This is a genomic window from Streptomyces sp. UG1, assembly GCF_049974585.1.
GTDB lineage: Bacteria > Actinomycetota > Actinomycetes > Streptomycetales > Streptomycetaceae > Streptomyces.
Genome location: NZ_JBNGGG010000009.1, coordinates 1 through 57,061, shown reverse-complemented (window position 1 = coordinate 57,061; position 57,061 = coordinate 1). Strand labels below are relative to the sequence as shown.

The 57,061-nt window shown below is 70.2% G+C and carries 50 protein-coding genes and 1 pseudogene (1 of these 51 cut by a window edge); 28 read left to right on the top strand and 23 right to left on the bottom strand.

What is annotated here, in order from left to right; genetic code table 11:
* Positions 1-275: the 3' portion of a pyroglutamyl peptidase gene (locus ACP4J3_RS12190; protein WP_426533353.1), read on the top strand. Its footprint begins 982 nt before the window's first position; 275 of the gene's 1,257 nt are visible here — the last part of the coding sequence; its start codon lies off the left edge, out of view; it ends in the stop codon at positions 273-275.
* Here the strand turns inward: ACP4J3_RS12190 and ACP4J3_RS12185 are convergent.
* Both ACP4J3_RS12185 and ACP4J3_RS12180 read right to left on the bottom strand, forming a co-directional pair.
* A complete protein-coding gene (locus ACP4J3_RS12185) occupies positions 265-1,059 on the bottom strand; it encodes an EI24 domain-containing protein (RefSeq protein ID WP_426533351.1) in 795 nt (264 codons plus the stop codon). The two genes, ACP4J3_RS12190 and ACP4J3_RS12185, sit on opposite strands and share 11 nt — an antisense overlap.
* A gap of 65 nt (positions 1,060-1,124) precedes the next feature.
* The gene (locus ACP4J3_RS12180; protein WP_426533349.1) at positions 1,125-1,988 is read right to left on the bottom strand and encodes a hypothetical protein; all 864 of its coding nucleotides are present in this window, start codon (positions 1,986-1,988) and stop codon (positions 1,125-1,127) included.
* 164 nt (positions 1,989-2,152) lie between these two features.
* Between ACP4J3_RS12180 and ACP4J3_RS12175 the strand changes: the two genes are divergently transcribed.
* The gene (locus ACP4J3_RS12175) at positions 2,153-4,717 is read left to right on the top strand and encodes a M14 family zinc carboxypeptidase (protein WP_426533347.1); all 2,565 of its coding nucleotides are present in this window, start codon (positions 2,153-2,155) and stop codon (positions 4,715-4,717) included.
* A 9-nt stretch (positions 4,718-4,726) separates the two neighbouring features.
* Positions 4,727-5,890, top strand: a complete 1,164-nt coding sequence (locus ACP4J3_RS12170) for a serine hydrolase domain-containing protein (protein WP_426533345.1) — start codon at positions 4,727-4,729, stop codon at positions 5,888-5,890.
* 132 nt (positions 5,891-6,022) lie between these two features.
* Here the strand turns inward: ACP4J3_RS12170 and ACP4J3_RS12165 are convergent, their stop codons facing one another.
* Both ACP4J3_RS12165 and ACP4J3_RS12160 read right to left on the bottom strand, forming a co-directional pair.
* Entirely contained in the window at positions 6,023-6,442 is a 420-nt protein-coding gene (locus ACP4J3_RS12165; protein WP_426533343.1) for an organic hydroperoxide resistance protein, read from the bottom strand.
* A 96-nt stretch (positions 6,443-6,538) separates the two neighbouring features.
* Complete coding sequence (locus ACP4J3_RS12160) at positions 6,539-7,537, bottom strand: NADP-dependent oxidoreductase (RefSeq protein ID WP_426533341.1); 999 nt, start codon at positions 7,535-7,537, stop codon at positions 6,539-6,541.
* A gap of 90 nt (positions 7,538-7,627) precedes the next feature.
* On the opposite strand from ACP4J3_RS12160, the gene ACP4J3_RS12155 reads away from it, so the two are divergent.
* Complete coding sequence (locus tag ACP4J3_RS12155; RefSeq protein WP_426533339.1) at positions 7,628-8,065, top strand: MarR family winged helix-turn-helix transcriptional regulator; 438 nt, start codon at positions 7,628-7,630, stop codon at positions 8,063-8,065.
* A 66-nt stretch (positions 8,066-8,131) separates the two neighbouring features.
* Here the strand turns inward: ACP4J3_RS12155 and yjfF are convergent, their stop codons facing one another.
* The 6 genes from yjfF to ACP4J3_RS12125 form a co-directional block, all read right to left on the bottom strand.
* Positions 8,132-9,154, bottom strand: a complete 1,023-nt coding sequence (gene yjfF / locus ACP4J3_RS12150) for a galactofuranose ABC transporter, permease protein YjfF (protein ID WP_426533337.1) — start codon at positions 9,152-9,154, stop codon at positions 8,132-8,134.
* Positions 9,151-10,236: an ABC transporter permease gene (locus ACP4J3_RS12145; protein ID WP_426533335.1), complete on the bottom strand. Its 1,086-nt coding sequence runs from the start codon at positions 10,234-10,236 to the stop codon at positions 9,151-9,153. Before ACP4J3_RS12145 ends, yjfF begins: the two co-directional genes overlap by 4 nt.
* Positions 10,233-11,771 carry a sugar ABC transporter ATP-binding protein gene (locus tag ACP4J3_RS12140; protein ID WP_426533333.1) on the bottom strand — a complete coding sequence of 513 codons (1,539 nt, stop codon included), beginning with the start codon at positions 11,769-11,771 and terminating at the stop codon, positions 10,233-10,235. The genes ACP4J3_RS12145 and ACP4J3_RS12140 overlap by 4 nt, the downstream gene beginning before the upstream one ends.
* A 97-nt stretch (positions 11,772-11,868) precedes the next feature.
* Positions 11,869-12,876, bottom strand: coding sequence for an ABC transporter substrate-binding protein (locus ACP4J3_RS12135; protein ID WP_426533331.1), 1,008 nt, complete (start codon positions 12,874-12,876; stop codon positions 11,869-11,871).
* A 140-nt stretch (positions 12,877-13,016) separates the two neighbouring features.
* Positions 13,017-14,063, bottom strand: a complete 1,047-nt coding sequence (locus tag ACP4J3_RS12130) for a LacI family DNA-binding transcriptional regulator (protein ID WP_426533329.1) — start codon at positions 14,061-14,063, stop codon at positions 13,017-13,019.
* Between the two features lie 253 nt (positions 14,064-14,316).
* On the bottom strand, positions 14,317-15,045 hold the full coding sequence (locus tag ACP4J3_RS12125; protein ID WP_426533327.1) for an SCO2400 family protein: 729 nt from the start codon (positions 15,043-15,045) through the stop codon (positions 14,317-14,319).
* Between the two features lie 253 nt (positions 15,046-15,298).
* Between ACP4J3_RS12125 and ACP4J3_RS12120 the strand changes: the two genes are divergently transcribed.
* The 8 genes and pseudogenes from ACP4J3_RS12120 (at position 15,299) to ACP4J3_RS12085 (ending at position 25,498) form a co-directional block, all read left to right on the top strand.
* Positions 15,299-16,459, top strand: a complete 1,161-nt coding sequence (locus ACP4J3_RS12120) for a mandelate racemase/muconate lactonizing enzyme family protein (RefSeq protein ID WP_426533325.1) — start codon at positions 15,299-15,301, stop codon at positions 16,457-16,459.
* Positions 16,456-17,460, top strand: coding sequence for a zinc-dependent alcohol dehydrogenase (locus ACP4J3_RS12115; protein ID WP_426533323.1), 1,005 nt, complete (start codon positions 16,456-16,458; stop codon positions 17,458-17,460). Before ACP4J3_RS12120 ends, ACP4J3_RS12115 begins: the two co-directional genes overlap by 4 nt.
* Before the next feature lie 111 nt (positions 17,461-17,571).
* Positions 17,572-18,534 (top strand): hypothetical protein, encoded by a 963-nt coding sequence (locus ACP4J3_RS12110; RefSeq protein ID WP_426533321.1) that lies wholly within the window; start codon positions 17,572-17,574, stop codon positions 18,532-18,534.
* Between the two features lie 145 nt (positions 18,535-18,679).
* On the top strand, positions 18,680-19,792 hold the full coding sequence (chvE, locus tag ACP4J3_RS12105) for a multiple monosaccharide ABC transporter substrate-binding protein (protein WP_426533319.1): 1,113 nt from the start codon (positions 18,680-18,682) through the stop codon (positions 19,790-19,792).
* Positions 19,793-19,825: 33 nt separating this feature from the next.
* Entirely contained in the window at positions 19,826-21,376 is a 1,551-nt protein-coding gene (gene mmsA / locus ACP4J3_RS12100) for a multiple monosaccharide ABC transporter ATP-binding protein (protein WP_426533317.1), read from the top strand.
* The gene (mmsB, locus tag ACP4J3_RS12095; protein WP_426533315.1) at positions 21,373-22,617 is read left to right on the top strand and encodes a multiple monosaccharide ABC transporter permease; all 1,245 of its coding nucleotides are present in this window, start codon (positions 21,373-21,375) and stop codon (positions 22,615-22,617) included. Before mmsA ends, mmsB begins: the two co-directional genes overlap by 4 nt.
* A gap of 53 nt (positions 22,618-22,670) precedes the next feature.
* Positions 22,671-23,732, top strand: a pseudogene (locus ACP4J3_RS12090) (aldose epimerase family protein); the annotation flags it as partial.
* 137 nt (positions 23,733-23,869) lie between these two features.
* On the top strand, positions 23,870-25,498 hold the full coding sequence (locus ACP4J3_RS12085; protein ID WP_426533313.1) for a pyridoxal phosphate-dependent aminotransferase: 1,629 nt from the start codon (positions 23,870-23,872) through the stop codon (positions 25,496-25,498).
* A gap of 123 nt (positions 25,499-25,621) precedes the next feature.
* On the opposite strand, the gene ACP4J3_RS12080 is transcribed toward ACP4J3_RS12085, so the two are convergent.
* Together ACP4J3_RS12080 and ACP4J3_RS12075 are read right to left on the bottom strand one after the other, a co-directional pair.
* Positions 25,622-26,590, bottom strand: coding sequence for an arabinan endo-1,5-alpha-L-arabinosidase (locus ACP4J3_RS12080; protein ID WP_426533311.1), 969 nt, complete (start codon positions 26,588-26,590; stop codon positions 25,622-25,624).
* A 77-nt stretch (positions 26,591-26,667) separates the two neighbouring features.
* A complete protein-coding gene (locus ACP4J3_RS12075) occupies positions 26,668-27,096 on the bottom strand; it encodes an ATP-binding protein (RefSeq protein WP_426533309.1) in 429 nt (142 codons plus the stop codon).
* A 130-nt stretch (positions 27,097-27,226) separates the two neighbouring features.
* On the opposite strand from ACP4J3_RS12075, the gene ACP4J3_RS12070 reads away from it, so the two are divergent.
* Together ACP4J3_RS12070 and ACP4J3_RS12065 are read left to right on the top strand one after the other, a co-directional pair.
* A complete protein-coding gene (locus tag ACP4J3_RS12070) occupies positions 27,227-28,066 on the top strand; it encodes a helix-turn-helix domain-containing protein (RefSeq protein ID WP_426533307.1) in 840 nt (279 codons plus the stop codon).
* Positions 28,063-28,287, top strand: a complete 225-nt coding sequence (locus ACP4J3_RS12065) for a DUF397 domain-containing protein (RefSeq protein WP_426533305.1) — start codon at positions 28,063-28,065, stop codon at positions 28,285-28,287. The genes ACP4J3_RS12070 and ACP4J3_RS12065 overlap by 4 nt, the downstream gene beginning before the upstream one ends.
* Here the strand turns inward: ACP4J3_RS12065 and ACP4J3_RS12060 are convergent.
* Both ACP4J3_RS12060 and ACP4J3_RS12055 read right to left on the bottom strand, forming a co-directional pair.
* Positions 28,236-29,123 (bottom strand): ArsR/SmtB family transcription factor, encoded by an 888-nt coding sequence (locus ACP4J3_RS12060; protein WP_426533303.1) that lies wholly within the window; start codon positions 29,121-29,123, stop codon positions 28,236-28,238. The genes ACP4J3_RS12065 and ACP4J3_RS12060 overlap by 52 nt on opposite strands.
* A gap of 104 nt (positions 29,124-29,227) precedes the next feature.
* Positions 29,228-29,446: a hypothetical protein gene (locus tag ACP4J3_RS12055; protein WP_426533301.1), complete on the bottom strand. Its 219-nt coding sequence runs from the start codon at positions 29,444-29,446 to the stop codon at positions 29,228-29,230.
* A gap of 154 nt (positions 29,447-29,600) precedes the next feature.
* Here ACP4J3_RS12055 and ACP4J3_RS12050 point away from each other — a divergent pair, with 154 nt between their 5' ends.
* Positions 29,601-30,059 carry an effector-associated constant component EACC1 gene (locus tag ACP4J3_RS12050; protein WP_426533299.1) on the top strand — a complete coding sequence of 153 codons (459 nt, stop codon included), beginning with the start codon at positions 29,601-29,603 and terminating at the stop codon, positions 30,057-30,059.
* On the top strand, positions 30,056-31,954 hold the full coding sequence (locus ACP4J3_RS12045) for a caspase, EACC1-associated type (RefSeq protein ID WP_426533297.1): 1,899 nt from the start codon (positions 30,056-30,058) through the stop codon (positions 31,952-31,954). The genes ACP4J3_RS12050 and ACP4J3_RS12045 overlap by 4 nt, the downstream gene beginning before the upstream one ends.
* A 33-nt stretch (positions 31,955-31,987) precedes the next feature.
* Here ACP4J3_RS12045 and ACP4J3_RS12040 read toward each other — a convergent pair whose 3' ends face one another.
* The 5 genes from ACP4J3_RS12040 to ACP4J3_RS12020 all read right to left on the bottom strand — a co-directional run bounded on the left by ACP4J3_RS12040 (position 31,988) and on the right by ACP4J3_RS12020 (position 37,507).
* Positions 31,988-32,647, bottom strand: coding sequence for a DUF4360 domain-containing protein (locus tag ACP4J3_RS12040; protein WP_426533629.1), 660 nt, complete (start codon positions 32,645-32,647; stop codon positions 31,988-31,990).
* Positions 32,648-32,815: 168 nt separating this feature from the next.
* Positions 32,816-34,324, bottom strand: coding sequence for an alpha-N-arabinofuranosidase (locus tag ACP4J3_RS12035; protein WP_426533295.1), 1,509 nt, complete (start codon positions 34,322-34,324; stop codon positions 32,816-32,818).
* Positions 34,325-34,383: 59 nt separating this feature from the next.
* Positions 34,384-35,217, bottom strand: a complete 834-nt coding sequence (locus ACP4J3_RS12030; protein ID WP_426533293.1) for a carbohydrate ABC transporter permease — start codon at positions 35,215-35,217, stop codon at positions 34,384-34,386.
* Positions 35,214-36,155 carry a carbohydrate ABC transporter permease gene (locus ACP4J3_RS12025; protein ID WP_426533291.1) on the bottom strand — a complete coding sequence of 314 codons (942 nt, stop codon included), beginning with the start codon at positions 36,153-36,155 and terminating at the stop codon, positions 35,214-35,216. Before ACP4J3_RS12025 ends, ACP4J3_RS12030 begins: the two co-directional genes overlap by 4 nt.
* Entirely contained in the window at positions 36,152-37,507 is a 1,356-nt protein-coding gene (locus ACP4J3_RS12020; protein ID WP_426533289.1) for an extracellular solute-binding protein, read from the bottom strand. The genes ACP4J3_RS12025 and ACP4J3_RS12020 overlap by 4 nt, the downstream gene beginning before the upstream one ends.
* 194 nt (positions 37,508-37,701) lie before the next feature.
* Between ACP4J3_RS12020 and ACP4J3_RS12015 the strand changes: the two genes are divergently transcribed.
* From ACP4J3_RS12015 to ACP4J3_RS11985, 7 genes are all read left to right on the top strand, one after another.
* Positions 37,702-38,319, top strand: coding sequence for a toxin-antitoxin system, toxin component family protein (locus ACP4J3_RS12015; RefSeq protein WP_426533287.1), 618 nt, complete (start codon positions 37,702-37,704; stop codon positions 38,317-38,319).
* Positions 38,316-39,545: a DUF6545 domain-containing protein gene (locus ACP4J3_RS12010; protein ID WP_426533285.1), complete on the top strand. Its 1,230-nt coding sequence runs from the start codon at positions 38,316-38,318 to the stop codon at positions 39,543-39,545. The genes ACP4J3_RS12015 and ACP4J3_RS12010 overlap by 4 nt, the downstream gene beginning before the upstream one ends.
* 382 nt (positions 39,546-39,927) lie before the next feature.
* On the top strand, positions 39,928-40,518 hold the full coding sequence (locus tag ACP4J3_RS12005) for an XRE family transcriptional regulator (RefSeq protein ID WP_426533283.1): 591 nt from the start codon (positions 39,928-39,930) through the stop codon (positions 40,516-40,518).
* Positions 40,519-40,682: 164 nt separating this feature from the next.
* Positions 40,683-41,189 (top strand): toxin, encoded by a 507-nt coding sequence (locus tag ACP4J3_RS12000; RefSeq protein ID WP_426533281.1) that lies wholly within the window; start codon positions 40,683-40,685, stop codon positions 41,187-41,189.
* Positions 41,186-42,586 carry an MAB_1171c family putative transporter gene (locus tag ACP4J3_RS11995; protein WP_426533279.1) on the top strand — a complete coding sequence of 467 codons (1,401 nt, stop codon included), beginning with the start codon at positions 41,186-41,188 and terminating at the stop codon, positions 42,584-42,586. Before ACP4J3_RS12000 ends, ACP4J3_RS11995 begins: the two co-directional genes overlap by 4 nt.
* Positions 42,583-43,770 (top strand): MAB_1171c family putative transporter, encoded by a 1,188-nt coding sequence (locus tag ACP4J3_RS11990; RefSeq protein ID WP_426533277.1) that lies wholly within the window; start codon positions 42,583-42,585, stop codon positions 43,768-43,770. The genes ACP4J3_RS11995 and ACP4J3_RS11990 overlap by 4 nt, the downstream gene beginning before the upstream one ends.
* Before the next feature lie 67 nt (positions 43,771-43,837).
* Positions 43,838-45,238 (top strand): FAD-dependent oxidoreductase, encoded by a 1,401-nt coding sequence (locus ACP4J3_RS11985; RefSeq protein WP_426533275.1) that lies wholly within the window; start codon positions 43,838-43,840, stop codon positions 45,236-45,238.
* 67 nt (positions 45,239-45,305) lie between these two features.
* Here ACP4J3_RS11985 and ACP4J3_RS11980 read toward each other — a convergent pair whose 3' ends face one another.
* The gene (locus tag ACP4J3_RS11980) at positions 45,306-46,154 is read right to left on the bottom strand and encodes an SMP-30/gluconolactonase/LRE family protein (protein ID WP_426533273.1); all 849 of its coding nucleotides are present in this window, start codon (positions 46,152-46,154) and stop codon (positions 45,306-45,308) included.
* The gene (locus ACP4J3_RS11975; RefSeq protein ID WP_426533271.1) at positions 46,151-46,924 is read right to left on the bottom strand and encodes an IclR family transcriptional regulator; all 774 of its coding nucleotides are present in this window, start codon (positions 46,922-46,924) and stop codon (positions 46,151-46,153) included. Before ACP4J3_RS11975 ends, ACP4J3_RS11980 begins: the two co-directional genes overlap by 4 nt.
* Positions 46,925-47,107: 183 nt before the next feature.
* Between ACP4J3_RS11975 and ACP4J3_RS11970 the strand changes: the two genes are divergently transcribed.
* Complete coding sequence (locus ACP4J3_RS11970) at positions 47,108-47,680, top strand: DUF2269 domain-containing protein (protein ID WP_426533269.1); 573 nt, start codon at positions 47,108-47,110, stop codon at positions 47,678-47,680.
* A 114-nt stretch (positions 47,681-47,794) separates the two neighbouring features.
* Here the strand turns inward: ACP4J3_RS11970 and ACP4J3_RS11965 are convergent, their stop codons facing one another.
* Both ACP4J3_RS11965 and ACP4J3_RS11960 read right to left on the bottom strand, forming a co-directional pair.
* A complete protein-coding gene (locus ACP4J3_RS11965; protein WP_426533267.1) occupies positions 47,795-49,039 on the bottom strand; it encodes a PucR family transcriptional regulator in 1,245 nt (414 codons plus the stop codon).
* A gap of 2 nt (positions 49,040-49,041) precedes the next feature.
* Entirely contained in the window at positions 49,042-49,194 is a 153-nt protein-coding gene (locus tag ACP4J3_RS11960) for a hypothetical protein (RefSeq protein WP_426533265.1), read from the bottom strand.
* Positions 49,195-49,417: 223 nt separating this feature from the next.
* Between ACP4J3_RS11960 and ACP4J3_RS11955 the strand changes: the two genes are divergently transcribed.
* From ACP4J3_RS11955 to ACP4J3_RS11940, 4 genes are all read left to right on the top strand, one after another.
* A complete protein-coding gene (locus ACP4J3_RS11955) occupies positions 49,418-50,404 on the top strand; it encodes a DUF3068 domain-containing protein (protein ID WP_426533263.1) in 987 nt (328 codons plus the stop codon).
* A 218-nt stretch (positions 50,405-50,622) separates the two neighbouring features.
* A complete protein-coding gene (locus ACP4J3_RS11950; protein ID WP_426533261.1) occupies positions 50,623-51,783 on the top strand; it encodes a glycosyltransferase family 4 protein in 1,161 nt (386 codons plus the stop codon).
* A 68-nt stretch (positions 51,784-51,851) separates the two neighbouring features.
* Positions 51,852-52,610 (top strand): class I SAM-dependent methyltransferase, encoded by a 759-nt coding sequence (locus tag ACP4J3_RS11945; protein ID WP_426533627.1) that lies wholly within the window; start codon positions 51,852-51,854, stop codon positions 52,608-52,610.
* On the top strand, positions 52,607-57,061 hold a 4,455-nt coding region (locus tag ACP4J3_RS11940; RefSeq protein ID WP_426533259.1), incomplete at its 3' end, for an alpha-(1->3)-arabinofuranosyltransferase domain-containing protein. The genes ACP4J3_RS11945 and ACP4J3_RS11940, both read left to right, overlap by 4 nt.

Below are 57,061 nucleotides of genomic sequence, written 5' to 3'. Positions count from 1 at the left end.
CGACGCCCGGGTCGACCGCGCGGGCCGGAGGCGGCGGGGACTACCTCTCCAACGAGATCGCCTACCGCGCGACGCTGCTCCGGGACCGGCTCGGGCTGCACGGCACCCTGCCGGGCGGGCATGTGCACACGCCCGTGCTGCAGTTCGGGGCGGGCAACACGGATCCGGCGACCGGCTCGGTGACCGACCCGGAGTTCGTCCGGAACCGGCTGGACATCATCGCCCAGGTGCGGACGATCCTGAAGGTGGCGGCCGACAGCCCGGTCACCGGCTGACGTGCTCCGCTTCGGGCGCGGGCGCCGCTTTCTCCCGGGTCTCCTCGCCCAGCAGCTCCCGCGCCATCAGCGTGCCCCCCGCGACCGCGCCCGGCATCAGGAACACCGCGACGAACGGCACCAGGAAGGCCGCGGCGAGGGGGGTGCCGAAGCCCCAGACCAGGGTCTTGCGGGAGCGGAGCATGCCGAGGCGGTCGCGGAGTTCGACGCGGCGGCGCTGGAGGGCGACGGCCGTGACCTCCTCGGTGAGGAAGAAGCCGGTGACGACGACACCGATCACCGGTACGACCGTCTGGCCGACGACCGGGATGAAGCCGAGGGCGAAGAGCAGCACGCCCCACACAAGCGCACGCAGCACGATGCGCAGGCTGTCGCGGCCCGACATCCACAGCTCGCGCCAGAGCGGCAGGCCGGACTCCGGGGCCGTGCCGTCCGGGGAGACGTCCCGGTCGACCTTCTCGGAGAGGTTCTCGTAGAAGGGCTGGCCGATCAGGAGGGTGACTGCGGTGAAGGTGACCACGCACAGGAGGAGGCCCAGGGCGAACAGGACGGCGGTGAGGAAGCCGCGGAACAGGCGCTGCCAGGGGCTCGACCAGTCGTCGGCGAACGGTGTCGACCAGGACACGAAGGCCTCGCCCCAGATTGCGAGGGCGACGAGTGCGGCCACGTACAGGACGAAGGTGATCAGGCCGGGGATCAGCCCGAACTCGTACTGCTTTCCGTGCCGGGCCACCCATCGCTGGCCGTTGAGGAAATATCTGAAACCGGCACCAAGATCGCGCATGCGGGGAACTCTAGTCGGGGCGTGTCACACGGGAGTCACGGTGGCTATCGAGCCCGGTCACCGCCTCACACCGGGCTGACGGCCACCACGACCCCCTGCTCGGCCGCCGGGCTCACCGCCGCCGAGACCCGTACCGCCACCGCCCGTGCCACCCGCCCCGCCCGCGACGCCCCGGCGAGCAGCACCGGCTGAAGCCGCTCGAGACCCGCCACCAGGAGTTCCTCACCGGCGATCAGCACCGGGCGGGCCGCCTTGGCCGTCGTCGCCGCTGCCTCCGTGAGGTCGGCGAGGGGCGGGAGGGTGACGCGGACGGCGTTCGCCCCGGCGGTGGCCGCCCGCTCCGCCAGGGCCACCTGAAGGGGCATCAGGGGGGCGAGCGCGGCCGTCAGCGCGTCGGCGATGCGCCGCAGCTCGGGGGACTGCTCCCGCAGGACCTCCGCCGCCGAGCGGAGCAGCGGCGTCAGGGCCAGCAGCGTCCCGGCCGCCACGCCCGCCGTCGCCGGGAGCAGCGGCGACGACGCCTCGACCAGCTCGCCGAGCGCCGCCGCGAACTCCTCCACCGCCGGCTCCACCGCGTCCAGCACCGGCAGCAGGCTGTCGCCGAGGGCCGCCAGCAGGGCCTGGGCCGGTTCGCTCACCGGGTGGGAGGCGAGGGGTGCGCCGCTGGTGCCGAGCCGGGTGAGGGTCTCGACGATGCGGTAGAACGCCTCCTGGGCCTGCGGGGAGGCGCTCGCCTCGGCCAGTTCGGCGGTGGTCTGCCGCAGCACGCGCAGGACCTCGGGGCCCGATCCGTCCCTGGGGTCGAAGGTGTTGATCGCGATGCGGGTGATGTTCCCGGCCGTGTCGAGGAGTTGGCCGGTGATGTCGGTCGTGCTGCGTGCCATGCGCAGTACGTCGTCCCTGCTGGGGAGCGAAGGAATCGTTGCCATGGTTCTCCTAGCGTCGCCGCCGGTCCGCTCTCAGGATGCCCCTTCCGGCCCCGGCCGCATGCGCCATCCGGGGTATCCGTGCCACCAACTCCCTCTTGTTGCGGTTGAGTCGAACAGGTACACCTCGCCGTACCGATCTCAGGAAGTTCCCGGAGGAGGTACGCGTGCGCATCACGAGAACCGTTCCTGCGAGACCCGTTCTGATCACCGCCCTCGCCGTCACCACGGCGGGCTCCCTGCTCCTCGGCCCGGACACCGCCGTGGCGAGGCCCGAACCGCCGGTCCACCGCGAGGCCGCGCTCGACCGGCACACCGCCGCACGGGCCCCGTTGAACACAGCCCAGCGGACCCTCGCCGCCCCCGAATCAGCACTCGGCGACGACAACCGCGGCTACCCCCGCCGCCAGACCCTCACCCCCGACCCCGAGAACCCGGCCGACAAGTCCCTCAAGCTCGGCCTCACCCCGTACCACTCCATCGCGCCGAAGCTGAACGCCCTCCAGGCCCTCGGCGACCGGGTGAGCGTCGAGGTCGCCGGGCGGTCGGCCGGTGGGCACCGGCTGTACCTCGTCACCGTCACCGCGCCGGAGAGCGCCCGCCAGGCCCGGGCCCAGGCGCGCATGCGCGAGCTCATCGAGAAGGCGCCCGCCCTCGCCGCCAAGTCCCCCGAGATCAAGCGGTCCTACAAGGCGCCCGTCTTCGTCAACAACAACATCCACGGCAACGAGTGGGAGGGCACCGACGCCTCCCTGAAGCTGATCGAGCGGCTCGCGACCGCCGGGGACGGCAGGACCCGCGACCTCCTCGCCCACAGCCGCCTGTACTTCAACATCACCGCCAACCCGGACGGCCGTATCGCCGGAACCCGCGCGAACGCGGGCGGCTTCGACATGAACCGGGACTTCGTCACCGCCTCGCAGCCCGAGGTGCGGGCGATGCGGCAGATCATGGTCGACAAGCAGCCGGCCGTGATGCTCGATGTGCACGGCTACGTCAACGGCACTCTCATCGAGCCCACCACTCCCCCGCACGGCGAGAACTACGAGTACGACCTGTTCCTGAAGAACACCTACGCCAACGCCCTCGGCATGGAGGCCGCCGTCAACGGCCTCGGCTACACGCCCGGGGAAGACGGCGTGCAGCCCGTCCAGATCCCGTTCCGCGACCAGGAGGAGGGCTGGGACGATTGGCCGCCGATCTTCACCCCGCAGTACGCGGCCTACCACGGCACCGTCGCCGCGCACACGGTGGAGATCCCGCTGCGGGTGAACGGCTCCGCCTACGACACCCTGCCCGTCACGGAGCTGCGCCGCCGCGCCGCGATCAACGTCGACGTCGCCGGCGCCGCCCTGCGCGCCACCCTCGACTTCGTCCAGGCCAGGCGCACTTCCCTCGTCGCCGACCAGATCGAGGTCTTCCGGCGCGGTGCGGCGGGGGCGGCACAGGTGCCGGTGTCGCCGGAGACCGTCCCGGGCGTGCCCGGCATCGGACCCGAGGACGTCTACACGACGGACTTCCCCCGCGCCTACGTCATCCCGGCCGGGCGCGACGCGCAGCGCTCGGCGACCGCCGCCGCCCGTCTCGTCGACCATCTGGTGGCCAATGACGTCCGCGTCACCCGGGCGCTGCGCTCCTTCCGGCTCGGCGGGCGGACGTACGCGAAGGGCTCGTACGTCGTCGACATGCGCCAGGCCAAGCGCGGGCTGGCCAACGCGCTGCTCGCCGACGGACGGGACATCAGCGACAAGGTGTCGGTGATGTACGACATCTCGGGCTGGAGTCTGGGGCGGCTGTGGGGCGCGACCGTCGAGCCGGTGACGCGCGGGAGCCTCGTCGCCGCCCCGCTGTGGCCGGTGTCGGGCGCGGCCCGGGTCGGGTATGTCGCCCCGCGCGGCGACCTGCGGCTGCGCCTCGACGACCCGCGCGAGATCGCGGCGCTCAACTCCCTGCTCAGGGACGGTGTTCCGGTACGGCAGGCCGCCGACGGGAGTGCGATCGTCCCGGCGGCGGCGCGGGCGAAGGCCGCGGCGGCGGCGCGGACGTACGACGTCGCCTTCGACGCCACGACGGCGAAGGGCACGACCCCGCTGCACCGCACGCGCGTCGCCGCCGCCGTCACCGCGGGTGAGCTGCTGGCGCTGCGGGAGATGAACTTCGAGGTCACGCCGGTCTCGACTCAGGTGCTGAACGCCGGGTTCGACTGGTCGGCGGTGGATGTGCTGTTCGTGTCGGCGGGGCTGGAGTACGACGAGCTGGGCGCCGGGGCCCGTACCGCGCTCGACGGCTTCCTCGACGGGCACGGGCTGGTCGGCCGGGGTGCCGCCGGTGCCGCGCTCAACTCGGCGGCCGGGCTGCTGGCCGTGAAGCCGGTCGAGGGCAACGGGGACGCCAACGGTGTCGTAAGCGTGGTGAATTCGGGCAGTGTCCTGATGCGGGGCGCTCCCTCGCACGGCTTCGTCTACGCGCCGGTGTGGTTCACCGACCTCGGTCCGGGTGTGCGGGTAGAGCAGGCGTACGGGAGCGGGAACCCGCTGGTCTCCGGGCACTGGCGGCCGGCGGAGGACGGCCTCGGAGGGCCCGCGGACGCGGCGGGGCGGGCCGCGGTGGTGAGCGGTCCGCAGGCGGTCCTGTTCGGCACCGAGCCCCTGTTCCGGGACCATCCCAAGGGGGAATTCGCCCAGGTCGGACGGGCGTTGTTCAGCATGGTCCAGGCCAGTGGCAGCAGATGAGGAGAGCGGATGACGCAAGGGATCCATGGCACCGTCGCGGCCGGTTTTGAACCGGTGCGCGAGGAGTTCGCGGCCTTCGTGGCGGGTGAACTCCCGGACTACGAGGGTCAGTTGTGCGCGTATGTGCACGGCCGCAGGGTCGTCGACCTGTGGGCCGGTGAGGGCTGCGAGCCGGACTCCCTCTACGGGGTCTTCTCCTCCACCAAGGGCGCCGCGCACCTCGTGGTCGCGCTGCTCGTGCAGGAGGGCACACTGGAGCCGGACCGGAAGGTGACGTACTACTGGCCGGAGTTCGGGGCCGAGGGCAAGGGCGGTGTGACCCTGCGCGATCTGCTCTCGCACCGGGCCGGGCTGGTGGGTCTTGACGCCGGGTTCACCCCGGCCGAGATGGCCGACGACCGCGCGATGGCCGAACGCCTCGCCGACCAGCGGCCGTTCTGGCGGCCGGGCACGGCCTTCGGCTATCACGCGCTCGTCATCGGCGCGCTCACCGGTGAGGTCGTACGGCGTGCCACCGGCCGTACCCTCCAGGAGGTGTGGGAGGAGCGGATCCGGGCCCCGCACGGACTGGACTTCCACCTCGGGCTCCCCGAGGAGCTGGAGCCGCGCTACCGCTCCGTGCAGCCGATGGCGCCGACGCCCGACCAGCAGGCGGTGCTGGACTCGGTGCCGACCGGGCCGCACACGCTGGCCTCGATCGCCTTCAACACGCATGTGCCGGGGGCGGGCGAGCTCGCGGACTATCCCAACTCCCGTGCCGTGCGCGCGGGCGGGCCCGCCTCGGCGGGCGGCGTCGCCGCCGCGCGGGGGCTCGCCGGGATGTACGCGGCGGCGATCAGCGAGGTGAACGAGCGTCCGCCGCTGCTGAAGCCGGACACGATCGCCGAGGTCGGCCAGATCCACTCCACCGGGTACGACCTGGTGTCCAGGACGCACAAGTCGTTCGGCCTGGGCTTCCAGGCGGTGTCCGACACCTGGTACCCGTTCCTGGGCGCGGGCTCCTTCGGGCACAGCGGCGCGGGCGGCTCCCAGGCGTTCGCGGACCCGCGCAGCGGCCTCGCCTACGGCTACACCCGCCGCCGCTGCGCCTATCCGGGCGGGGCGGCACCGGAGAACGAGCGGCTGGTCAGGGCGGTACACGGCGCTGCGCTGGCCGACGCCGAGTCCGCCTAGTAGCTCGGGAAGTTCGGCCGCATCGCGGGTGCGGCCCTGTGAGGGCTGGTCGCGCAGTTCCCCGCGCCCCTGAAGGGGCGAGGCCGCCCCCTACGTCCAAGGGGGCGGCCTCGTCCTATGCAACGAACGACGTCAGACCAGCGTCACGCTGATGTTGCCGCGCGTCGCCTTCGAGTACGGGCAGACCTGGTGGGCCTTCGCTACGAGCCCCTTCGCGGTCCGCGCGTCGACGTTGGGGATATCGGCCGAGATCTCCACGATGATCCCGAACCCATCCTCGTTCCTGCCGATGCCGACCTTCGCGGTGACGGTCGAGCCGGTGATGTCGGCGTTCTCCTGGCGGGCGACGACGCCCAGGGCGCCCTGGAAGCAGGCACTGTACCCGGCCGCGAACAGTTGCTCCGGGTTGGTGCCGGCGCCGCTGCCGCCCATCTCCTTGGGCGGGTTCACTACGACGTCGAGCTTGCCGTCGTCGGTGGCGACCCGGCCGTCACGGCCGTTCTCGGCGGTCGCGACGGCGGTGTACAGGACGTCGGTCTGCTGGATCGACATGCGGTGTCTTCTCCTCCTCGGTCCGCCGCGACTCGCGCCCACGATCGACGGCGGTTTCGGAAAGAAGTTACCGCATGCCGGAAATTCAGCAAGAGGTCAGAGCTTGACGATCATCTTCCCGGTGTTGTCACCGCGCAGCACACCGAGGAACGCCTCCAGGTTGTTCTCGATGCCCTCGACGACCGTCTCGCGGTACTTGAGCTGCCCCGAGGCGACCCAGGGCCCGACCTCGGAGACGAACTGCGGCTGGAGGTCGTAGTGGTCGCCCACCAGGAAGCCCTCGATGCGGCCCCGGGTCTGGATGAGGCGGGCGAGGTTCTTCGGGCCGGGGGCGGGCTCGGTGTTGTTGTAGACGGAGATCATGCCGCAGACGGCGATCCGGCCGCCCCGGTTGAGGGAGCCGATGGCGGCCTCCAGGTGGTCGCCGCCGACGTTGTCGAAGTAGACGTCCACACCGTCGGGCGCGGCGGCGCGCAGTTGCCCGCTCACCGGCCCGTCCTTGTAGTTGAAGGCGGCGTCGAAGCCGTACTCCTCCACCAGGAGCTTGACCTTCTCGTCCGACCCGGCGGAGCCGATGACCCGCGAGGCGCCCTTCAGCCTGGCGATCTGTCCCACCTGGCTGCCGACGGCACCCGCGGCACCCGACACGAAGACCGCGTCACCCTCCTTGAAGGCACCGACCCGCAACAGGCCCGCGTACGCCGTCAGGCCCGTCATGCCGAGGACGCCGAGGTACGTGGACAGGGGCGCGGCCTCCGGGTCGACCTTGACGGCGTTCTTCGCGTCCACGGCCGCGTACTCGCGCCAGCCGAAGAAGTGCAGGACACGGTCGCCGACCGCGATGCCCTCGGCGTTGGAGGCGACGACCTCGCCGACGGCCCCGCCCTGCATGACCTTGCCGAGTTCGAAGGGGGCGACGTACGACTTGGCGGCGCTCATCCGGCCGCGCATGTACGGGTCGACGGAAAGGTACTCGTTCCGTACCAGCACCTGCCCCTCGCCGGGCGTCGGCATCTCGGCCTCGACCAGGGCGAAGTCCTCGGCCTTCGGCCAGCCGACGGGGCGGGAGAGGAGGTGCCATTCGCGGTTGCTCACGGGGTGCGCCTTTCCAATTTACTTCAGAACCTGAAACAATCATGCTCCTGAATATTTCAGGTTGTCAAGTAATGGAGGTACGCTGAGGGCATGGCCACTGCACCCAGGACCCGCCGACCCGATGAGCTGACCCTGGAGGTCGTCGACCTCATCGGCTCGGTCGTGGCCCGCTACCACGAGGAGTACGACGAGGCCGCCGCCGAGCACGCGCTGACGGGCGCGCAGGCGCGGCTGCTGAGCCTGCTGACGCTGGAGCCGCTGCCCATGCGGAAGCTGGCGCACAAGCTGAAGTGCGAGCCGTCCAACGTCACCGGGATCGTGGACCGGCTGGAGTCGCGAGGCCTGGTGGAGCGGCGTCCGGACCCCGCGGACCGGCGGGTGAAGGTGGCGGCGGCGACGGAGGAGGGGCGGCGGATGGCCCGGAGCCTGCGGGAGTCGCTGCGGTTCGCACGGGAACCGCTCGCGGGTCTCTCCCACAGTGAGCGGCTCGCTCTGCGGGACCTGCTCCTTCGCATGCTCGGCACGTGACGGAGCGGTCCGTCGCACGGTGTGTGTGCGACGGACCGCTCCGGGCCCTGGGACGTGCCGTTCGGCTCAGGTTTTCCCGCGGGTCGTCATGGCGCGCTGGATCAGGATGAACGCGCAGAGCAGCACTCCGGTGGCGATCTTCGTCCACCAGGAGCTGAGCGTGCCCTCGAACTGGATGATGCTCTTGATCAGGCCCAGCACCAGCACACCGAACAGCGTGCCCAGCACATAGCCGGAGCCGCCGGTCAGCAGCGTGCCGCCGATGACCACCGCGGCGATCGCGTCGAGCTCCATGCCGGTGGCGTGCAGCGGGTCGCCGGACTGGATGTACAGCATGAACAGCAGACCGGCCAGGGCCGAGCAGAAGCCGCTCACCGTGTACACGGCGATCTTCGTGCCGCCCTGCGGAAGACCCATCAGCAGCGCCGACTGCTCGTTGCCGCCGATGGCGTAGACCCGGCGTCCGAAGCGGGTGTAGTGGAGCACGTAGAAGGCGGCACCGAGGACGACCAGGGCCACGACGGCGCCGATCGACAGTTCCCCCACGCCCAGCGGCACCCGCGTCTGCGCCAGGCTGCTCACCGAGGAGTCGCTGATCGAGATCGACTCCTTGCTGATGACCAGGCACAGTCCACGGAAGAGGAAGAGCCCGGCGAGGGTCACGATGAACGGCTGGATCTCGAAGTTCTGGATCACATAACCCATGAGGAAGCCACCGAACGCGCCGACCAGCAGCGCGATCGGGACGACCAGCACCAGCGGCAGCCCCTGACGCTCCACCAACCACGCAGTGAGCATGGTGGTGAAGCCGATCAGCGAGCCCACCGACAGGTCGATGCCGCCCGACATGATGACGAAGGTGACGCCGACGGCGGCGACCAGCAGATAGCCGTTGTCGATGAACAGGTTGAGGAACACCTGGGGTTCGGCGAACCCGTAGTTCTGGTACCGGCTGAGACCGCCGATGTACATGGCGAGGAACAGGGTGGCCGTGACCAGGACGGGCAGCCGCCGGTCGCCGAGCAGGCGCGCGGCCTGGGACGTCGTACGGCTTTCCGGTGCCGGCCGGGTCTTGGTGGTCGCGCTCATCGCGACACCTCCATCTTCGGGGCGGCGTCTGCCGCGGGGGCGGGCTCCGCCGGGGCGGCGGCCCGTGCGCGTCCCCTCGCGCCGAAGACCTTGGCCCGGAACTTCGGGGACTGCAGCAGGCATACGACGATGACGACCGCGGCCTTGAAGACCAGGTTGGTCTGGGTCGGCACGCCGATGGTGTAGATCGTGGTGGTCAGGGTCTGGATGACGAGGGCGCCGATCACCGTGCCGCCGATGGAGAACCGGCCGCCGAGCAGCGAGGTGCCGCCGATGACCACCGCGAGGATGGCGTCGAGTTCGATCCACAGGCCGGCGTTGTTGCCGTCCGCGGCCGAGGTGTTGGAGCTGATCATCAGTCCCGCGATGCCCGCGCACAGCGCGCAGAACATATAGACCATGATCTTGATGCGCCGGGACCTGATGCCGACCAGGCGGCTGGCCTCGGCGTTGCCGCCGACCGACTCGACGAGCAGGCCGAGCGCCGTACGGCGGGTCAGCGCGACCGTGACGGCCACGACCACGGCCACCACGAAGATGGAGAACGGCAGGGTCAGCCAGTAGCCGCCGCCGATCAGCTTGTACGGCTCGCTGTTGACGGTGATGATCTGGCCGTCGGTGATCAGCTGGGCGACACCGCGCCCGGCGACCATGAGGATCAGCGTGGCGATGATCGGCTGGATGCCCATCCTGGCGACCAGGAAGCCGTTCCACAGGCCGCAGACGACCGCGGCCAGCAGACCGAGGCCCATCGCGAGCAGCACTCCGGCCAGGGCGCTCTGGTCGGCCTGGTCGCTGATGTACGAACAGGCCAGGGCTCCTGTGATGGCGACGACCGCGCCGACGGAGAGATCGATGCCGCCGGTGGCGATGACCAGGGTCATGCCGACCGCCACCAGGATCAGGGGCGAGCCGAACAGCACGATCGAGACGAGGCTGCCGTGGAGGTGGCCGCCCGTCATCCTGATCGAGAAGAAGTCGGGGGTGAAGGGGACGTTGACGAGCAGCAGGACGACGAGGACGGCGACCGGCCAGAACAGGTGGTGGCGCGTCAGCGCTCGCCAGCGGGAATGAGTGGTCACTGGTGCTCTCCGCTCGCGATGGTCTCCAGGATCCGGCTGGGAGTGATCTCGGGCCCGTTGGCGATCTGCGCCACCAGCCGGCGGTCGCGCAGCACTCCGATGGTGTGGCTGAGCCGGAGTACCTCCTCCAGCTCCGCCGCGATGTACAGCACGGACATGCCGTCCTCGGAGAGGGAGACCACGAGCTTTTGGATCTCCGCCTTCGCGCCGACGTCGATGCCGCGGGTCGGCTCGTCGAGGATCAGCAGCTTCGGCTGGGTGATCAGCCAGCGGGCGAGCAGCACCTTCTGCTGGTTGCCGCCGCTGAGTTGGCCGACGCGGGCCTCCGGGTTGGCGGGGCGGATGTCGAGGGCCTTGATGTACTTGGCGACGAGTTCGTCGCGCTGGGAGGCGGGGATGGGCCGGGTCCAGCCGCGGGCCGCCTGGAGGGCGAGGATGATGTTCTCCCGCACCGTCAGATCGGGGACCAGGCCCTCGGTCTTGCGGTTCTCCGAGCAGAACGCGACCCCGGCGCCGATGGCGTCGTTCGGAGCGCTCATCGACACCTGCTCGCCGCCGACGGTCACCTTGCCGCTGTCGGGCTGGTCGGCGCCGAACAGCAGCCGGGCCAGTTCGGTGCGGCCCGAGCCGAGCAGGCCGGCGAGTCCGAGGACCTCGCCGTTCTTGATCTCCAGGTCGAAGGGGGCGATGCCGCCGGTCCGGCCCAGGCCCTCGGCCTTGAGCAGTGTCTCGCCGACGTCGGAGCGCAGCTGCTGGTCGTGTAGCTCCTCCAGCTGGTCAAGCGCCTTGCCGATCATCAGCTCGATCAGCCCGACCTGGTCGAGGTCACGGACCAGGTGCTCGCCGACCAGGGTGCCGTTGCGCAGGACGGTCATCCGGTCGCAGATCTCGTAGATCTGGTCGAGGAAGTGCGAGACGAACAGGATCGCGACGCCCTCGTCCCTGAGCTGCCGCATCAGGCGGAACAGTTCGAGGACCTCGTCGCGGTCGAGGCTGGAGGTGGGCTCGTCCAGGACCAGCACCTTGGTGCCGGAGCCCTCGCCGTCGCTGTCGCCGTGGCCCACCGACCGTACGATCGCGACCAGTTGCTGCACGGCCAGCGGGTACGAGGACAGGGGGGCGGTGACGTCGATGTCGAGGCCGAGGCGGTCGACCAGCTCCGCGGCCTCCCGCCGCATCCGCTTCCACTGGATGCGGCCGAAGCGGGTGGGTTCGCGTCCGATGAAGATGTTCTCCGCCACCGACAGGTTGGGGCAGAGGTTGACCTCCTGGTAGACCGTGCTGATTCCGGCGTGCTGCGCCTGCAGCGGGCTGCCGAACCGCACGGACCTGCCGTCGAGGGTGATGGTGCCGCCGTCCAGCGAGTAGACGCCCGTCAGCACCTTGATGAGGGTGGACTTCCCGGCGCCGTTCTCGCCCATCAGGGCGTGGATCTCGCCGGGGAAGAGCCGGAAGTCGACGCCCGACAGAGCCCGTACCCCCGGAAACTCCTTGACTATGCCCGTCATCTCCAGGACGGGCCGCGGCTCTGCCATGGCAGCGCTCCTCTTGAAATGGTTCAGGCCCGCAGGGAGCCTCCTGGACCGAGGCGTCTCGGTCGGCCGAAGGCTCCCTGCCGGTGGGTGCGGTCGGTCAGTACTTGCGGTTCGGGAGGGCTTCCTTGGCCTGGTCCTGCATGAAGTCGCTCTCCTCGGTCTTGATCCACCGCTCGACCTTTTCGCCGTCGTGGACCTTCTGCACGACCTCCATCAGCTGGGGGCCGAGCAGCGGGTTGCACTCGACGATGGCGTTGATCTTGCCCTCGGACATGGCGACGAAGCCGTCCTTCACGCCGTCGACCGTGACGATCAGGATGTCCTTGCCGGGCTTCTTGCCGGCCGCCTCGATGGCCTGGATGGCGCCGATGCCCATGTCGTCGTTGTGCGCGAACAGCACGTCGATGTCCGGGTTGGACTGCAGGAAGGCCGCCATGGTCTGCTTGCCGCCGGCGCGGGTGAAGTCACCGGTCTGGCTGACGACGATCTTCCAGTCGTCCTTGTGTTCCGCGTCCATGACCTCCTTGAAGCCCTTGGCGCGCTCGATGGCCGGGGCGGCACCGGTGGTGCCCTCCAGCTGTGCGATCTTCACCGGGCCCTTGTGGCCGGCCTCCTGAAGGACCCTCTCCAGGATCCGTGCGGCGCGGCGGCCCTCGTCCGTGAAGTCGGAGCCCACCAGGGTCACGTAGAGGGAGTCGTCGGAGGTCTCGATGGAGCGGTCGGTGAGGACCACCGGGATGTTCTTGGCCTTGGCCTCCCTCAGCACCACGTCCCAGCCCTTGACGACCACCGGCGAGAAGGCTATGACGTCGACACCCTGGGCAATGTAGCTGCGGATCGCGGAGATCTGGTTCTCCGGCTTCTGCTGGGCGTCGGAGAACTTGAGGTTGAAACCGGCCTCCTTCGCGGCCGACTTCACCGATTCGCTGTTGGCGGTGCGCCAGCCGCTCTCCGAGCCGACCTGGGCGAAGCCGAGGGTGAGCTTCTTGCCGCCGCCCGAAGAGGAGGAGCCGGAGGGGCTGCCGTCCTCCTTGGCGCAGGCCGCCAGGCCGCCCGCCGCCGCCACGCCGACCGCCGCGGTGAGGAAGTTCCGTCTGTTGAGCATGCTTCTTCTCCTTTGAAGAGCCGGTCCGTGGATGGACCTGCTGGTACTCGATGGGACCGGCGGCACTACGTCCAGCCTGTCGATCATTGTTCGAAATATCGGTCACACGGATGGGTGGAAGGCGACCGGTTGGTGCCGTGTCAGCCGGGAGCACTCTCCGCTTGTGGAGTGGACGGAAAAGTACTGGCGCGGACGACGAGTTGGGGTTCGATGGCGAACCGGGGTGCCCCGGAGGGGACCCGGCCCTCGATGAGGTCCAGCAGCAGGGCGATGCTCCGCTTGCCCACCGCCGAGAAGTCCTGCCGGACGGTGGTGAGCGGTGGAGCGAAGAACTCCGACTCCGGGATGTCGTCGAAGCCGACCACCGCGACGTCCTGGGGAGTTCTCACACCCGCCTCACGCAGGGCCCGCAACACCCCCAGTGCCATCTGGTCGTTGGCGACGAAGACGGCGGTGAGTCCGCGGCCCACCCAGCCGGCCAGTTCCTGACCGGCGCGGTAGCCCGACAGTGGACTCCAGTCCCCGCGCAGCAGCATCGGCGGCTCGACGCCCGCCGCTTCGAGGGTCGCCCGCCAGCCGGCGGCCCGGTCGGCCGCCTCCTGCCAGTCCTCGGGTCCGGCGAGATGCCAGACCTTGCTGTGGCCGGTGGCCAGCAGATGACCGGTGGCCAGCCGCGCTCCCAGATGCTGATCCACGTTGACGCTGGGGATCCCCGCTCCGGGCCCGCTGCCCACGGTCACCACCGGGAACGGGTGGCGCAGTTCGGTGAGGGCCTCGACCGCCGACCGCTGCGGGGCGATGGCGACCACTCCCTCGACCCCGCCCTCGCTGAGGTGGTCCAGGGCCTCGGACAGCTTCTCCACGGTCAGTTTGCGCAGACTGACCGTGGAGACGAGGTACCCCTCGGCACGTGCCGCCTCCTCAAGCGCGAACAGCGTGCTGGCCGGTCCGTAGAGGGTGGTGTCGGAGGCGACCACACCCAGCGTCCGGGTGCGCCGGGTGGCCAGGGCCCGTGCCGAGGAGTTGCGGCGGTAGCCCATCTCCTCGATCGCGCGCAGCACCCTGGCCCGTGTCTCGTCCCGCACGTTGGGGTGCTCCCCCAGCACGCGGGACACGGTCTGGTGGGACACACCGGCCAGGCGTGCCACGTCGGCCATGGTGGGCGGCCGAAGCTGTGAGTGGGTCACTGCCGCACCTCCTTGGCGGTCGTGTGCCGATAACACCTGCGATGTGGGCGGACTACTCCGCGCCTCCGGGTTCATGCCGGCGCTCGCACCTCCTTGGATGACGTCGGGCGCGACTGGTGAACGCGGACGTCATTGTGAGCGCTAACAATTCATGGCGGTCAAGAGGCCTGCAGCGGGAAGTCGTTACGGTTGAATAACGCGGCAGGCGGCGGGTCGCCGGAGACGGCGATCAGCCCGTACGACCTGAACCGCCTTACGCGCACCACCACAAGAAGCGCGTGCACGTCTGAGAAGGGGTCGGCTCCGGGACCGGATCCGAGGTCGGGTCGGCCGTGGGGTCCGAGGGCGAACCGGGAGCCGGGGCACCGGTGTCGGCGGGCGGGGAGGTCCGAGCGGGAGCCGTGGGCGCCGGATTCGCCGTCCTGTCCGAGCCCGCGGGGTCCTCGGACTTGTCCTGGTCCTTCTCGTCGGGCTTCTTCGACTCCGAGGCCGAGGGAGACGCCGACTCGGTCGGCGAACGCCGTCCCGCATCGACCGATCCCCGCGCCCCACCGCCGGACTCCGGGGCGCCCTTCGCCGACGGCGTCGGCGAACCGGTGGCGGCACCGTCCTCGGTCGCCGTGTTCGACTCGCCCGTCGGTGCCTCCATGCCCAGTTCCGCGAGACTCAGCCCGCCCGCGGCGAGCAGCAAGCCGGTCCCGAGCATCAGAACCCGTCGGCGGCGGCGCCGGTGCAATGCCGCCTTCCGGTCGCGCCGACTGGCTCCCACGCCACGGTCCCTGGAGCGGGACGGGGAGCGGACTCGGTCTCCACCGGCCTCCGGTTCGTCACCCTCGTACGCTTCGTCCTGTTCGTCCGCGGCCACACCGTCCCGATCGAGCACGGAGTCCGCATACTCCCGGCACGCTTCGGCCGGCGTGCCGCACCCCGGACAAGCGAGGGCGCCGTTGAGGTGCCGTTGGCACGGGTGGCAGTAGTCCATGACGCGGGAAGGCTAAGTTCCGCATCGGTCACGTTCCCGGGCGAGGGTGTGAAAGTTGTGTAGAGGTTCCGCGTTCCGGTATACGGGAGCGGGGACAGCCCGGACCATTCCCCGCCATCCCGGCCATCGCGTCGAAATCGTTGTCGGCTCGACCCATTGACACTCCGACCGCGCCGTCCTTACTGTCGCGTCAGCATTTCGAACGTGTGACGATATTTCGAACAAGTCTGACGAGTACAGGGGAGTAACTACCGTGCGCATCACGGGAATCAGCACGCACGTGGTCGGTACGCCGTGGCGAAACCTGACCTACGTCCAGGTGCACACCGACGAAGGACTCACCGGCGTCGGCGAGACCCGCATGCTGGGCCACACCGACGCGCTGCTCGGCTATCTGCACGAGGCGGAGGTCAACCACATTCTCGGGTCGGACCCGTTCGCTGTCGAGGATCTGGTCCGCCGGATGAAGTACGGCGACTACGGGCGCGCCGGCGAGATCGTGATGTCCGGCATCGCCGTGATCGAGATGGCCTGCTGGGACATCAAGGGCAAGGCCCTGGGCGTCCCCGTCTGGCAGCTCCTCGGCGGCAAGGTCACCGACAAGGTCAAGGCGTACGCCAACGGCTGGTACACCACGGAGCGCACCCCCGAGGCGTACCACAAGGCCGCGCAGGAGGTCATGGCGCGCGGCTACAAGGCCCTCAAGATCGACCCCTTCGGCACCGGACACTTCGAGCTCGACCACGACGAGACCCTCTACTCGGTCTCCCTGATCGAGGCCGTGCGGGACGCCATCGGCCCCGACGCCGAGCTGATGCTGGAGATGCACGGCCGCTTCTCCCCCGCCACCGCCGTACGGCTCGCGCGCGAGCTCGCCCCCTTCAAGCCCGCGTGGCTGGAGGAGCCGGTGCCGCCGGAGAACCTCAAGGCCCTGGAGAAGGTCGCCGCCAAGGTGGACATGCCGGTCGCCACCGGTGAGCGCATCCACGACCGCATCGAGTTCCGCGAGCTGTTCGAGAGCCAGGCCGTCGACATCATCCAGCCGGACGTCGGCCACATCGGCGGTATCTGGGAGACGCGAAAGCTGGCCGCGACCGCCGAGACCCACTACATGCTGGTCGCCCCGCACAACGTCGGCGGCCCGGTGCTGACCGCCGCCTCTCTCCAGGTCGGCTTCACCTCCCCCAACTTCAAGATCCTCGAGCACTTCAACGACTTCGCGGACGCGGAGATCAAGAAGGTCGTCAAGGGCGCTCCGCAGGTGGTCGACGGCTACTTCCACCTCTCCGACGCCCCCGGCCTCGGTGTCGAGCTCGACACCGACGCGGCGGCCGAGTTCCCGCAGCAGCAGGCCCGCTTCGACCTGTGGGCCGAGGGCTGGGAGCGCCGCAAGCCGAAGGGCACCGAGCGGTGAGCACCGCCGTCGTCATCGAGGCGCCGGGCTCGCACCGGCTCGTCCCGCACGAGCCCCGCGATCCCGGACCCGGCGAGGCCCTCGTCGCCGTCCACGCCGTCGGTATCTGCGGCAGCGACCGCGAGGTGTACCAGGGCAACCGGCCCGAGGGGTACGTCCGTTACCCGCTCACGCCCGGCCACGAGTGGTCCGGGACCGTGCGGGCCGTGGGTGCCGGGGTGCCCGAGTCGCTCGTCGGCCGCAAGGTCGTCGGTGAGGGCTTCCGCAACTGCCAGGTCTGCGACCGCTGCCACGCGGGCGAGACGACGCTGTGCACGGCCGGCTACGAGGAGACGGGCTTCACCCAGCCCGGCGCCATGGCCACCACGCTCACCCTGCCGGCCCGGCTGCTCCACGTCCTCCCCGACGACGCCGACCTGACGGCCGCGGCTCTCCTGGAGCCCGCCGCCTGCATCGCCGCCGCCGCGCTCAAGGCGAACGCCCAGCCGGGCGAGCGGGTCGCCGTCGTCGGCACCGGCACCCTCGGCATGTTCGCCGTGCAGTTCCTGAAGGCCGTCTCCCCCGCCGAGCTGCTGGTCGTGGGCACCCGGGGCGACCGGGAGGCGCTGTCCCGGCAGTACGGCGCCACCGACTTCCGCACGAAGGACCAGTTGCTCCCCGACGACCTCGACGTCGTGATCGAGACCGCCGGGTCCGCGGACGCCGCGCGCACCTCCGCCGCCCTGCTCAGACGCGGCGGACGGCTGGTCCTCACGGGCATCCCGGCGCCGGGCGCCGACGGGCTCGACCCGACCGATCTCGTCGTACGGCAGCTGGAGGTGCACACCGTCTTCGGTGCGCCGCCGGACGCCTGGGCGCACACGGTGCGGGTGTTCGGGGCCGGACTGCTCGATCCGCTGCCGCTGGTGACGCACGAGCTGCCGCTCGCCGAGTTCCCCGAGGCGATCGAGCTGGTGGGGTCCGGCGATCCGAAGGTGGGCAAGGTACTGCTCCGCCCCTAGACGTACGCCGGTACGGGGGCAACCTGACGGCTTCCGTACCGGCGTACACCCAAGCCCCCCACGCCCTGAGCCGCGAACTTCGTCCGACATTTCGAACACTAAGGACAGCTTGTGACCGACGCTTCCGCCACGGCAGCCCGTCGACCCGGTGAGCAGGCGCTCGCCGCGCTCGGCCTGGGCGCGCCCGACCTGTCCCCCGCCGACGCCTCGCCGCACACCTTCCCGGGCGGCGGCCGCTGGCGCACCGAGATCCCCTCGTGCGAGGGTCCCGAGGCGCTGGCCGTGGTCCTCAAGGAGGCCTCGCGCCTCGATGTGCCGATCCACCGGATCAGCCAGGGCAGCGGCGTGTGGATGCTCACCGACGCCGAGATCACCGAGATGGTCGAGGCCACCGCCGAGCGCGACATCGAACTCTGCCTGTTCACCGGGCCGCGCGGCACGTGGGACATCGGCGGGTCCACGCGCACCGACTCCAAGGGGGCCGGGCTGCGCGCCCGCGGGCACGACGCCGTCGCCGGGTGCGTCGAGGACGCCGTACGGGCCACGGAGCTGGGCGTCAAGTGCCTGCTCGTCGCCGACGAGGGCGTGCTGTGGACGCTGCACCGGGCGCGGGCCGCCGGGATCATCCCGGCCGACACCACCCTGAAGGTCTCGGCGCTGATCGGTCCGGTCAACCCGGCCGCGTACGCCGTGTACGAGAACCTGGGCGCCGACTCGATCAACGTGCCCAGCGATCTCACGCTCGACCACCTCACCGAGATCCGGCGGGTCTCCGCCGCCCCCATGGACATGTACATCGAGGCCCCCGACGATCTCGGCGGCTATGTACGGATGTACGAGGTCGCCGAGCTGGTCCGGCGCGGCGCACCGATCTACCTGAAGTTCGGCCTGTCCAAGGCGCCCGGTATCTACCCGTACGGCCACCACATGCGGGACCTGACCCTGGCCACCGCCAAGGAGCGGGTGCGGCGCGGCCGGCTCGCCCTGGACCTGCTGGCGCGGCACGGGGCGGACGGTGACATGGCGCCGCTCGGTTCACGACTGCCGGGCGCTCTGACACGGTTCGATCACTAGGCATAACGTTCCAGAAACATCCGCGACAAAAGACGACACAGTCGCGCAGAATCCCACGCATCGCTTCTCGGTCTTTCCGGGCATGATCCTCCGGGCGACTTCGCACTCCAGACCGAGCCCTGCACACACATCAAGGATGATGACCATGCGCAACCGCAGAGCCGCCCTGGCCGCCATAGCCTCCGCCGCCTCCCTCGCCCTGACCCTGTCCGCCTGCGGCCAGAGCAGTGAGGGCGGGAGCGAGGAGAAGGGCGGCGACACCAAGGGCGCCACCATCGGCATCGCGATGCCCACCAAGTCCTCCGAGCGCTGGATCGCCGACGGCAACAACGTCAAGAAGGACCTGGAGTCCAAGGGCTACAAGACCACGCTGGTCTACGGCGAGGACGACCCGGACCAGCAGGTCTCGCAGATCGAGAACCTGATCACCCAGGGTGTGAAGGCGCTGATCGTCGCGGCCATCGACAACAAGTCGATGAACAACGTGCTCCAGCAGGCCAAGGAAGCCGACATCCCGGTCATCTCGTACGACCGCCTGATCCTCGGCACCGAGAACGTCGACTACTACGCGTCGTTCGACAACGAGAAGGTCGGCGAGCTCCAGGGCACCTACATCGTCGAGAAGCTGGGCCTGAAGGACGGCTCCAAGAAGGGCCCGTTCAACATCGAGCTGTTCGCCGGCTCCAACGACGACAACAACACCCGCTACTTCTTCCAGGGCGCGATGAACGTCCTGCAGCCGTACATCGACAAGAAGCAGCTCGTCGTCAAGTCCGGCCAGACCAAGCTCAACCAGGTCACCACCCTGCGCTGGGACGGCGGCACCGCCCAGAAGCGCATGGACGACATCCTGACCGGGTCCTACCGCAGCGACCGGGTCGACGCGGTGCTGTCGCCGTACGACGGCATCTCCATCGGCATCCTGTCGGCGCTGAAGTCGGACAGCTACGGCACCAAGAGCAAGCCGCTGCCGATCGTCACCGGCCAGGACGCCGAGGTCGCCTCGGTGAAGTCGATCATCGCCGACCAGCAGTCGATGACCGTCTACAAGGACACCCGTGAGCTCGCCAAGGTGGCCTCGAACATGGTCGACGCGGTGCTGAACGACAAGAAGCCCGAGGTCAACGACACCAAGACCTACGACAACGGCGCCAAGGTCGTCCCGGCGTACCTGCTGGAGCCGGTCAGCGTCGACAAGACGAACTACAAGGAGACGGTCGTCGACTCCGGCTACATCAAGGAAAGCGACCTCAACTAACCGCCGGCTCCTAACTGATTGGAAGGCACGACCATGGCGGGACCCGTCCTGGAAATGCGCTCGATCGTCAAGACCTTTCCCGGCGTCAAAGCGCTGTCGGACGTCACGCTGACCGTCCAGCAGGGCGAGGTCCACGCCATCTGCGGGGAGAACGGCGCCGGCAAGTCGACCTTGATGAAGGTCCTCTCCGGCGTCCACCCGCACGGCACGTACGAGGGCGAGATCCTCTTCGAGGGAGACGTCTGCGAGTTCAAGGACATCCGCGCGAGCGAGCAGCACGGCATCGTCATCATCCACCAGGAACTGGCGCTGTCGCCCTACCTCTCCCTCGCGGAGAACATCTTCCTCGGCAATGAGCACGCCAAGAGCGGGTTCATCGACTGGCGGGAGACCCTGCGGCACGCCACCGAGCTGCTGAAGCGGGTCGGGCTGAGCGATCACCCCGACACCCGCGTCGCCGACATCGGCGTGGGCAAGCAGCAGCTCGTGGAGATCGCGAAGGCGCTGTCGAAGAAGGTGAAGCTGCTCATCCTGGATGAGCCGACCGCGGCCCTGAACGACGAGGACAGCGGCAAACTCCTGGATCTGATCCTGGAGTTGAAGAAGCAGGGCATCACCTCGATCATCATCTCCCACAAGCTCAACGAGATCCGCAAGGTCGCCGACTCGGTGACGATCCTCCGCGACGGGCGGACCATCGAGACCCTCGATGTGAAGGCGCCGGAGACCACCGAGGACCGGATCATCAGCGGCATGGTCGGCCGGGACCTGGAGCACCGCTTCCCCGAGCGCACCCCGCACGAGCCGGAGGAGGGCGCCCACCCGGCCCTCGAGATCCGCAACTGGACCGTGCACCACCCGATCGACCAGCAGCGCAAGGTCGTCGACGATGTGTCGATCGAGGTGCGGCGCGGCGAGATCGTCGGCATCGCGGGTCTGATGGGCGCCGGCCGCACCGAGCTGGCGATGAGCGTCTTCGGGCGGACGTACGGCCGCCACGCGGGCGGCACGGTCGTCAAGGACGGCACGGAGATCCGTACCAAGTCCGTCGCCGAGGCGGTCAAGCACGGCATCGCGTATGTCACCGAGGACCGCAAGCACTACGGCCTCAACCTCATCGACACCATCAACCGCAATATCTCACTCAGCGCGCTGGGCAAGGTCGCCAAGCGGGGCGTGGTCGACGAGCACGAGGAGCGGCAGGTCGCCGAGGGCTTCCGCAAATCCATGAACATCAAGGCGCCGACCGTCTTCGAGCCGGTGGGCAAGCTCTCCGGCGGCAACCAGCAGAAGGTCGTCCTCAGCAAGTGGATCTTCGCGGGTCCCGATGTGCTGATCCTGGACGAGCCGACGCGCGGCATCGACGTCGGCGCCAAGTACGAGATCTACACGGTCATCGATCAGTTGGCCGCCCAAGGCAAGGCGGTCGTCTTCATCTCCTCCGAGCTGCCGGAGCTGCTCGGTATGTGTGACCGCATCTACACGATGGCCGCGGGACGGCTGACCGGTGAGTTCTCGCGGGCCGAGGCCTCGCAGGAATCGCTGATGCGTCAGATGACGAAGGACAAAGAGGTAACCCGATGAGCACGGATGTGACCGCCAAGAGCCCGGCCCCCGCGCCGCCGGGGAAGAGCGGAGGGGCCGCGGGCGACGGTCTGCTCCAGCTTGTGCTGGAGGGCCTGCGCCGCAACATGCGCCAGTACGGCATGCTGATCGCGCTCGGCCTGATCGTGGCGCTGTTCGCCGTGTGGACCGACGGCGACCTGCTGCTGCCGCGCAACGTCTCCAACCTGGTGCTCCAGAACAGCTACATCCTCATCCTCGCGATGGGCATGATGCTGGTGATCATCGCGGGCCATATCGACCTGTCGGTCGGCTCGCTGACGGCGTTCATCGGATCGATGGCGGCCGTGTTCATGGTCAGGAACGACCTGCCATGGCCGGTCGCCGTCATCCTCTGCCTGGCGGTGGGCGCGATCGCGGGCGCCATCCAAGGGTTCTTCATCGCATACGGCGGCATACCATCGTTCATCGTGACCCTCGCGGGCATGCTGATCTGGCGCGGCCTGACCGAGATCTTCCTGGAGGGCCAGACCCTCGGCCCGTTCCCGAAGGGTCTGCAGAAGGTCTCCAACGGCTTCCTGCCCGAGGTCGGTCCGAACACGAACTACCACAACCTCACCCTGTTGCTCGGCTTCGCGCTGATCGCGTTCGTGGTCTTCCAGGAGTTTCGCGACCGCCGCCGCCAGCAGGAGTTCTCCCTCGAGGTTCCGCCCTTCAACCTGTTCCTGCTGAAGCTGGTCGCGCTCGGCGCCGCCATCCTCACGCTGACGCTGCTGCTGGCCAGCTACAAGGGCGCCCCGATCGTGCTGCTCATCCTGGGCGTGCTGCTCGTCGGCTTCGGCTACGTGATGCGCAACGCGATCATCGGCCGCCACATCTACGCGATCGGCGGCAACCTGCCCGCGGCCAAGCTGTCGGGTGTGAAGGACAAGAAGGTCACCTTCCTGGTCTTCCTGAACATGGGCATGCTCGCCGCGCTGGCGGGTCTGGTCTTCGCCGCCCGCTTCAACGCGGCCTCTCCCAAGGCCGGCCTCAACTTCGAGCTGGAGGCCATCGCGGCCTCGTTCATCGGCGGCGCGTCGATGAGCGGCGGCGTCGGCACGGTCCTCGGCGCGATCATCGGTGGCCTGGTCCTGGGCGTGCTGAACAACGGCATGAACCTCGTCGGCATCGGCACCGACTGGCAGCAGGTCATCAAGGGCATGGTGCTGCTGGCCGCGGTCGGATTCGACGTCTGGAACAAGCGCAAGGTCGGTAGCTGACAGCACCGGAAGGGGGGCCTCGCCGAAAGGCGGGGCCCCCTTCGTGCGAGAAGGGCGGGGAGCAACCCGTGAAGGAACTCTTCGGCAGGCTCGCCGACGGCACGGAGATCCACAGCTGGTCGCTGGCCAACGGCGGCACCCGTATGAAGGTCCTCTCCTACGGCGGCATCGTGCAGTCCCTGGAGATCCCGGACCGGCGTGGCCACTACGCCAACGTCTGCCTGGGCTTCGACAACATCGAGGACTACGTCACCGACAGCCCCTACTTCGGCGCGCTGATCGGCCGCTACGGCAACCGCATCGGCAAGGGCGAGTTCACCCTGGACGGCAAGTCCTACCAGGTCGACGTCAACGACGGCGAGAACGGCCTGCACGGCGGCGCCAAGGGCTTCGACAAGCGGGTGTGGGACGTCGAGCCGTTCACCAAGGGCTCCGACGTCGGCCTGCGCCTGTACTGCACCTCCGTCGACGGCGAGATGGGCTACCCGGGCACGCTCAAGGTGAAGGTGACGTACACCCTCACCAAGCACGGCGACTGGCGCATCGACTACGAGGCCACCACCGACAAGGCCACCGTCGTCAACCTCACCAGCCACGTGTACTGGAACCTCGCCGGCGAGGGCAGCGGCACGATCGAGAACCACGAGCTGAAGATCGCCGCCTCCCGCTACACCCCGGTCGACCCGGGCCTCATCCCCACCGGTGAGCCGGCCCCGGTCGCGGACACCCCGTTCGACTTCCGCCGCTCCAAGGCGATCGGCGAGAACCTCCGCGGGACGCACCAGCAACTGCTGTACGCCAAGGGCATCGACCACAACTGGGTGCTCGACAAGGGCATCTCGCCGAAGCCCGAGTGGATCGCCACGCTGAAGGACCCCTCCTCCGGACGCACCCTGCGGATGGCGACCACGGAGCCGGGTCTGCAGTTCTACTCCGGCAACTTCCTCGACGGCACGCTGGTCGGCCCGAGCGGACGGATCTACCGGCAGGGTGACGCGCTGTGCCTGGAGACGCAGCACTTCCCGGACTCGCCGAACCAGCCGTCGTTCCCGTCGACGGTGCTGCGGCCGGGGCAGACGTACCGCTCGACGACGGTCCACTCGTTCAGCCGATAGCTTCATACTTCTGTCACATCTATTGAACGAGGTACCTCCAGCCTCCGTATGTAAGGACGGCCCGCGCTCCCCCGCGCGGGCCACCCAAGACGACGGGCCCGATCGTCCCCACCGGGCCCGCCCCATACGGAGGTTCCATGGCCGACAACGTCACCTCGCTGTTCCGCAGCACCGCGGCACACAGCCCGTCGATGGCGGCGCTGACGCGGGAGGGCGGCGACGGGGCCGGTCCGGTCGACTTCTGCATCCCCTGCAATCCGTACTTCCCGACCCCGGAGATGTTCCAGGAGATGGCGGGGAAGCTGCGGGACATCATCACCTTCTACCCGAGCAGCGCCGACACGATCACGGCCGAACTGTGCAGCCTGCTCCAGCTTCCGCCGCAGTGCGTGGCGATGGGCAACGGCTCCACGGAGCTGATCACCTGGATCGACCACCTGATGGTCCGGGAGTCCCTCGCCGTCCCCGTCCCCACCTTCGGCCGCTGGACCGACCAGCCGATGGAGACCGGCAAGCGGGTCGACATGTTCCCGCTCCAGGAGTCCAGCGGATTCGCCCTGGACCTCGCCCAGTACGCCGAGTTCATCCGGGCCAGGGGGACCCGGGTGGCGGTCATCTGCAACCCGAACAACCCCGACGGCGGCTACCTCCACAAGCACGCGCTGGTGCAGTTCATGGACGCGATGGCCGACCTGGACCTGGTCATCATCGACGAGTCGTTCCTCGAGTTCGCCGACGCCGAGCAGGAACCGTCGGTCGTCCAGGAGGCGATGCTCCGCCCGAACGTCATCGTCCTGCGCAGCCTCGGCAAGAACTTCGGCCTGCACGGCATCCGCTTCGGCTACCTCGTCGCCAACCCCGCGCTGGCCGGCATGGTCCGCTCCATGCTGCCGAAGTGGAACCTCAACGCCTTCGCCGAGCACGTGGTGTTCATGCTGAAGGAGCACGGCCCCGAGTACGCGCAGAGCCTTCAGCAGGTGCGCCGGGACCGCCTCGACATGGCGAGCCATCTGGCCCAGCTGCCCGGCCTGACGGTCTACCCGTCGCAGGGCAACTTCCTCTTCGTGCGCCTCCCCGTGGGCGCGGAAGGCACCGTGGTCCGCGACCGGCTGCTCACCGAGCACCGGATCCTGGTCCGCGAGTGCGGCAACAAGATCGGTTCGTCCAGCCGCTTCCTGCGACTCGTGGTGCGCCCCCAGGTGGACGTGCGTCGCCTGGTGTCCGGCCTGGAACAGGTGCTCTACGGGACCAGGAGGGGAGCCGCCGTACCCGAGCTCGGTACAGGGACCAACTACAGCTCGGGTACGGCGGCCGTGGACCGGTTGGTCAGCTCCACCAACGGCGCCGGGGTCCAGGGTCTTGCCGCTCAGGCCGTGGGCGCGGGAATGCCTGCGGCTGCGGCGCCTCAGCCGCAGGGGGCTCCGCAGGGGACCGGGGTGCCCATGCCGACGCCGGCTCCTGTGGCCCCGATGCCGGCGCCGGCGCCGGTTGCTCCGATGCCGGCGCCTGCGCCTGCCGCGCCTGCCGCCGCCGCTCCTGCGCCCGCCCCGGCCCCTCCGGCACCGATGCCGTTCCCGTCGCCGGTGGCGCCGGCTGCGGCGGTGGTGCCGCCGCCCAGTCCCACGCCGCCCGGAGTGCCGGCCCGTGGAGGGCTTACGGCCGCGCAGGTGCGGGGTACCACCGGGCCGGGGTTGTCTCCGGCGCCGGCTACTGGGTGGCCCAATGCGCAGAGTTGGCCCAATGCGGCCGGGATGCAGGCCGGGTAGCGCCTATTCGCCGTGGGGGGGTGAGGGACTTGTGCGGCTGCGGGTTCGTTGTGGCTTGTCGCGCCCACGCGGCGGAGCCGCATATCGATACAGCCCCGCGCCCCTGGGGGCGTTACAGCTGGGTCAGTAGGCGACGGGCCATCCGCTGCTCCAGTTCAGAAGGTTGATGCCCAGCTTGGGTGTGCCGTTGTCGTTGCCGTCGTAGTAGTGGTAGACGATCAGGTCGCCGTCGACGTCGTTCATGATCGACTGGCCGCCGGGGCCGATGACGCTGCCGTGGGACTCGAGAACGGGCGTCCCACCGTTGTTCATCATCGAGACGCCGTTCCTGTCGCGGTACGGCCCGGTGACGCTGGTGGCGCGGCCGACCTTCACCTTGTAGGTGGAGCTGGTGCCGGCGCAGCAGGTGTCGTAGGAGGCGAAGAGGTAGTAGTAGCTGCCGCGTTTCACGATGTACGGAGCCTCGACGGCGTTGGGACCGGTCCCGCGGGAGGCGAGCGAGTACCGCGTGGTGTTGGAGGAGAGCTGTTTCCCGGTGGACGGGTTGATCTGGATCATCTTGATCCCGGTCCAAAAACTGCCGAAGGACAGCCACCACTTGCCGTCGCCGTCGACGAAGAGGTTCGGGTCGATGGCGTTGTAGTCGCTGGACGAGCTCGACGTGTAGACGGTGCCCTGGTCGGTCCAGCTGCCCGGCTGCCCGGTGCTGGAGGTGGCGAGCCCGATGGCCGAGGTGTTCGAGCGGAACTTCGAGACGGAGTAGTACATCAGGTACTTGCCGCCGTGGTACGAGATATCCGGCGCCCAGGCCTCCGGCACGGAGGAGTAGTTCCGCCACCAGCCCGGACGGCTCCCGAAGGCGTCGGCGCCCGCGCTGAACGCGGTGCGGTCGGACGACGTCTTGCTGGCGATGCCGCCGCCGGTGGCGTACAGCAGGTACTGGCCGGACGAGGTGCGCAGCATCGTCGGGTCGTGGGTGACGACGGAGCCGGTGACCCGGCCGGGGTTGGGGTAGGCCGACGCCGAGGACGGGATGAGGGCGAGGAGAGCGGCGGCGGGGAGGGCGAGAAGAGCGGTGCGCTTGCGGCTCATGGGGGGACGCTCCTGTTCTGTATGTCGAACAACGATCGCCACTTCGGACGGGACCGTAGAATCGAACACCTTGCGCGTCAATGGTTCGCGCAGCCCCGCAGGTCCACTTCCGCACGGACCGTCTTGCCGGGAGCCGGGTCCCGGTCCAGCACCTCCCACCGGGAGGCCAGCGCCTCGACGAGCACGAGTCCACGGCCGTGTTCATCGAGGGGATGCGCAGGCCGTACGTCACCTGGCTTCGGTGGACGCTGTTCGGTGAGGGTGTCGCTGACCTCGATCCGGACGCTGCCCGTGGGCCGGGACAGCCGCAGCTCGAAGTCCCGCCCGGGAACGCGGCCATGGGTGACGGCGTTGGCGGCGAGTTCCGCGACGATCACGGCGACGGCCTCGGAGACGCCACTGCCGTACGGGATGCCCCACGCCTGGAGCTGGGTCAGGGTGAGGTGCCGGGCGAGGCGGGCGCCGCGGGGAGTTGCGCTGAGGCGCTGGGTGAGCGGTACTGGCATGCGCTCAATCTGGCGGCTGTGGAGGGTGGTTCACCAGGTGAGTGCCGCGTACGGTGCGGGAGCGTACGCGGTTACGCGCTGGACAGTACGCGTGACTGACCGTGACCATGTGCGCGGGAGGTGACCTACCGTGGTCGATGGTACGGGTGCGGGTACGTGCGGTGAGCCGGAGTCCTCGGACAGTATGCGGACGTTCGGGGCGGTTGCACAGGCCCTGCGGGAGCATGTGGGGCTGAGCCGGGAGGAGTTCGGAAACCTGGTGGGGCTGTCGAAACATACGGTGACCTCGCTGGAGTTGGGGCGGCGGATGCCGGATCCGACGTTCGCGGATCGGGCGGAGCCGGTGCTGGGGAATACGGGGGCCTTGCGGAAGGCGGCTCGGCATCTGGCCCGGCAGCCGGGGTTGGCGGCGTGGTTTCGGCGGTGGGCGAAGCTGGAGCAGGCCGCGATCACGTTGTGCACGTACGAGTGCCGGTTGATTCCAGGGCTGTTGCAGACAGAGGCGTACGCTCGCCAACTGTTCGACGATGAGTTGCCCCCGCTGACCGACGAGCAGATCGAAGCCCAGTGGGAAGCGCGAGCGGAACGACAGCGGCTGCTCCGGGAACGGCCGAACACCGAGTTCAGCTTCATCCTCGAGGAGCACCTGTTCCTGAGGCACACGGGCGGTGCGCAGGTCGCACGGGCGCTCATCGATCACGTACTGGAGATCTGCGCCGTGCGGAACGTCGAGATCCAGATCATGCCGGTGATGCGGGAATCCCATGCCGGGCTGCACGGACCCATGCAGTTGCTGGAGACTCCCGAGAACAAGTGGTTCGCGTACATCGAGGGGCCGGAATGCGGCCAGCTCATCTCGGACCCAAAGGTGGTGGGCATCCTCCAGAGGCGATATGCCAGGATGCGTGCGCAGGCTCTCTCTCCCGAAGACTCCGTGAGCCTGTTGCAGCGGTTGCGAGGAGACCTATGAGCACCAGCGAATTTACTTGGTTCAAGTCCAGCTACAGCAGCAGCGGTTCGGGCGACTGCGTCGAGGTAGCCACCTGCCCCCACACCATCCACGTCCGGGACTCCAAGACCCCGGACGAGCATCAGCTTGCGTTCTCGCCGGAGTCCTGGGGGGCGTTCGTCTCATCGGTTCACGCCCAACGCCGGTCCAGCAAAGCCAGCCCCAGCGGCGTCACCGTGTGAAGCACGGCCGGCCTCGCGCAGGATGTTGTCACTCCGTGGTCCGCGACGGATTCCAGGATCCCGGCGCGGGTGCTGCCCAGGAGGGCGTTCAGGGAGGACGTCCCGGGCGTGACGCTCAGGGGCGTCTCGTGGGTCATCGGGTAGACGACAACGCAGGGCAGGGAAGGGTCCCGTAAGAGCGTCGGCTTGCGCCGGCAGAAGTAGGACGGGAGTACGAGGAGCCCGCGTCCGTCGAGGTGAACGTCTCGGTCGATGCCCAGGCCGGCGACCTCCAGGACCGGCTTGCGCCAGACGAGGCCGGGATGGAGCGTGTTCAGCAGGCCGCCGAGGTCGCCTTGGGCCAAGGCCCTGCTGTGCGCGGCGCGTTCGGCCTCGAAGCGGGTGCGGATACGGCCCCACCAGGGGGCCGGCGCGGTCGCGAAGTAGCTCCGGAACAGGCGTGCCAGATGTGTGACCGCGCCCTTGTCCCCCTCCGCCAGCGACCTCGCCCAAGACGGCAGTCGGCGGCCGCTGTGGGCCAGTTCCAGAAGGTCGCGGCGGAGACGCTGCCGTGGGGTCGACAGCAGGGCGCCGATCCCGGCGTCCAGGCCGCCCGTGCCGGCCGCCGGGGTGAGGAAGTCCGCCGAGTAGCCGACGGGCGGCGCGAGCCGTAGCAACGAGCCCACTGGAGCCGTCAGTTCACAGCGCACCGCGTGCCGCCAGCCGCCGAAGACGACAGACGCGGTGTCCGTCTGGAGCGTGTGCATGCTGAGCAGCGCCTCCCACATGGGGTCGGGAGCCTGTGCCAGCCTGGTCTGAGCAAGGTCGTCGTCGGTGAAGTGAATGCGTACCGGCATATGAGTCATCCCCGTTCGGTACGTCGGTACCGTCACTCACATGCTGGGCGGTTCCGCCTCTCCTGCCATCCTCAGAAGTCATTGGGGCCCCACCCCGGCCGCCGTCAACGGATGGCACGCAGAGCGACACCCCGTCGCACGGCCACGCGGACGGGGAGTTCGAGGTGTCCTCGGCAGGCGTCCTCAGCACTCCCTGACCGAGGTGACGTGGTCGCGGATGTGCGCAGCCAGGTCAGGGCCTGGCCGTCCAGGATCACCTGGAGCTCCCCCTCGTAGCCGGCGTCCCGGTACAGGCACCAGTCGTCGCCCGCCCCGCCGCGCACGCGCCTTCGATCTGAGTCGAATCGAGACGCGCACAGCCCCAACCGCCCCGGTGACCGTATGCTTGTTCTTGGGTCAACATCCCTGTGGCAGACGGGGCGTTGACACCGGAACCGATCCATCGTGGCCCGACCCGGCAGGGGGCGTAGGAAGGGCATGGACGTCAGACTCCGGCTGCCCGACGATCCGTACGGCGATGAAACCAAGCAGCTCTACGACTGGTTGATCCGCGACCGCGAACTCCACCTCGACGCGGACATTTCCCTGCGTCCGGCGGCCGGGGAAACCGCAAGACCGGAGCCGGGCTCCGAGCCCGGCACCAGCATGGGCGACACCCTCGACATCGTGCAGTTCATCGTGGACTCGGGATTCCAGCTGCTCTCCCTGGGCATCGCCGTGGCCGCCTGGCACAAGGCCCGGCGGCCACGGTCACCCCTGGTCGTCGAGCGGGGTCGCTTCCGTGCCGAGTTGCCGGCCGGCGCCACCGAAGAGCAGATCAACGCCTTCCTGCGGGCCCTGGAGAATGAGGACAGCACAGGCGGTACGGGCAGCCCGGCGCCCGGCCCGGACGACGACTCCGAGAACTCCCGGGCTCCCGAAAGCGACGACCAGTGACCGAGGCACCGACATCGGCTCCGGCGCCGGCGCTACCCGACCCCGGTGCCTCCGCCGCCGTCCTCATCGGCGTCAGCGCCTACCAGCACATGTCGCGGCTGCCGACGGTGGCGAACAACCTCACCCGGCTCAGGGAGGTGCTGACCGACCGGGAGATCTGGGGCCTGCCCGCAGAGCGCTGCCACGTGGTGACCGACCCGGTGTCGTCGAAGGCGTTGATCGGCCCGGTCATCACGGCGGCCAAGCAGGCCCGCGACCTGTTGATCGTCTACTACGCCGGGCACGGCTTCGTCGACCACCACGGCGCCTTCCACCTCACCGTCGTCGACTCGGAGGACGGCGAGCAGCACACGGCGGTCCCGTACGACTGGCTGCGCGACGCGCTGCTGAAGCACGACCGCGCCCGGCGCCGCGTCATCATCCTGGACTGCTGCTACAGCGGGCGGGCGCTCGGAGGCATGGCCGAGAGGGTGACGCCGCTGCGGACGGCGGCGGGAGTGAAGGGCAGCTATGTGCTCACCTCCGCCGCGGAGAACGTCAAGGCCCTGGCTCCGGCAAAGGAGGAGTGCACGGCCTTCTCGGGAGAGCTCGTCCGTGTGTTGCGGTACGGCGTCCCCGCCGAGGGCGGCGGCGTGCCGGAAGCCTACCTGAGCCTGGACACGATTTACGACGAGGTCCGCAACTCGCTGCAGGAAAAGGGCAGACCCACACCACAGCAGCAGGACCGCGGCCGGATCGGCCAGTTCCCCTTCGTCCGCAACACGGCCCGCCCGGCACCCGACCCGCCGCGGCGTCGGAGGAGGGGGCGCGTCGTGGCCGTCGCGGCGGGTGCCCTGCTGGCGACCACCGCCGCGACCTCCCCGATCTGGTGGCCCACGGGCGGCACCCCGTCCGACCGCTGCTCGCCGCGGGCGGCCCTGCTCGGGTTCTCCGACAGTCTGAACAAGACAAAATTCCGGGGGAAGAAGATCAACGGCCTGTCCTCCCTCGCCCTGGTCCCCGGTTCGTCGGACGTGCTGACACTGGCCGACAACTCGCCGCCGATCCTGTACCGCCTCGCGCTGGGCGAGACGGGCGGGAAGCCTGAACCCGAGGTCACGGCGATGACGGAGCTGCTCAGGGCCGACGGCAGCCGCTACGGCAAGGATGACTTCGACGGTGAGGCCATCGCCTTGGAAGACGGCGGAAAGACCGTCCTGGTGGCGGACGAGTCCCGTCCGTCGATCGGCCGCTACAACCGCGCGACCGGTCGGCTCGAGGACGAACTCCCGGTACCGGCACGCTTCTCCGAGGAAGGCATCGCCAACGCGATCTTCGAGTCGATGGCCCTCACCCCGGACGGCAGGTACCTGTACGTGGGCCTGGAGGATCCGTTCCGACGCGACGGATCCAAGCAGGGCCGCAACCTGATCCGCATCCTGCGCTACACGCGAGGTCCGGACGGCGCGTACGCCGTCGACCGCCAGATCGCCTACGAAACGGGCTCGGGCATGCGGCTCGCAGAACTCGCGGCGGTGGGTGACGGGGACCGCTTCCTGGCCCTGGAACGCGACTACACCGAGCGCCAGGGCAACACCGTCCGCGTCTTCGAGGTCTCGTTCGCCAATCTGCCGGACGTGAGCGGCATCGAGTCCCTCACGTCCGCGCAGGACACCGCTTTCGTCCGCAAGACCGAACTGGTCGACATCGGCGCATGCCCGCCCTCCGACGCCCCGGCGAAGCAGCCGCAGACCAACCCCCTGCTGGACAACATCGAGGGCATGGCCCTCGGCCCGCCGCTGACGGAGGGCGAGTACCAGGGCCGGCGCCCGCTGTACCTGGTCACGGACGACAACGACAACGCCGTGCAGATCACTCGGTTCTACGCCCTGGCGGTCGCCCTCACCCCCGAGTGAAAGGGCCGCCCGCTTGGCGGGCGGCCCCCCTTCTCACTTGCGCGGGCACTCCTTCCACGCCAGGTGGTAGATCGTGCTGATGTCGCCGTCCGTCGAGTCCATCGTCATGAAGCTGACCTTGCTCGACGAGGACGAGCCGAGGTTCACCCGGAGCTCGGTGTTGATGTTGAAGTTGCGCTGGACTCCGCAGGGCGCATAGACCAGTTGGGCCCAGTCGGTCTCGTCGGTGGCCTGCCAGTTGTCGACGAGCGGGCCGCTGAAGGAGTGGTTGCGGAACTGGGTGTTCGGCGAGCCCTGGAAGTAGTACGAGGCTCTCTGGAGGGCGCTCGCACCGGGCTGGAGGGAGGCGAAGCCGCGGTAGTCGGCGCTGGCGATGGCGTAGGTGAAGCCCTGCGGCACGTGCACGACCAGGCTGAGCTGGCAGTTCTTGCGGAACGCCGTGGGGTCGGAGTTGCCGCCGACCTGGGCGAGATAGTCGCTGTAGGTGACGGTGAACGCGGTGTTGTCCTCGGAGACGGCGACGGCGGTGGTGCCCTGGGGGCAGCCGGAGCCGTTCACCGTGGCGACCTTGATGACGATCTTGTCCGGCGGCGGGTTGTCGAACGCGGGGGCCGCCTGGGCGGGAAGCGCCGTGGTGAGGAGGGCGGCCAGCGCGCCGCCGCTCAGCAGGAAGCGCAGGAGTCCACGTGCCATGGGTCTACGTGCCATGGTTCTCTCCTTGGGGAGGGGGGTGGCTGCGCCTGGGGCCCTTGAAGAAACAGTGAGGTTTCTGTGAAGGCCGAAGGCGTACGCATCGTAGAAGTCATGAGCATGACTGGCAGGAGCCAACTCCAGCCATTTTTTGCCGCGTTGGCCGGTGGGTCAGGCCAGGCGGATCACGTTCCAGGACAGCGGTTCCAGTACGGCGGTGAGGCGGCCGTCCGTCAGGGTCGTGCCCTCGACCGGGTGCGGGGTGACGCGCTCGGGGTCGTCCAGGGTGTTGCGGGCGTCGGGGTCGGCGTCCGCGAGGGCGCTGTGCTCGACGACCGAGGTCAGGTCGAGGCCGCCGAGGGCGACCTCCAGCGGCAGCGCCTCGGTGCGGCCGCGGTTGACGGCGAAGACGGTGACCGTGCCGTCGTCGGCGCGTACGGCGGTGGCGTGCAGCAGGTCGGCCTCGCCGTACTTCTTCGTCTCGTATGTCGGGGAGTCCACCCGCACGTCCAGGACCTGGCCGCGGCCGTACCGGGAGGCCTGCGCGAAGGGGAAGAACGTCGTCTGCCGCCAGGCCGGGCCGCCGGGCTCGGTCATGATCGGGGCGATGACGTTCACGAGCTGCGCGAGACAGGCGACGGTGACGCGGTCGGCGTGGCGGAGGAGGGCGATGAGGAGGGAGCCGAAGACGACGGCGTCCATGACGCTGTAGTTGTCCTCCAGCAGGCGCGGCGCCTCCGGCCAGTCGGTCAGCGTCTTGGCGTGCTCCTCCCACTCGGGCAGGTACCAGACGTTCCACTCGTCGAAGGAGAGGTTGATCTTCTTCTTCGACTTCAGCCGCGCGCCCACGTGGTCGGCGGTCGCGACGACGTTCTCGATGAAGGACTCCATGTCGACGGCGGAGGCGAGGAAGGAGTCGACGTCGCCGTTCTCGGGCCAGTAGTAGGCGTGCAGGGAGACGTAGTCGACCAGGTCGTACGTCTCCTTGAGGACCGTCGCCTCCCACTCGGCGAAGGTCGGCATGGACTGGCTGGAGGAGCCGCAGGCCACCAGTTCGATGCCCGGGTCGATCTGGCGCATGGCGCGGGCCGTCTCGGCGGCGACCCGGCCGTACTCCTCGGCCGTCTTGTGGCCGGTCTGCCAGGGGCCGTCCATCTCGTTGCCCAGGCACCAGAGCCTGATGCCGAAGGGGTCCTTGTCGCCGTGGGAGACGCGGAGGTCGGACAGGGCCGTGCCCTCGGCGTGGTTGGCGTACTCCTGGAGTTCGAGGGCCTCGGCGACGCCGCGGGTGCCGAGGTTGACGGCCATCATGGGCTCGGCCTGGGGGCCGATCTTGCGCAGGAACGCGATGTACTCGGAGAGGCCGAAGTGGTTGGTCTCGGTGGAGTGCCAGGCCAGGTCCAGGCGCCGGGGGCGGTCCTCGACCGGGCCGACGGAGTCCTCCCACCTGTACCCGGAGACGAAGTTGCCGCCGGGGTAGCGCACGGCGGTGACGCCGAGTTCGCGGACCAGGTCGAGGACGTCCGTGCGGATGCCGTCATCGTCCGCGGAGGGATGCCCCGGCTCGAAGACGCCGGTGTAGACGCAGCGTCCGAGGTGCTCCACGAACGAGCCGAAGAGACGGGGGTTGACCTCGCCGACGGTGAAGGCGGGGTCGAGGGTGAAGCGGGCGGTGTGCATGAGCGCCTTTCGGGGTGGGTGGTTCTTGGTTCACAGGCAGGTGATCGACGTGCGCGCTCTCACTGTCCCGCCAGACCCGTGTGGGCGACGCCCGCCACGATCTGCCGCTGGAAGAAGACGAAGACGACGATCAGAGGCAGGCCCGCCATCAGGCCGCCGGCCATGAGCTGGGCCCACTGGATGCCGTAGGAGTTCATGACGGTCGCGATGCCGTTCGGCATGGTCATCAGGTCGGGGTTGTTGGTGACCATGTAGGGCCAGAGGAAGTTGTTCCACGAGGCGATGAAGGTGAAGATGCCCACCGCCGCCAGGGACGGGCGGGCCAGCGGCACCACGATCGTGAAGAAGACCCGCCAGCGGCCCGCGCCGTCGATGAACGCGGCCTCCTCCAGCTCGCGCGGGATGCCCTGGAAGAACTTGTAGAGGATGTAGACCATCGCGGCCGGCGCGCACTGGGGGAGGATCATGCCCCAGTACGTGTCGACCATCCCCATCTGCTGGACGGTGGTGAAGAGCGGTACGCCGAGGACCGCCGGGGAGATCATCAGGCCCGCCATCACCACGCCCATGAGCACACCCTTGCCCCGGAACTCCGTGCGGGCGAAGCCGTATCCGGCCAGCGCGCTCACCAGCAGCACCACGGATGTCACGCAGACCGAGACCACCAGCGAGTTCACGAACCAGTTGGTGATGTTGCCGGTCTCGAAGAGGGCCTTCCAGGCCTGGCCCGTCCAGTCCTGCGGGAGCCAGTGCGGCGGGACTTCCACGGCCTCCGTCTCCGACTTGAGGGACGTGAACAGGCCCCAGGCGAAGGGGGCGAGGAAGACGGCGGACACGGCGGCGCCGAGGAGAGTGAGGACGATCTGGCTCGGCGTCCAGGCTTTGGTGGTCATCGGGCGGCGCCCTCCTCACGGTTGCGCAGCAGCCACATCCGCGCCAGGGCGACGGCCGCGATGATCACGAAGAAGATGACGGAGATCGCGGAGGCGTAGCCCACGCGGTAGCTGGTGAAGCCCATTTCGAGCGTGTACTGGACGAAGGTGCGGGTGCTGTTCTCCGGTCCGGGGCCGAAGTCCATCATCACGACCGCCTGGTCGAAGACCTGGAGGGAGGCGAGGATCTGGAGGGCGATGACCAGGCCCGTGATGTTGCGGAGCATCGGCAGCGTGATGTGGATCATGCGGTGCCAGGCGTTCGCGCCGTCCAGCTTGGCCGCCTCGTAGAGGTGGTCCGGGATGGACTGGAGCGCGGCGAGGTAGAGCAGGAAGCTGAAGCCGACCGTCCACCACAGGGTGGTGATGACGATGGCGAGCATCGCGTACGACTTGTCCGTCAGCCACGGGGTCTCGATGCCGAAGACGTGGTTGATCATGCCGGTGCCGGGGTTGAACAGCCACTGCCACAGGTTGCCCGCGACCGTGGAGGGGAGGAGGAAGGGGGCGAAGAAGCACAGGCGCCACAGCCATTTGCCGCGTTCTATGTGGTGCGCCAACATCGCCAGGAGGAAGGCCATGACCGTGATGCAGGGCACGACCAGGAGCGTGAAGTACGCGCTGTGGCCGAGCGCGTCCCACATCAGGGGGTCCTGGAGGGCCTCGCGGTAGTTGTCGAGGCCGACGAAGCTCTCGCCCTCGCCGGAGATGTTGGCGTCGGTGAGGCTGAGGTAGACGCCGCGCAGCAGGGGCCAGATGACGAACAGGGTGAACAGGGCGAGGAACGGGGCCACGAACCAGCCGCCGTGCTGGAAGCCCTGCTTGCGGCGGACGGCGGCGCTCGCGGCGGCGGTCGTGGCGCGTGCGCCGGTGAAGACGGTCTGTGCGCTGGTCGTCATGCGGCCGTACCTCCCTGTGCGGCGGTCCTGCCGTCCATGGGGTTCTTCATCGCGAGCAGCGTGGTGAGTTCCCTCTTCATGCGGCGGGCGACGGTGTCCGGCTCGGCGGAGCGCAGCGTCGAGGAGACGACGACCGGGCCGATGCGCTGGGCGAGGATGCCGGTGGAGCCCGCGAACCACACCTTCGGCTCGGTGGCCTGGTGGTCCATGGCGGAGACGTACTCGCTCTGCGGATTCAGCTTCTTGTACGCCGGTGTGGACAGGGTCGGTGTGTACGCCGGGATGTGGCCGCCGGCCGCCCACTGCTGGGCGTGGGTGACGACGTAGGCGGCGAGCCGGTGCGCGGCCTCGTTGGTGGCGCCGCCGCGGTCGGACTGGTGGGGCAGGACGAAGGAGTGGGACTCGGCGTGGGTGGCCTGCTCGCCGAAGACGGGCGGGAGGGGGGTCGCGCCGTAGTCGAGCTCAGCCCCCGAGTAGACCGGCAGCGACCAGTTGCCCTCCCAGGCGAAGGGGGCGCCGTTGATGAACTGCTCGGCGTTGACGGAGGCCAGGCTCGGGACGGCGTAGCCGTCGGTGACGTGCCGGCGCAGGAACTGAAGGACCTGGACGGCCTTGTCGGTGTCGAAGGTGACCTCGGTCCGGGCGGCGTTGAACCAGGTGCCGCCGAGCTGGGTGTAGAAGGCGACGAAGAACCACCACTGGAAGTTCTGGTCGTTGATCCACAGGCCGATGGTCTGCAGCCCCTTCTTGGTGGCCTTCTTGGCCTCCTTGAGCACGTCGAACCACTCGTCCACCGACGTCACGGGCACGATCCGGCCGTCGGCGCCGAGCAGCCCGGCCTTCCTGAGCACGTCCTTGCGGTAGAAGCAGAGTTGTACGTGGACGTCGAGCGGGAGGGCGTAGAGCTTGCCGTCGATGACGCCGCGGTTCCACAATCCGGGGTTGAAGTCCGCTTGGCGCACGCCGTACTTGGCGAGCAGCTCGACGTCCCAGGGGTCCAGGAGGCGGCCGGGTGAGAAGCCGGTGACGCGGCCGAGGTGCATGACGCCGAGGTCGGGTGCGCGGTTGCCGGCGGCGGCCATGGCGAGCTTGGTGTAGAAGGGGTTGCCCCACTGCAGGGTGGAGTCCTTCACGTCGATGCCGGGGTTGGCCGCGCGGAAGGCGTCCAGCATCGCGATCATGTTGGAGCCGTCGCCGCCGCTGAACAGGTTCCAGTAGCGCACCCGGGTGTCCGCGCCGGAGGCCAGTGCGTCGGCTCCGGTGCCGAGTGCGGCGAATCCGAAGCTGCCCGCCACCGTCAGGCCGCCCAGGGTGGCCAGAAGTTGCCTGCGGTTCAGGTCAGGTCGTCCCATTGCCTGCCCTTACTGTTCGGGATATCGGAATTTGCACGGAGCTTCGAACGGGGTCGAACCGGACCGTAGGTTGCAAGCGCTTTCTAGTCAATGCCGTGTGCATGAATTCCGATCGCATGACATCGCATGACGGGGACACGTCGGGCCGCGTAGGCTCGAACGGCCCGCCGAACGGTGGGAGAACAGGGGGCGCGATGGATATCGCGGGCGCGCGCGAGAAGGCGGCCCGGGTCGCTTCGGCACTACGACTGCGGCGCTCGTCCGCCTCAGCCGGGATGCGGGACCTGGCCTCCGATCTGAGCGCGGCCGTGCGTGCCAGACCCCGTCTCCCGGCCGATGTCGGCGAGTTGTGCCGTGCGCTGTGCGCGGAGATGAGCGCGCGGCGCGGCGGGCGGCCCGTGGAGCTGCGGTTCGAGCGGTTCCCGGACGAGATCGAAGTGACCGGGCTGTGGGTGGAGTTCCAGGACTTCGACCTGATCATCGTCGAGGAGCGGGCGGAGGCCGTGCAGCAGTTGGTGGTCCTCGGCCATGAGCTGTGGCACATGCAGGCCGGGCACCGCCACGACCACACCGACGGCACGGCGGCCGCGCACGCCCTCGCGGGCACGTCCGACTGGCGGGACACCGCCCTCGCGGTGGCCGCGCGCAACGGCTCACGGCAGCGGGACGAGGCCGAGGCCGACGACTTCGGGCACCGGCTGGCCGCCGCGTTCCGGCCGCTGCTGCCGGGTGAGGGGCGCGCGGACCCGCCGCTGGACCCCGTGCAGCGCTCGCTGGGCTACCGGGGTCGCAAGAGAGGTACGGCACCGTGACGGGCCTCGCGCTGACGCCGGTCGAGTTCGTCAACGAGTTCTACCCGAACTTCTGGTGGATCCCCGCCGGGATCCTGGCCGCCGCCCTGGCCATCAAGCTGCCGAGCATCATCCGGCTGTGGCACGACCCGCTGCTGCGCGCGGTCGGCGGACTGCTGCTGCTCGCCTGCTCGGTGTTCGTGTTCGTGGCGCCGTCGACGATCGCCCGGGTCAACCGGCTCACCGGCATCCCGAACTTCTCGGGCCCCTGGGTGTACTCCCTGCTCACCGCGTTCTGCGCGTCCTGCCTCCTGCTGATCATCACCTGGCGCAGCGGCCTGTCCGACCGCTCGCCCCGCACCCGCCGCGCGATGCGCGGGGTCGTCGCCGGCTACTTCTCGGTGATCGTCGCGCTGTGGGTGCTGTTCGCGCTGGCGGACGTGCCCGTGGAGCGGCTGCGGGACCTGGACACGTACTACGCCAACACGCCGTACATGCGCGAGATGATCGTGCTGTATCTGCTCGCGCACACCGCGGCCGCGCTGGTCACCAACTGGCTGATCTGGAACTGGATGCGCACCGACGGCCTCGACGCCTGGCTGCGCTGGGGCCTGAAGTTCCTGGGTGTCGGCTACACCCTCCAGCTCGTCTTCGACGCCGCCAAGCTGACCGCCGTGGCGGCCCGCTGGACCGGCCGGAACCTGGACTGGCTGAGCACGGCGGTGGCGCCGCCCATCGCCTGTCTGTCCGCCATCCTGGTCGCCGTCGGCTTCATCCTTCCGCACGCCGGCCAGTATCTGCACGACCGCTGGCGCCTCCGCCTCGCCCACCACGAACTGCGCCCGCTGTACCTGCTGATGAAGTCCGTCAACGGCTCCGGCGTCCCCCTCCTCCTGCGCGCCACCCCGGAACTGAGGCTGATCCGCCGGGAGACGTTCATCCGCGACGTCCTGCTGCCCCTGGCCCGCTTCGTCGACGAGGACCGGCGCGCACGCTCCCACGACACCGCCGTCGCCCTCGGACTGCCGCCGGACCGGGCGAAGGCACTGGCCGCCGCGGTGGCGGTCCTGGACGCGATCGACGCCAGGAACGCGGCACGCGAGGCCGACGGCCCGTCCGACACCGACACCACGGACCTGCTGCGCGACATCGGCGCCATGTCCCGGGCCCTGCGCGACGCCGAGGGCATCCGGGCCGTACGGGAGCGGACCGGGGAGCGGTCGGAAGGTGTGCGGGTCGGGAACTGAGGTGAGTCGGGTGGGGCGCCCGGGCGCCGCTCCCCCAAGGCGGCGCCCGGATCCCCCGTGCCGGGCCGAGGCCGTCTCGCAGACGGCGAGCCGGCAGTGCTCGCGTCCCCCGTCGAGACGGGCCTCGCCCTCCTCCGGTCGCGTCAAGAGGCGGATGCGCGGCCGGAAGTCGTACGTCGCGGAATGCGGAATGCGGGATACGGAGTGCGTCGTTCAGTGACGTGATCATTGCTCGCGGTGAGCGATACTGTCAACCATCACTGCGAAAGATGGCAGTTATTCCTGCCTACCACGGCTGGTCGCGACCGAAGGGACCCGATACGCTCCCGTCAGCCCAGCCGACGATCCGGCGAACGCGCCCAGGGAGAACGGGGAGACCTCGGTGACCGACGTCCACGCCTCGCTCGCCGAACTGCGCGAGCGCCTGGAGGAGTTGACCGGACAGCCGGGCCGGCTGGCCGACGTGCTGGACGTGCCGGAGCTGTCGTACGCCACCGGCGTCCCCGCGGACACGGTCACCGCCCTGCTGGCGGGCCGCAGCGTGCCGGAGACGAGCCTGGGCGACCGCGTCCGGCAGCGGCTCGATTTCCTGCGCGAGACCCGGCGCCGCCCCGACGGCAAGCGCTACTCCCTCGACGAACTGGCCAAAATCGCCGGCACCAGCAGGCAGTGGCTGAGCGAGTGGCGCAGGAGCGGACTGCCCAGCCTGGAGCACGCCGACCGGATCCGCCGCCACTTCGACCTGCCCGCCGGCTTCTTCACCGCCGACGAGGCGGAGGCCCTGCACGCCGCGCTCCAGCCGGTGCTGGGCGACCTGGAGGCCAAGGCCGACCCGCTGGCCCCGCTGCGCACTCCCGGGTTCTACCGGCTGGCCCGACGCGCCCCGCACATGTCGCCGCGCAAGCTCCAGGCGCTGGCCGAATGGGCCGAGATGATCACGGAGCGGAACTCCGCGGAGGACGAGGACATCTAGGACAGACCCAGGACCCGCCGGGCGCCCCGGCGCCGGCGTGTCCGGTTCGGCTTCGGTCCGGTTTCGGCCATCCCTGGCCGGGCGCGGGTGCCGGAGGTGGCTGAGGCGATGGACGACTTGGCATATTGCACAGGGTCGAACGTCCAGCGGCCACGGGGAGAACCGTGCGTACGAACAGGGAGATGCGTCGCCTCGCCGACGCCCTCATCGGTCCCATCCGGGTGCCCGTCCCCGCGGAACCCGAGACCCTGTTCCAGGCGGTCGTCGACTCGGCCGTCCAATGGCGCGGACGCCCCATCGTGGTGCACCGCGAGGTGTTCCCGCCGCACACCGCCAGCGGGCTGTGGCTGGAGCGCGAGACACACGACGACGTCATCGTCGACAAGCGGGCCGCCGTATGGCACCAGATCGTGATCTTCTGCCATGAGGTGTGGCACATGCACCAGCGGCGCGACACCGGCGGCGGCACGGGGCGGCAACCCGCCGCCGCCCGCACCGACTTCACGCTCGCCGACGAGCAGGAGGCCGACCGCTTCGGCATGCTGATGGGCCGTCGGCTGCGCACCTGGCTGGAGGCCTCCGCGGACTCCGTGTTCGCGGCCGGCACCGACGACCAGGACCTCGCCGGACGCATCGGGGCCGCCCTCAACTACCGGGGCACCCGCGGATGACCGGCCCGATCGCCTACGTGAGCTGCGCCGTGCTGTGGCTGGGCCTGCTGGTGCGCGCCCCGGACCTGCTCCGCCACCGGCACGACCCCTATCTGCGCACCCTGTGTGCCGTGCTGGGCCTGGCCGGCCTGTGCTTCTTCCTCGGCTCCCCGCCCACCGTCGGCGCCGTCAACCGCCTCAGCGGCATCCCCAACCTCGCGGCCCCGCTGACGTACGCGGCGATCACCGCCTACGGCGCCGCCTCGCAGATCCTGGTCGCCCTGTGGCGGGGCGGGCCGGGCGCGCGCCGCACCGCCCGCCGCTGGGTCGCCGGCTACGCCGGTGTGGTGCTGTGCATCGCGGTGCTGTTCGCGCTGGGCGAGGCCGCGGTGGAGCGCCGCGAGGACCTGGACACCTACTACGCGACGACGCCCTACCTGCGCGAGATGATCCTGCTCTATCTCGCCGGGCATCTCACCGCCGTCACCATCACCGCGGTCTCCGCGCTGCGCTGGGCCCGCGAGGTGCGCGGCCCGCTGCGCGCGGGGCTGGTCACGCTGGGTGCCGGGGCGGTGTGCGGCGCCGGGTACAGCGGGTCCAAGCTCGTCGCCGTGACCGCCCGCTGGACCGGGCGCGACTGGGGGGCGCCGGCCACCCAGGGCGCCCTGGTCGCCGCGGGCGCGGCCGCCCTGCTGACGGTGGCCGGGGTGCTGATCCCGCTGGCCGGACCCCGGCTCACCGAGTGGCGGCGGGCCCGGCGGACGTACATGCGTCTCGAGCCCCTGGAGCGGGAGCTGGACGACATCCTCGCCCGCCGCCGGCTACGGCTGCCGCGCCCGCGCTGGTCCTCCCCCGCCACCCGGTTGGTCTGGCGCCAGACCAGCATCCACAACGCGCTCAGCCATCTGGACGCCTACGTCGACCGGGAGTTGTACGACACCACGCGCGAGGCCGCCCTGCGCACGACCGGCGATCCGGAGCGGGCGGCGGCGACGGCCTGGGCCGCGGTGATCGCGGCGGCGGCCAGGGTGTGCACGCAGGAGCGGGCCGACCGCGACGCGTGGCCGGGACCGGCGAGGGAAGACCCGACCGACCGCACCGCGTGGCCGGTGCCGCAGCGGCAGGAGCGTCGGGCGCCCGTCGGGGAGGCTGAAGTCCGTGTGGGAGCGGGGGCACCGGCCGCGCCCGCGCGGCGGGGCGGTGTGCCGGGCGCCGCCCGCGAGACGCCGTCTCCGGCACAGACCCCAGGGGACCGGACCCCGCCGCTCCGGCTGCCGGGGTACGCCGGTGAGTCGGAGTGGTTCCAGCAGCGGGCGCCCGGCCCGGACGCGCTGGTGCGGATCGCGGACGCGCTGGTCTCCTCGCCGCTGGTGCGCGGGGCGGCCACGCCGGCGGTGGAACGGAGCTCCCCCGTATGAGTCTCGTCGTCTATCTGGCGGCCGCCGTCCTCGCGCTGTCCGCCGCCGTACTGTTCCGGCGCCCGAGCACGGCCGCCGGGACGCCGTCGGGCCTGCGCAACGCGCTGACCGTCTCCACCTGTGTGGCGATCGTGCTCGGCGCCGTGGTGTTCCTGTGCTCGGCGCCGATGACGCTGGCCGCCGTCAACGACCTCACCGGCGTCCCGAACTTCGGCGCGCCGCTGACGTACGGGCTGCTCTCGGCGTACAGCTGCTCGCTGCTGATCCTGCTGATCAACTGGCGGGGCGGGCCCCGCGAGCAGGTACGGCGGCTGGTGCTGCGCTGCATCGCCGTGTACGGCCCGCTGATCGTGGCCATCGTCGTGCTGTTCGCGCTGGCGGACGCGCGGGTGGAGCGGCTGACCGACCTCGACACGTACTACGCCGACACCCCCGGCATGCGCGAGATGATCGTGCTGTACCTGCTCGGGCACACCGCGGCCATCGTGGCGATGACGGTGGTGTGCGTGCGCTGGGGCCGGGAGGTCACCGGGCTGCTCAGGGCGGGCCTGTGGCTGATCTTCGTGGGGGCGCTGCTGGACCTGGTGGGGTTCCAGCTCGCCAAGTACACGGCCGTGGTGGCCCGTTGGACCGGCCATGACCTGGACTTCCTCTCCACCCGGGTGGCCCCGCCGATGGCCGCGCTGGCCGCGCTGATCTGTTCCGCCGGGTTCGTGCTGCCGCGGCTGCTGCCGGCCGCCGTGGGGCACTGGCGCGGGCTGCGCGACTACCGGCGCCTCGACCCGCTGTGGCTCCGGGTGGGTTTCGTCTCGACCGCCCCCAAGCCGCCCTCCTCCTGGTGGCAGTCGCCCGCGGAGCGCCTGCACTGCCGTGAAGTGGCCATTCACGACGCCCTGTTGGCGCTGGCGCCGTACTTCGACGACCGGGTGCGCGAGCGGGCGCGGGGCGCCGCGCTGGCCGAGGGCCGGTCGACGCACGAGGCTCGCGTGCTCGCGGAGGCGGCCATGGTCGGCGCGGCGGCCCGCCGGGCGGCGGCGCGCGAGGAGCCGCTGCCGACGCCGAGCACCGTGCGGCTGCACGCGACCGAGGTGTCCGGGGCGGGCGCTCTGGTGGAGTTGGCGCAGGCGCTGGGGGGAGCGGATGACGCCGGGACGATGCGTGAAGGTACGGTTAAGGCCTTCTGAAGTGCCACGAGTTGGCGTCGATCGCTGTCGACCTGCCCAGGTCCGCTCGGCTGAGTGCGAGGAACCCATGTCGCGTAGAGCTGTCGTCATCGGTGCGGGACTGGCCGGCATGCTGGCCGCGGCGGCGCTGTCCACCGTCGCGGACGAGGTCGTCGTACTCGACCGGGACGAGCTGCCCGACGGGCCGGAGCACCGCAAGGGCCTGCCGCAGGGACGCCACGCGCATCTGCTGATGGCCGGCGGGCTGGCCGCGATGGAGGACCTGGTGCCGGGCGTGGGCATGCGGGGGCATCTGCTCGCCGCCGGCGCGCACGAGATCCCGCTCGGCTCGGGCATGGTCGCCCTCACCCCCGAGGGCTGGTTCCGGCGCTGGCGCCATCCCGGGCCGCACATGCTCACCTGCACCCGGGCGCTGCTGGACTGGGCGATACGGGTGGCGGTGCTGGCCAACACCGGGGTTCACGTGCGCAAGGCCCAGGCACTGGAGCTGACCGGCACGCGCGAGCGGGTCACCGGGCTGCGCATCTCGACCGGCGCCGGGGAGGAGGAACTCGCCGCCGATTTCGTGGTGGACGCGAGCGGACGTGGCTCACGGGCCGTCACATGGCTGGCGGCGCTGGGCATTTCGGACGTCCGGGAGAAGACGGTGGACGCCGGCCTGGTGAACGCCACCCGCCTCTACCGCACCCCCGCGGGCGCCGCGCGCTTCCCGCTGACCATAGTGCAGGCCAACCCCTACCTCGGCCGCCCCGGCCGCAGCGGGATGATGCTGCCCATCGAGGGCGACCGCTGGATGGTGAGCCTCGCCGGCACCCGGGGCGGCGGCGAGCCGCCGGCGGACCCCGACGCCTTCCTGCGCTACGCCCTGGACCTGCCCGACCCGATCGTCGGCCGACTGGTCTCCGGCGCCGAGCCGCTCACCGACGTCCACGTCAGCCGCAGCACCAGCAACCACCGCCGCTATCTGGAGAAGACCCGCCATTGGCCCGAGCGCTTCGTCGTCCTCGGCGACGCGCTGGCCACCTTCAACCCGGCGTACGGGCAGGGCATGTCGGTGGCGGCGATGGGCGCGCAGGTGCTGGCCCGGGAGGTGCGGGAGGCGGGACTGACCGGGGCCGGACTGGCCCGGCGGGTACAGCGGACGGCGGCGCGGTCGGTGGACGGGGCGTGGACGATGGCGGTCAGCCAGGACGTCTGGTACCCCGGCACCCGGGGCGGCTCGCCCGGACTCGCGGACCGCCTGGTCACGGCGTACACCCGCCGCATGATCCGCACGGCGACCGGCTCGTACCCGGCGGCGTCGGCGGTCTGGGACGTGACGAGCATGACGACGGGGCCGACGCGGCTGCTGCGCCCGTCGACGGTACTGGCGACGCTGAACGGTCCGCCGCTGCCGCCGGCGGAGGGGGCCCCGCTGACGAAGCAGGAACGGGAGATCCTGCGGGACCTGGACCGGACGGGCACCTGACGAGGAGGAGAAGGAGGCGAGGCCACCTGGGATACGGCGCCTCGCCTCCCGAAGCCGATTCCCCCCGTCAGCCGTCGAAGGCGGGCTGTGCCAGCCCCTTGCCCGCCCCCGGCACGACGAACAGCGAGCCCGACAGCGGAGGCGGCGCAGCCAGTCCGACCCGGGCCGTCGTGATGTACAGGTCGGTCAGTCCGGGCCCGGCGAACGCGCACGCGGTCACCCGGGGCACGGGAAGCTCGATCACCCGGTCCAGCTCCCCGCTCGGTGTGTAACGGCGTACGGCCGAGCCCTCCCACAGGGCCACCCACACGCACCCGTCGGCGTCCACCGTCAGCCCGTCGGGGAACCCGGCGCCGTCCTCGATCTCGACGAAGGGCCGGCGGCCGGTGACGCCCCCGTCCGCGTAGTCGAAGACGTCGATACGCCGCGTGGGCGAGTCGATGTAGTACATGAGGCTGCCGTCCGGGCTCCAGCCGGTGCCGTTGCTGACCGCCACGTCGTCGAGAACGACGTCGACCGCCCCGGCACCGGTGAGCCGGGACAGCGTCCCGCCGCCCGGGGCCTCGTCGTAACGCATGGTGCCCGCCCACAGGGCGCCGTCGGGGGCGACGGCGGCGTCGTTGGCGCGGCGGCCGGGGACGGGCTCGTGGTGCAGCCAGCGGAAGGTGTCGTCGGGGTCGAGCAGCCCCACGCCGTCCCGGAGGTTGAGGACGAGCCCGCCGCCCGCGCGGGGCTTGACGGCGCCGACGTGCTGGGGCGTGGTACGGACGCCGCGCCGCCCCGAGACGGGGTCGAAGGTATGGATCCGACTCCCCAGGATGTCGATCCACAACAGCAGCCCCCGGTCGGCGTCCCAGGTCGGCCCCTCGCCGAGCTCGGCTTCGGCCCGGACCGCGACGTCATAGCGAGTGTTCATGCCACGCTCCGGTGTCCGAGCCGCTCCGACAGTTCCGCGGCGCCCTTGGCGGCGAGCTGCTCCAGCTCGACGCGGCGCTCGTCGCTCCAGCGGATCATGGGCACGGAGATGGAGAGGGCGGCGACGACCTGCCCGGTACGGTCCTTCACCGGCGCGGCCACGCACGACACGTCCGGGTTGGACTCCCGGCTCTCGACGGCGATCCCACGCTGCCGGATCGTGGCGAGGGCCTCGCGCAGCGCGCCGGGGTCGGTGATGCTGTTCGGTGTCATGGCGACGAGATCGGCGTCGTCGGGGATACGGGAGCCGAGTTCCGGCTCGGGAAGGGAGGCCAGCAGCATCTTGCCGACGGACGTGCAGTGCGCGGGCAGGCGGCGCCCGGCGGCGGACACCATGCGCACGGCGTGCGTGGAGTCGACCTTGGCGATGTAGATGACATCGGTGCCCTCGAGGATCGCCACGTGCACGGTCTCGTCGCAGGTCTCGGCCACGGACCGGGCGACCTGCTGCCCCTCGGCCGCGAGGTCGAGCTGCTCGGCGTAGCGGCTGCCGAGCTGGTACGGCCGTACACCCAGCCGGTACCGTCCCGGCTGCCCCGGGACCTGGACGATGTACGACCGGGCTGCGAGTGTGGTGACCAGCTCGTGCACGGTGGTGCGCGGAAGCTGGAGCTTGCGCACGATGTCAGGGGCGGAGAGCGTGCCGTCCCCGTCGAGGAAGAGCTCGAGAATGTCGAGAGCCCGGGTCACGGCTGGTACGAGGCGTCCCACGTCCGGCCCCCTCCCTTGGGTATCAGTAGCTGCGTTCGAGATTTCAACAGCCGATCGGAATAACGAACACAGGCTACTCAAATTCGGTTTCTCCCGGCAATGGTCATGTACGCCGACGTCAGTATCCGGGGTTACTCCCGCTGTCAGACGTGCTCGACGCTCGTGCCCGGCACGGTGTTGTGCATGTCTTCCATGTCCTCTGCGTCCTCCGCATCCGCCAAGAAACTGAGCCGCCCCGCCCGCCGGGTGGTCCTCGTCGTCCATGTCGTCGCCTCCGCGAGCTGGCTCGGGCTCACGGTCGGGCTGCTCGCGCTCGCGATCACCGCGGGCGCGACCGGGTCCGCGGTGACCGTGGAGGCGTCCGTGCGGGCGATGAAGCTGTTCGCCGACTGGCTCCTGCTCCCCCTCGCGTTCCTCACCCTGCTCAGCGGACTCGTGCTGTCCCTGGGCACGCAGTGGGGGCTGGCGCGGCACCGGTGGGTCTACATCAAGTTCTGGCTGACCCTCGCCACGACCGCCGCCACGGCCTTCGCCCTGCGCCCCGGCCTGGGCACGACCGTCAGCGCCGTCGCCGCGGGCGAGCCGCTGCCCGATCCGGGTGACCTGATGATGGGCCCGATCGTGTCGCTGTCGGCGTATGTGTTCATGACGGTGATCTCGATCCTCAAGCCCTGGGGTCTGACGCGACGCGGCCGAAGGCAGCGGTCGGCCGCACACAGGCCGGTGAACGCCGAGCGCGCACGTCAGGCAGCCTGAAACGACCAAGGCGCTGACCCACAACGCCGCCCGAAACGTTCTGCACCTGTACCGGATGGGCCTGGACGCCGACCGGCCCCGGCCCGCGACTGCTGCGGCGCGCAGTTGGACCGACTAGCGGTGTGCCTCCCCCAGCACCCCTCTCAACCGCTGCGCCCGCAACACCAGCTCCAGCTCGAACCGCCGGTCCGGGTCGTCCATCTCCTCGCCCCACAGCTCCCGGATCTGGCGCAGCCGATAGCGGACCGTCTGGGGATGCACCCCCAGGCGGGCCGCCACCTCCGGCGCCCCGCCCCTGGTCTCCAGCCACGCCAGTAACGTCTCCGCCAGCCGTCGGCCGTGGGTGGGACCGCAGTGCTCCAGTGGTGCCAGGCACCGCACCGCCAGATCGTCGATCAACTCCTCGGGCTGGAGCAGGACCAGTGCCTCGGTGTGCTCGGTGCAGTACAGGACCTCGCCGGCCGGCAGCAGCCGCCGTTCCATCAGGCGTACGGCGGCCTCGGCCCAGCGCAGTGACTTCGCCGCGTCGGCGAGGGGAACCGGGGGCCCGATCGCCCCCGCCCAGCCGGCCAGCGCCCGGTGCAGCAGCTCGGGGCGGCCGGCGGCGTCCGGCTCGGGTACGACCATGCGCGGCTGCTCGTACTCCAGGTCCAGCAGCACCCCCTGCCCCACGGCCGGGGCCACCGCCTCCCGCGCCGGGCGCAGCAGCACGCCCACCGCGACCTTCTCGGGCAGCGGCCAGCCGATCCGGGCCGCGCGCTCCGACAGGGCGTCCGCGGGGTCGCCCCGGTGGTGTTCGGCGAGCAGGAGTTCCATCAGCCGGCGCTGGAGGCGCAGCCGCTCGCCCGCCTGGCGCGCCGCCGCCTCGGCGTAGCCGCGCACCGACTGGTCGACCAGGCCGTCCAGGTACTCGTAGCCCGCGTCCACCAGCTCGTACATCGCGGGCGGCGGGATGTCGACGCGCTGCCCGATCTCGGCGAAGCGGCGCCAGGCCAGCCGTACGCCCATCCGGTAGATGGCCTGGAGGGAGTCGAGCGAGCGGCCGCCCCGGCCCTCGCCGCGGCCGAACTCCTGGAAGACGCCGGGCGGCACGGTCGGGCGGCCCTCGGAGGTCTCCAGGTGCTGGACGAAGACCTCGATCGCCCGCCGGATGCCGACCAGGGCCATCGGCTCGCCCGACTCGTTCAGGACGACCGGCAGATGCGGGTACTCGCGCTGGATCTCGTGCAGGATCTGCTCGGCGAGGTGCGGCGCGTCCGCCATGGCCAGCTCCGCGAAGCGGCGGACCTGGTAGCGGGGCACGTCGTGCCAGGCCGAGCGGGCCACGGCGGCGGGGGCCGGGGAGCGGGTGACGGCCACGGTCAGCTCCCCTGGCCGGCTTGCTCGTATGTGATCAAGGGTGTGTTCGGCTGGTCGGGCGTCGCTTCCAGCAGCGCGACGACACCGAGCGCGGCACCCACCGCGAGTACGGCGGCGAGCGCGACGGTCAGCGCGGCGGCGAGCGGTCTGGACATCGCAGGGTCAGCCTCTCTGTCCGGAGTCGTCCCCACCCCGGTGTCGCCTGCCCGACCCCTGCCTGTGGGCCCAGTCTCGACAAGCTGTGTCAGCCCGTCAAGACATTGACACTCCGTCAATGGGCGCCTACGGTTCCCGGCCCAAGAACGGCCAGGCAACGACCGTGCACCGAACGTAGATCGAACGTGCACTGACCATGCGTCAATCCCCCAGGAGTGCCGGATGCGCCGTACAGCCTCTCCCCTTTCGCTGATCCTGCTGGGCCTCGGCACATTTCTGCTGGTACTGGCGCCCATGCTGGCCTGGTACGTGACCCCGCGTGCCGCCGTGAACCCGATCGACATCGACACCACAGCCGTTTACAAAGGCACCGGAAGTGTCTTCGACACCGAGAAGATCGAGACCGTGCCGGACCAGACGATCACCGTCACCCAGCGGGTGCGCGGCGATGTCGCGGCGAGCGAACGCAGCGGCGACGCGGTGTGGGACGTGATCACCACCGTCGACACCGACAAGTCGCTGCCGGCCGCCGATCCGCACGACGCGCTGGACTTCGCCCCGCACCGCTGGGTGATGGACCGCAGGACCACCCGGCCGGTGCACTGCTGTGGCGAGAAGCCGTACATCGAGGGCGAGGCCTATCTGAAGTTCCCCTTTGACGTGCAGAAACGCTCCTACCAGTGGTGGGACAACACGGGTGGGACCACGGTCACCATGCGCTACGACGGCACGGAGAAGATCCAGGGGTACACCGGCTACCGGTTCACCGCCACGGTCGCGCCCCGCAAGGTCGGCACCCGGCTCGTCCCCGGCACCCTCGTCGACGAGCCGAACCGCGCCCAGGTGCTGGCCGAGGAGTGGTACTCCAACCACGGGTTCAAGCTGGTCGTGGACCAGCGCACGGGACGCGTGATCTACGCCCAGACCGGCCCGCGCCGCACCCTGCGGGCGCCGGGCGGCGACAAGGACGCGGCGGTGCTGCTGGACAGCGAGAAGATCGCGTTCACCACGGCCACGCAGAAGGAGGCCGTACGGCAGGCGAAGCGGGACAGCGGGCTGCTGCGGCTGGTGGGCGAAATCCTGCCGATCGGGGCCGCCGGTGCGGGATTCGCGCTTGCGGTGGTGGGTGGCGTTTTGGTGGTACGAGGCCGAAAGCAGCCGGAATCACCCGATACTGCCGAGATGCCCCAGCCCTCACTCACAATGTGACGTGACGTCAGCTCTAACAAAGCCGGAAATTGTCACGCCGGTGAGTAGCCGTGGCGAACGGCTGGGCGAAAACTGTCCAACCCCACCCGGACACAGCCTGTCCACACCCCACGCAAGACGACCGAAACCAGCCAAGGAACCTTCGAATTCCCCCACAGGAACCCAAACCCTCCCTCCCCCACACTGTGTTCCGCACCCTGAGACGAGTTGGAGCACCCATGCCCCAGCACGTGCCATCCCCGCTGCGCGCCGATCTCCCCTGGGCGCCGCAGCAGCAGCACTCCCCGGCGCACCCCCCACATCCGCGCCGAATCGTTTTTCTCGCCCACCGTGACCTGGGCAATCGTTCCGCCGGCGGCTCCGAGCTGCTGGTCGACCGCCTCGCCGACGGCCTCACCCGGCTCGGCCACCAGGTGACCCTGCTGTGCGGGGGTCCCGCGGCCTACCGCGACTACCGGGTCGTGTCGGCGGGCGGCTCGTACGATCACTATCTGCGCGCGAGATCCGCCTTCGCCCGTCAGGTCGGCGACTGCGATCTGCTGGTCGAGGTCTGCAACGGGGTGCCGTACTTCGCGCCCATGTGGCATCGCGGGCCGACGTTGTGCCTGGTCAACCATGTGCATACCGATCTTTGGCAGATGCGGTTCGGGGGGCCTCTGGCCCCGGCTGCTCGTATCGGACGGAGACTGGAGCACTGGGCGTTGACGGGTGCGCAGCGTCGGGGGCTGCTGGTCGCCGTCTCTCCGTCCACCGCGCATGCGCTGCGGGCGATCGGGGTCGAGCGGGACCGGATTCGGGTCGTGCACAACGGGGTGGAGGAACCCGGGCTCCTGGGTGACCGTTCCCCCGAGCCGCTGTTCGCCGCCGTCGGGCGGCTCGTCGAGTACAAGCGGATCGATCTGCTGCTGCGGTTGTGGGAGCGGGTGCGGCCGGTGACCGGCGGGCGGCTACTCATTGTCGGGGACGGGCCCGAGCGGGGACGGTTGGAGCAACTCGCCGGGTCCGGTGTCGAGTTCGTCGGCCATGTCTCGGAAGCGGAGAAGCATCGGCTGCTGTGTGCGGCGTGGCTGTTGCTTCATCCGTCCGCCGTGGAGGGGTGGGGGCTCGTCGTCACCGAGGCCGCGGCTCGGGAGACGCCGACGATTGCCTTTGATGTGCCTGGGCTTCGGGATTCCGTCGTGGACGGGGAGACGGGAGTGCTCGCGCGCGGGGAGTCGTCGTTTGCGGCTGCGTGGTGCACGCTCGCTCTGTCGGGACATCACCGGGAGTTGATGGGCAAGGCGGCTCGGGATCGGGCTGCGCGCTATCGCTGGGATCGGACGGTGAGACAGTTTCGGGCCGTCGCGGCGGAAGCGGTGCGACGTGGTGGGGCGCCGTGACGCCTAAACGCCGTGCTGGTGAGGCTGTCGCGCGGCTGCGGGTCCGTCGTGGCTGGTCGCGCAGTTCCCTGCGCCCCTATCCGGCATCGCCGTCGCGGGGTTTCAAGGATCCGTCTCTCCGCCGCTCCGTCACCCTCTTCCGTGCCTTCCTGCATGAACAGGACGACCCCGACGCCTGCTACTCCCTTCTCGCCCGTGACGCCGCCGACCAAGTCGAGGCCTACGACGGACCCGTCAGCGGACGTACCGTCGTGGACGTCGGTGGTGGTAGTGGGTACTTCACCGAGGAGTTCCGGCGGCGGGGTGCCCATGGCTATCTCTTCGAACCGGACTTGGCGGAGCTCGGTGAGAAGCCTCCCGAGGCGGCCGTTGTCGCCGACGGGTATCTGCTGCCGCTGCGGGACGGGGTCGCCGACGTCACGTTCTCCTCCAATGTGCTGGAGCATGTGGCCGATCCGCAGACGTTCCTGAGCGAGTTGGCGCGGGTGACCCGGCCCGGTGGGCTCATCTATGTGTCGTTCACCAACTGGCTGTCCCCGTGGGGCGGTCATGAGTGGGCCCCCTGGCACTACCTCGGTGCCGAGCGGGCCCGTGCGCGCTATCGGCGGCGTACCGGACGGGACGCCAAGCACACCCTCGGCGAGAACCTCTTCGCCGTGCACATCGGCAGCACCCTGCGGCAGGTCCGCGCCCGTGACGACGTCGAGATCGTCTCCGCGCGCTCCCGCTACTGGCCGTTCCTCGCGGAGGCCGTCGTGAAGGCGCCCGGCGTCCGTGAGTTCGCCACCTGGAACCTCCTCCTCATCCTCCGGCGGTGTCCACCATGACGACGACCACGGTCCAGGCTCCTCCCCCGGCAGCCGTGCCCACCTCGGCGCCCGCCTCCGGCCCGCCGGAGGGGCCGCGGTCGCGGCGCTGGCTGCTGGGGTTCTGGGCCGTGGTGTTCGTGCTGTTGCTGGCGGTGCAGCCGGGGCGGCAGACGTTCGACACCAAGCTGGGTGTGACCGTCGATCCGGGGCAGTTCTTCGCCGATCTCGGGCAGTTGTGGTCCGACGAGGGCAGCTTCGGCGGGATCCAGAACCAGTACTCGGGCTATCTGTGGCCGATGCTGCCGTTCTACTGGCTGGCCGATGTCGTACGGCTGCCGGTGTGGCTGGCGGAGCGGCTGTGGCTGTCTCTGATCGTGTCGGTGGCCTTCTGGGGTGCGCTGCGGCTGGCCGAGCGGCTGGGGGTGGGCAGTGGCCGGTCGCGGCTGGTGGCGGCTGTCGTGTATGCGTTGTGGCCCGTCTTCACCATCGTCGTCGGGTCCACGTCGGCCGCCGCGCTGCCGGGGGCGTTTCTGCCGTGGGTGCTGCTGCCGTTGACCGATGAGCGGTACGCGGCGCGGGTCGCCGCGCTGCGGTCGGCGTTGGTCATCCCCTTCATGGGCGGTGTCAATGCCGCCTCGACGCTGGCCTCGCTGCTTCCCGTCGGGCTGTATCTGCTGTCCCGGCCGCCCGGACCGCGGCAGCGGAAGCTGATCGCGTGGTGGGTGCCGGGGGTCGTGCTGGCGACCGCCTGGTGGGTGATCCCACTGCTGCTGCTCGGCGCGTACGGCGAGAACTTCCTTCCGTACGTGGAGAGTTCGCAGACCACGACCGAGACCATGGCGGCGACGGAGGCCCTGCGCGGGGCCGGGAACTGGGTCGCCTATCTGCACTTCGGGGACGCCTGGCTGCCGGCCGGCTGGACCGTCGCCTCCTCGGTGATCGTGATCGTCTGCTCGGCGCTCGCGGCCGGGCTGGGGCTCGCGGGGCTGGCACGGCGGGACATGCCGGAGCGGCGGTGGCTGGTGCTGACCGTGGTGACGGTCGCGCTGATTCTGCTCGCCGGGTACGGCGGGAAGTTCGGGGCGCCCTTCCACGGGGTGGTGCAGGACTGGCTGGACGGCGGGCTGGTTCCCTTCCGGAACATCTACAAGTTCCAGACCGGGCTCGCGCTCGCCCTGGTGCTGGGGCTCGCCCATCTGGCTGGCGTGGCGGCCCAGGCGCGCGGGGCGCGGCCGGTGCGGGGGCGGCGGTTCGCGCCGCTGGCCGTGGCCGTACTGGTGCTGCCCGGTCTGATGTGGCCGTATCTCAACGGCTCGATCCTCAGCCCGGGTTCCTTCAAGGAGCTTCCCAAGTACTGGCAGGCCACGGCCGACTGGATGAAGAAGTACTCCCCCGACGCCCGCGCCCTGGTCGTCCCGGCCACCGCGCACGGCATCTACACCTGGGGCTCCACCATCGACCAGCCCCTCGACGTGCTCGCCGACTCGCGCTGGGCGCAGCGGGACTACGTGCCCTTCGGCACGCCCGGCAACCGGCGCGCGATGGACGCCGTCGAGCAGGCGCTGACGAGCGGGGGCGAGGTGCCCGGGCTGGCCGACTTCCTCAGCCGGGCGGGGGTGTACTACGTCGTCGTCCGCAACGACCTCGATCCCGACCAGATCGGTTCCGTGCCCACGACGACGGTGAAGCGAACCCTGGAGCAGTCCGGGTACGAGCGGGTGACGGGCCTCGGGCCGGTGATGACCGGCGGGCGGATCGCCGCCGACACCCCGCTCCAGGTGGAGGGGCTGTATCCACGGCAGCGGGCGGTGGAGATCTACCAGCCGGTGAGCGAGGACGTGCCGCGTCCGCACCAGGCCGGGCTTCAGCCGGTCGCCGACACGGCCGTCGTCTCCGGCGGCCCGGAGGCGCTGCTGCCGCTGGCGTCCGAACTGCGCGGCCGGGCGACGGTGCTGACCGGTGACAACCACCCCGGTCTCGGCTCACCGCCGGTGCAGGTGGTGGGCGACGGGCTGCGGCGCGCGGACACCCGGTTCGGGCTGGTCAACGCCAACACGTCGTACACGTACACCCGCGACGAGCGCAACGCGCCGGACGCGGCCCAGGACGCGGGCGAGAAGCCGCACCAGATCCTGCCCACCAGCGGCCGCGACCACCAGACGGTGGCGGAGCTGCGCGGGGCGCGGTCGGTGACGGCGTCCTCGTACGGGAGCTGGCTGTTCCATCTGCCGCAGTTCGACCCGGTGAACGCCTTCGACGGCAATCCGGACACGGCGTGGGCCGAGGGCGCGGAGGGGTCGCCGGACGGGGAGTGGCTGCGGATCGCCTTCGCGGGCGGGTCGTACGACATGCCGTCGTCGTTCAAGGTGGCGCCGCTGCCGCAGGAGGGTGTGCGTCAGGCGCCGACGCGGGTGCGGGTGGAGACGGAGAAGGGCGCGGTGAGTTCGTTCCTGCGTCCGGACGGGTCGGTGCAGTCGGTGAAGGCGCCTGCGGGCGAGACGAGTTGGATGAAGCTGACGATCACCGACTCGGTGTCCCGGCGGGCGGGTCTGACCGGGGCGGGCTTCTCCGAGATCGCGCTGCCGGACGTACAGGTGACCCGGCTGCTGCGGCTGCCCACCGACGCCAAGGACTCCGCAGCCGGCGCCGAGATCGTCTCCCTGTCCCGGGCGGCCGACCCGACCGGGCTGTCGCCGACGGGTACGGAGGCCGGACTGCACCGGCGCTTCACGACCTCCGGTGCGGGGACGTACCAGATGCGGGCGAGTGCCGTGCCGGTGGCGGGCGAGGAGCTGGACGAGCTGCTGTACGAGGTGGCGCCGGACCAGCGGAACCGGATCGTGGCGACCGCCGACTCCACCGCCCGGCTGGGCGCGGGGCTGTCGCCGCGCAACCTCACCGACGGCGACCTGACCACGGCGTGGATCGCGGGCGACCGGCCGACGATCCATCTGCGCTGGCCGGGCAAGCAGGCGGTCGGGGAACTGGTGCTGGCGCCGGCCGGGGGTCTGTCCACCCGTCCGACCGAGGTGCACATCAGCTCGCCGGACGGTGCGGTGATCGCCGGGGTCGACGAGAACGGCTGGGTCCGCTTCCCGCCCATCACGACCGACCGCCTCGACATCACCATCACCGACACGGCTCCGCTGACCCTCTACAACCCCATGGTGGGCGAGGACCTGCAACTGCCGGTGGGTCTGACGGAGGCCTACCTCCCGGCCCTCGACCGGTACCGCACCCCGCAGCCGAAGGGTTCGCGGACGTTCTCGCTGCCGTGCGGTCAGGGGCCGGTGGTGTCGGTGGACGGAACGCTGTACGAGACGAGCGTGAAGGGGACCGTACGGGACCTGATGGAGCGACGTCAGGTGGATGTGACGCTGTGCCAGCAGGGCAGGGACGATGATCAGTTGTCCCTTCCGACCGGTGACCACTCGATCGAGGCCGGTGACTCTGGACCGCTCGCCCTCACCGACGTCACGCTGACCCGCGGCACGGTGAGCGAGGCCGCGACCGCTCCTCGCGATCTGGGCATACGGGACTGGCTGGGCGACCGGCGCGCGGTGACCGTCGGGTCGGGGGCGGCGAGCTACCTGACGATGTACGAGAACTTCAACGACGGCTGGCGCGCCACGCTGAACGGCAAGGAACTGACGCCGGTACGGCTGGACGGCTGGCAGCAGGGCTGGCGCATCCCGGCGGGCGCGGGCGGCACGGTCGAGCTGTCGTACGAGCCGGCGGTGACCTACGAGGGCGGGCTGATCGGCAGCGCGGTCGCGCTCGCGCTGCTGGCCGGACTGGTGCTGTGGCGCCGCCGGGCCCCGAACCCCGACGAGCCGCAGCCCGCTCCGCCGCTGCCGGGGCTGTGGCTGGGCACGGTGGCCGTGACGGTGGTGGGCGTGCTCATCGCCGGCTGGTTCGCCCTGCTGGTGCCGGCGCTGGCGGTGGTGGCGTGGCGGAGGCACGCACTACTGGTGCCGATCGCACTCGCGGCCCTCGCCGGGGCGGGCGTCGCGGCGGCGGTGGGGGCCGGGGAGCCGGTGGGGGCACAAGAGGGCGCCTTCGGCCCGGTGGCTCAACTGCTGGCGCTGATCGGGCTGTTCGCCGCGGTGGTGGGGGTTCGGGAGCCTGAGGGGGCGTTGGGCGCCGGGAGGCCGGGGGAGTCTTCGGCCGGATCTGGAGGGCCCGGGGAATTCACGTCCGGATCGGGAGGGCCGGGCGGGTTCACGGCCGGATCGGGAGGGCCGGGCGGATCCACGGCCGGCTCAGGAGGATCTGGCGGCTCTACGGCCACCTTGGGCGCGGTCGGCGGATCTGCGGGCGAATCGGGGAGGCCCGGCGGGTTCGAGGCCGGACCGGGAGGGGCGGGCGGGTTCACGGCCGGACCAGCAGGGTCTGGTGGACACCCGGCCGGCTCGGGAGTGCCCGGCGGATCCGCAGACGGACCAGGAGGGCCGGGCGGGTCCACGGCT

Bases quoted from the DNA above. Each gene is read 5' to 3' on its own strand.
- ACP4J3_RS11985 (WP_426533275.1), top strand. From the start codon at position 43,838: ATGTCGCGTAGAGCTGTCGTCATCGGTGCGGGACTGGCCGGCATGCTG.
- ACP4J3_RS12020 (WP_426533289.1), bottom strand. From the start codon at position 37,507: ATGGGACGACCTGACCTGAACCGCAGGCAACTTCTGGCCACCCTGGGC.
- ACP4J3_RS12165 (WP_426533343.1), bottom strand. From the start codon at position 6,442: ATGTCGATCCAGCAGACCGACGTCCTGTACACCGCCGTCGCGACCGCC.
- ACP4J3_RS12025 (WP_426533291.1), bottom strand. From the start codon at position 36,155: ATGACGACCAGCGCACAGACCGTCTTCACCGGCGCACGCGCCACGACC.
- ACP4J3_RS11980 (WP_426533273.1), bottom strand. From the start codon at position 46,154: ATGAACACTCGCTATGACGTCGCGGTCCGGGCCGAAGCCGAGCTCGGC.
- ACP4J3_RS12030 (WP_426533293.1), bottom strand. From the start codon at position 35,217: ATGACCACCAAAGCCTGGACGCCGAGCCAGATCGTCCTCACTCTCCTC.
- ACP4J3_RS12140 (WP_426533333.1), bottom strand. From the start codon at position 11,771: ATGGCAGAGCCGCGGCCCGTCCTGGAGATGACGGGCATAGTCAAGGAG.
- ACP4J3_RS12060 (WP_426533303.1), bottom strand. From the start codon at position 29,123: ATGCCGGTACGCATTCACTTCACCGACGACGACCTTGCTCAGACCAGG.
- ACP4J3_RS11995 (WP_426533279.1), top strand. From the start codon at position 41,186: ATGACCGGCCCGATCGCCTACGTGAGCTGCGCCGTGCTGTGGCTGGGC.
- ACP4J3_RS12125 (WP_426533327.1), bottom strand. From the start codon at position 15,045: ATGGACTACTGCCACCCGTGCCAACGGCACCTCAACGGCGCCCTCGCT.
- ACP4J3_RS11950 (WP_426533261.1), top strand. From the start codon at position 50,623: ATGCCCCAGCACGTGCCATCCCCGCTGCGCGCCGATCTCCCCTGGGCG.
- ACP4J3_RS12170 (WP_426533345.1), top strand. From the start codon at position 4,727: ATGACGCAAGGGATCCATGGCACCGTCGCGGCCGGTTTTGAACCGGTG.
- ACP4J3_RS11990 (WP_426533277.1), top strand. From the start codon at position 42,583: ATGAGTCTCGTCGTCTATCTGGCGGCCGCCGTCCTCGCGCTGTCCGCC.
- ACP4J3_RS12050 (WP_426533299.1), top strand. From the start codon at position 29,601: ATGGACGTCAGACTCCGGCTGCCCGACGATCCGTACGGCGATGAAACC.
- mmsB (WP_426533315.1), top strand. From the start codon at position 21,373: ATGAGCACGGATGTGACCGCCAAGAGCCCGGCCCCCGCGCCGCCGGGG.
- ACP4J3_RS12155 (WP_426533339.1), top strand. From the start codon at position 7,628: ATGGCCACTGCACCCAGGACCCGCCGACCCGATGAGCTGACCCTGGAG.
- ACP4J3_RS11970 (WP_426533269.1), top strand. From the start codon at position 47,108: ATGTCTTCCATGTCCTCTGCGTCCTCCGCATCCGCCAAGAAACTGAGC.
- ACP4J3_RS12065 (WP_426533305.1), top strand. From the start codon at position 28,063: ATGAGCACCAGCGAATTTACTTGGTTCAAGTCCAGCTACAGCAGCAGC.
- ACP4J3_RS12035 (WP_426533295.1), bottom strand. From the start codon at position 34,324: ATGCACACCGCCCGCTTCACCCTCGACCCCGCCTTCACCGTCGGCGAG.
- chvE (WP_426533319.1), top strand. From the start codon at position 18,680: ATGCGCAACCGCAGAGCCGCCCTGGCCGCCATAGCCTCCGCCGCCTCC.
- ACP4J3_RS12075 (WP_426533309.1), bottom strand. From the start codon at position 27,096: ATGCCAGTACCGCTCACCCAGCGCCTCAGCGCAACTCCCCGCGGCGCC.
- ACP4J3_RS12185 (WP_426533351.1), bottom strand. From the start codon at position 1,059: ATGCGCGATCTTGGTGCCGGTTTCAGATATTTCCTCAACGGCCAGCGA.
- mmsA (WP_426533317.1), top strand. From the start codon at position 19,826: ATGGCGGGACCCGTCCTGGAAATGCGCTCGATCGTCAAGACCTTTCCC.
- ACP4J3_RS12085 (WP_426533313.1), top strand. From the start codon at position 23,870: ATGGCCGACAACGTCACCTCGCTGTTCCGCAGCACCGCGGCACACAGC.
- ACP4J3_RS12135 (WP_426533331.1), bottom strand. From the start codon at position 12,876: ATGCTCAACAGACGGAACTTCCTCACCGCGGCGGTCGGCGTGGCGGCG.
- ACP4J3_RS11955 (WP_426533263.1), top strand. From the start codon at position 49,418: ATGCGCCGTACAGCCTCTCCCCTTTCGCTGATCCTGCTGGGCCTCGGC.
- ACP4J3_RS12180 (WP_426533349.1), bottom strand. From the start codon at position 1,988: ATGGCAACGATTCCTTCGCTCCCCAGCAGGGACGACGTACTGCGCATG.
- yjfF (WP_426533337.1), bottom strand. From the start codon at position 9,154: ATGAGCGCGACCACCAAGACCCGGCCGGCACCGGAAAGCCGTACGACG.
- ACP4J3_RS12040 (WP_426533629.1), bottom strand. From the start codon at position 32,647: ATGGCACGTGGACTCCTGCGCTTCCTGCTGAGCGGCGGCGCGCTGGCC.
- ACP4J3_RS12080 (WP_426533311.1), bottom strand. From the start codon at position 26,590: ATGAGCCGCAAGCGCACCGCTCTTCTCGCCCTCCCCGCCGCCGCTCTC.
- ACP4J3_RS11960 (WP_426533265.1), bottom strand. From the start codon at position 49,194: ATGTCCAGACCGCTCGCCGCCGCGCTGACCGTCGCGCTCGCCGCCGTA.
- ACP4J3_RS12015 (WP_426533287.1), top strand. From the start codon at position 37,702: ATGGATATCGCGGGCGCGCGCGAGAAGGCGGCCCGGGTCGCTTCGGCA.